Annotated in this window: 54 protein-coding genes (1 of these 54 running past the window's edge); 20 read left to right on the top strand and 34 right to left on the bottom strand. The window is 73.8% G+C overall.

The window, feature by feature from the left end; all coding sequences use genetic code 11:
- Both ACTMS0_RS24450 and ACTMS0_RS24445 read right to left on the bottom strand, forming a co-directional pair.
- On the bottom strand, positions 1 to 1,330 hold the 5' portion of the coding sequence (locus ACTMS0_RS24450) for an amidohydrolase (RefSeq protein WP_441157593.1). 236 nt of this gene lie to the left of the window's left edge; 1,330 of the gene's 1,566 nt are visible here — the first part of the coding sequence; it begins with the start codon at positions 1,328 to 1,330; the stop codon falls past the left edge of the window.
- 5 nt (positions 1,331 to 1,335) lie between these two features.
- Positions 1,336 to 2,385, bottom strand: coding sequence for a zinc-binding alcohol dehydrogenase (locus ACTMS0_RS24445; protein ID WP_441157685.1), 1,050 nt, complete (start codon positions 2,383 to 2,385; stop codon positions 1,336 to 1,338).
- A 157-nt stretch (positions 2,386 to 2,542) separates the two neighbouring features.
- On the opposite strand from ACTMS0_RS24445, the gene ACTMS0_RS24440 reads away from it, so the two are divergent.
- Entirely contained in the window at positions 2,543 to 3,949 is a 1,407-nt protein-coding gene (locus tag ACTMS0_RS24440; RefSeq protein WP_441157684.1) for a KamA family radical SAM protein, read from the top strand.
- A gap of 101 nt (positions 3,950 to 4,050) precedes the next feature.
- Entirely contained in the window at positions 4,051 to 5,211 is a 1,161-nt protein-coding gene (locus tag ACTMS0_RS24435; RefSeq protein ID WP_441157592.1) for a low temperature requirement protein A, read from the top strand.
- Here the strand turns inward: ACTMS0_RS24435 and ACTMS0_RS24430 are convergent.
- Both ACTMS0_RS24430 and ACTMS0_RS24425 read right to left on the bottom strand, forming a co-directional pair.
- Positions 5,189 to 5,521 carry a YnfA family protein gene (locus ACTMS0_RS24430; protein ID WP_155332247.1) on the bottom strand — a complete coding sequence of 111 codons (333 nt, stop codon included), beginning with the start codon at positions 5,519 to 5,521 and terminating at the stop codon, positions 5,189 to 5,191. The genes ACTMS0_RS24435 and ACTMS0_RS24430 overlap by 23 nt on opposite strands.
- 102 nt (positions 5,522 to 5,623) lie before the next feature.
- Positions 5,624 to 5,818, bottom strand: coding sequence for a CsbD family protein (locus ACTMS0_RS24425; protein WP_441157591.1), 195 nt, complete (start codon positions 5,816 to 5,818; stop codon positions 5,624 to 5,626).
- A gap of 171 nt (positions 5,819 to 5,989) precedes the next feature.
- On the opposite strand from ACTMS0_RS24425, the gene ACTMS0_RS24420 reads away from it, so the two are divergent.
- Entirely contained in the window at positions 5,990 to 6,601 is a 612-nt protein-coding gene (locus ACTMS0_RS24420; RefSeq protein ID WP_441157590.1) for a histidine phosphatase family protein, read from the top strand.
- Here the strand turns inward: ACTMS0_RS24420 and ACTMS0_RS24415 are convergent.
- The 3 genes from ACTMS0_RS24415 to ACTMS0_RS24405 form a co-directional block, all read right to left on the bottom strand.
- Positions 6,531 to 7,037 (bottom strand): Lrp/AsnC family transcriptional regulator, encoded by a 507-nt coding sequence (locus ACTMS0_RS24415; RefSeq protein ID WP_441157589.1) that lies wholly within the window; start codon positions 7,035 to 7,037, stop codon positions 6,531 to 6,533. The genes ACTMS0_RS24420 and ACTMS0_RS24415 overlap by 71 nt on opposite strands.
- Before the next feature lie 86 nt (positions 7,038 to 7,123).
- The gene (locus ACTMS0_RS24410) at positions 7,124 to 8,266 is read right to left on the bottom strand and encodes an acyl-CoA dehydrogenase family protein (protein ID WP_441157588.1); all 1,143 of its coding nucleotides are present in this window, start codon (positions 8,264 to 8,266) and stop codon (positions 7,124 to 7,126) included.
- The gene (locus ACTMS0_RS24405; RefSeq protein WP_441157587.1) at positions 8,263 to 9,378 is read right to left on the bottom strand and encodes a M24 family metallopeptidase; all 1,116 of its coding nucleotides are present in this window, start codon (positions 9,376 to 9,378) and stop codon (positions 8,263 to 8,265) included. The genes ACTMS0_RS24410 and ACTMS0_RS24405 overlap by 4 nt, the downstream gene beginning before the upstream one ends.
- 207 nt (positions 9,379 to 9,585) lie before the next feature.
- Here ACTMS0_RS24405 and ACTMS0_RS24400 point away from each other — a divergent pair, with 207 nt between their 5' ends.
- The 3 genes from ACTMS0_RS24400 (at position 9,586) to ACTMS0_RS24390 (ending at position 12,221) form a co-directional block, all read left to right on the top strand.
- Positions 9,586 to 9,801 carry a hypothetical protein gene (locus tag ACTMS0_RS24400; RefSeq protein WP_441157586.1) on the top strand — a complete coding sequence of 72 codons (216 nt, stop codon included), beginning with the start codon at positions 9,586 to 9,588 and terminating at the stop codon, positions 9,799 to 9,801.
- Positions 9,802 to 9,859: 58 nt separating this feature from the next.
- The gene (locus ACTMS0_RS24395; protein ID WP_441157585.1) at positions 9,860 to 10,777 is read left to right on the top strand and encodes a 5'-3' exonuclease; all 918 of its coding nucleotides are present in this window, start codon (positions 9,860 to 9,862) and stop codon (positions 10,775 to 10,777) included.
- Positions 10,778 to 10,931: 154 nt separating this feature from the next.
- Positions 10,932 to 12,221: a YncE family protein gene (locus ACTMS0_RS24390; protein WP_441157584.1), complete on the top strand. Its 1,290-nt coding sequence runs from the start codon at positions 10,932 to 10,934 to the stop codon at positions 12,219 to 12,221.
- Between the two features lie 76 nt (positions 12,222 to 12,297).
- Here the strand turns inward: ACTMS0_RS24390 and ACTMS0_RS24385 are convergent, their stop codons facing one another.
- Positions 12,298 to 15,096, bottom strand: coding sequence for a DEAD/DEAH box helicase (locus ACTMS0_RS24385; RefSeq protein ID WP_441157583.1), 2,799 nt, complete (start codon positions 15,094 to 15,096; stop codon positions 12,298 to 12,300).
- Between the two features lie 88 nt (positions 15,097 to 15,184).
- Here ACTMS0_RS24385 and ACTMS0_RS24380 point away from each other — a divergent pair, with 88 nt between their 5' ends.
- Positions 15,185 to 15,955 carry an HAD family hydrolase gene (locus tag ACTMS0_RS24380; RefSeq protein ID WP_441157582.1) on the top strand — a complete coding sequence of 257 codons (771 nt, stop codon included), beginning with the start codon at positions 15,185 to 15,187 and terminating at the stop codon, positions 15,953 to 15,955.
- Positions 15,956 to 16,039: 84 nt separating this feature from the next.
- On the opposite strand, the gene ACTMS0_RS24375 is transcribed toward ACTMS0_RS24380, so the two are convergent.
- Entirely contained in the window at positions 16,040 to 16,894 is an 855-nt protein-coding gene (locus tag ACTMS0_RS24375; protein WP_441157581.1) for a LysR family transcriptional regulator, read from the bottom strand.
- Positions 16,895 to 16,963: 69 nt separating this feature from the next.
- Here ACTMS0_RS24375 and ACTMS0_RS24370 point away from each other — a divergent pair, with 69 nt between their 5' ends.
- Complete coding sequence (locus tag ACTMS0_RS24370; protein WP_441157580.1) at positions 16,964 to 17,881, top strand: EamA family transporter; 918 nt, start codon at positions 16,964 to 16,966, stop codon at positions 17,879 to 17,881.
- Here the strand turns inward: ACTMS0_RS24370 and ACTMS0_RS24365 are convergent.
- The 4 genes from ACTMS0_RS24365 to ACTMS0_RS24350 form a co-directional block, all read right to left on the bottom strand.
- Complete coding sequence (locus ACTMS0_RS24365) at positions 17,844 to 18,779, bottom strand: diacylglycerol kinase (RefSeq protein WP_441157579.1); 936 nt, start codon at positions 18,777 to 18,779, stop codon at positions 17,844 to 17,846. The two genes, ACTMS0_RS24370 and ACTMS0_RS24365, sit on opposite strands and share 38 nt — an antisense overlap.
- 42 nt (positions 18,780 to 18,821) lie before the next feature.
- Positions 18,822 to 19,472 (bottom strand): response regulator, encoded by a 651-nt coding sequence (locus ACTMS0_RS24360; RefSeq protein WP_441157578.1) that lies wholly within the window; start codon positions 19,470 to 19,472, stop codon positions 18,822 to 18,824.
- A gap of 26 nt (positions 19,473 to 19,498) precedes the next feature.
- Entirely contained in the window at positions 19,499 to 20,053 is a 555-nt protein-coding gene (locus ACTMS0_RS24355; protein ID WP_441157577.1) for a DUF2269 family protein, read from the bottom strand.
- A gap of 100 nt (positions 20,054 to 20,153) precedes the next feature.
- Positions 20,154 to 21,326: a sensor histidine kinase gene (locus tag ACTMS0_RS24350; protein ID WP_441157576.1), complete on the bottom strand. Its 1,173-nt coding sequence runs from the start codon at positions 21,324 to 21,326 to the stop codon at positions 20,154 to 20,156.
- 265 nt (positions 21,327 to 21,591) lie between these two features.
- On the opposite strand from ACTMS0_RS24350, the gene lanKC reads away from it, so the two are divergent.
- From lanKC to ACTMS0_RS24330, 4 genes are all read left to right on the top strand, one after another.
- On the top strand, positions 21,592 to 24,165 hold the full coding sequence (gene lanKC, locus ACTMS0_RS24345) for a class III lanthionine synthetase LanKC (protein WP_441157575.1): 2,574 nt from the start codon (positions 21,592 to 21,594) through the stop codon (positions 24,163 to 24,165).
- Between the two features lie 38 nt (positions 24,166 to 24,203).
- Positions 24,204 to 24,323: a SapB/AmfS family lanthipeptide gene (locus ACTMS0_RS24340; RefSeq protein ID WP_013734295.1), complete on the top strand. Its 120-nt coding sequence runs from the start codon at positions 24,204 to 24,206 to the stop codon at positions 24,321 to 24,323.
- A 73-nt stretch (positions 24,324 to 24,396) separates the two neighbouring features.
- Complete coding sequence (locus ACTMS0_RS24335) at positions 24,397 to 26,133, top strand: ATP-binding cassette domain-containing protein (protein ID WP_441157574.1); 1,737 nt, start codon at positions 24,397 to 24,399, stop codon at positions 26,131 to 26,133.
- Positions 26,130 to 27,953, top strand: a complete 1,824-nt coding sequence (locus ACTMS0_RS24330; protein WP_441157573.1) for an ATP-binding cassette domain-containing protein — start codon at positions 26,130 to 26,132, stop codon at positions 27,951 to 27,953. Before ACTMS0_RS24335 ends, ACTMS0_RS24330 begins: the two co-directional genes overlap by 4 nt.
- Positions 27,954 to 27,966: 13 nt before the next feature.
- Here the strand turns inward: ACTMS0_RS24330 and ACTMS0_RS24325 are convergent, their stop codons facing one another.
- The 7 genes from ACTMS0_RS24325 to ACTMS0_RS24295 all read right to left on the bottom strand — a co-directional run bounded on the left by ACTMS0_RS24325 (position 27,967) and on the right by ACTMS0_RS24295 (position 33,647).
- Positions 27,967 to 28,551, bottom strand: coding sequence for a response regulator transcription factor (locus tag ACTMS0_RS24325; RefSeq protein ID WP_441157572.1), 585 nt, complete (start codon positions 28,549 to 28,551; stop codon positions 27,967 to 27,969).
- A 152-nt stretch (positions 28,552 to 28,703) separates the two neighbouring features.
- The gene (locus ACTMS0_RS24320) at positions 28,704 to 29,309 is read right to left on the bottom strand and encodes a response regulator transcription factor (protein WP_441157571.1); all 606 of its coding nucleotides are present in this window, start codon (positions 29,307 to 29,309) and stop codon (positions 28,704 to 28,706) included.
- Positions 29,310 to 29,883: 574 nt separating this feature from the next.
- Positions 29,884 to 30,837 carry a twin-arginine translocase subunit TatC gene (gene tatC, locus ACTMS0_RS24315; protein ID WP_441157570.1) on the bottom strand — a complete coding sequence of 318 codons (954 nt, stop codon included), beginning with the start codon at positions 30,835 to 30,837 and terminating at the stop codon, positions 29,884 to 29,886.
- 18 nt (positions 30,838 to 30,855) lie between these two features.
- On the bottom strand, positions 30,856 to 31,149 hold the full coding sequence (gene tatA / locus ACTMS0_RS24310; RefSeq protein WP_441157569.1) for a Sec-independent protein translocase subunit TatA: 294 nt from the start codon (positions 31,147 to 31,149) through the stop codon (positions 30,856 to 30,858).
- Between the two features lie 206 nt (positions 31,150 to 31,355).
- Positions 31,356 to 31,604 (bottom strand): hypothetical protein, encoded by a 249-nt coding sequence (locus tag ACTMS0_RS24305; RefSeq protein ID WP_155332271.1) that lies wholly within the window; start codon positions 31,602 to 31,604, stop codon positions 31,356 to 31,358.
- Positions 31,605 to 31,614: 10 nt separating this feature from the next.
- Positions 31,615 to 32,652, bottom strand: a complete 1,038-nt coding sequence (locus tag ACTMS0_RS24300; RefSeq protein WP_441157568.1) for a helix-turn-helix transcriptional regulator — start codon at positions 32,650 to 32,652, stop codon at positions 31,615 to 31,617.
- Positions 32,649 to 33,647: a helix-turn-helix transcriptional regulator gene (locus ACTMS0_RS24295; RefSeq protein ID WP_441157567.1), complete on the bottom strand. Its 999-nt coding sequence runs from the start codon at positions 33,645 to 33,647 to the stop codon at positions 32,649 to 32,651. The genes ACTMS0_RS24300 and ACTMS0_RS24295 overlap by 4 nt, the downstream gene beginning before the upstream one ends.
- A gap of 116 nt (positions 33,648 to 33,763) precedes the next feature.
- On the opposite strand from ACTMS0_RS24295, the gene ACTMS0_RS24290 reads away from it, so the two are divergent.
- Together ACTMS0_RS24290 and ACTMS0_RS24285 are read left to right on the top strand one after the other, a co-directional pair.
- On the top strand, positions 33,764 to 34,723 hold the full coding sequence (locus tag ACTMS0_RS24290) for a cation diffusion facilitator family transporter (RefSeq protein ID WP_441157566.1): 960 nt from the start codon (positions 33,764 to 33,766) through the stop codon (positions 34,721 to 34,723).
- Between the two features lie 92 nt (positions 34,724 to 34,815).
- The gene (locus ACTMS0_RS24285) at positions 34,816 to 35,901 is read left to right on the top strand and encodes a DUF3866 family protein (protein ID WP_441157565.1); all 1,086 of its coding nucleotides are present in this window, start codon (positions 34,816 to 34,818) and stop codon (positions 35,899 to 35,901) included.
- 154 nt (positions 35,902 to 36,055) lie between these two features.
- Here the strand turns inward: ACTMS0_RS24285 and ACTMS0_RS24280 are convergent, their stop codons facing one another.
- The 4 genes from ACTMS0_RS24280 to pafA all read right to left on the bottom strand — a co-directional run bounded on the left by ACTMS0_RS24280 (position 36,056) and on the right by pafA (position 40,015).
- Positions 36,056 to 37,633 (bottom strand): MDR family MFS transporter, encoded by a 1,578-nt coding sequence (locus ACTMS0_RS24280; protein ID WP_441157564.1) that lies wholly within the window; start codon positions 37,631 to 37,633, stop codon positions 36,056 to 36,058.
- Between the two features lie 76 nt (positions 37,634 to 37,709).
- Positions 37,710 to 38,327, bottom strand: coding sequence for a TetR/AcrR family transcriptional regulator (locus ACTMS0_RS24275; protein WP_441157563.1), 618 nt, complete (start codon positions 38,325 to 38,327; stop codon positions 37,710 to 37,712).
- Positions 38,328 to 38,401: 74 nt separating this feature from the next.
- Positions 38,402 to 38,587 carry a hypothetical protein gene (locus ACTMS0_RS24270; protein WP_441157562.1) on the bottom strand — a complete coding sequence of 62 codons (186 nt, stop codon included), beginning with the start codon at positions 38,585 to 38,587 and terminating at the stop codon, positions 38,402 to 38,404.
- A gap of 69 nt (positions 38,588 to 38,656) precedes the next feature.
- Complete coding sequence (gene pafA / locus ACTMS0_RS24265) at positions 38,657 to 40,015, bottom strand: Pup--protein ligase (protein ID WP_088993761.1); 1,359 nt, start codon at positions 40,013 to 40,015, stop codon at positions 38,657 to 38,659.
- 123 nt (positions 40,016 to 40,138) lie between these two features.
- Here pafA and rfbB point away from each other — a divergent pair, with 123 nt between their 5' ends.
- A complete protein-coding gene (gene rfbB, locus ACTMS0_RS24260; RefSeq protein WP_441157561.1) occupies positions 40,139 to 41,113 on the top strand; it encodes a dTDP-glucose 4,6-dehydratase in 975 nt (324 codons plus the stop codon).
- Between the two features lie 43 nt (positions 41,114 to 41,156).
- Here the strand turns inward: rfbB and prcA are convergent, their stop codons facing one another.
- The 6 genes from prcA to arc all read right to left on the bottom strand — a co-directional run bounded on the left by prcA (position 41,157) and on the right by arc (position 46,931).
- Positions 41,157 to 41,981, bottom strand: a complete 825-nt coding sequence (gene prcA / locus ACTMS0_RS24255) for a proteasome subunit alpha (RefSeq protein ID WP_441157560.1) — start codon at positions 41,979 to 41,981, stop codon at positions 41,157 to 41,159.
- A 55-nt stretch (positions 41,982 to 42,036) separates the two neighbouring features.
- Positions 42,037 to 42,876 carry a proteasome subunit beta gene (gene prcB / locus ACTMS0_RS24250; RefSeq protein WP_441157559.1) on the bottom strand — a complete coding sequence of 280 codons (840 nt, stop codon included), beginning with the start codon at positions 42,874 to 42,876 and terminating at the stop codon, positions 42,037 to 42,039.
- Positions 42,795 to 43,031, bottom strand: coding sequence for an endonuclease VII domain-containing protein (locus tag ACTMS0_RS24245; RefSeq protein ID WP_441157558.1), 237 nt, complete (start codon positions 43,029 to 43,031; stop codon positions 42,795 to 42,797). The genes prcB and ACTMS0_RS24245 overlap by 82 nt, the downstream gene beginning before the upstream one ends.
- 117 nt (positions 43,032 to 43,148) lie before the next feature.
- Entirely contained in the window at positions 43,149 to 43,364 is a 216-nt protein-coding gene (locus ACTMS0_RS24240) for a ubiquitin-like protein Pup (RefSeq protein ID WP_441157557.1), read from the bottom strand.
- Positions 43,365 to 43,480: 116 nt separating this feature from the next.
- Positions 43,481 to 44,998, bottom strand: a complete 1,518-nt coding sequence (gene dop / locus ACTMS0_RS24235; protein WP_441157556.1) for a depupylase/deamidase Dop — start codon at positions 44,996 to 44,998, stop codon at positions 43,481 to 43,483.
- Positions 44,999 to 45,149: 151 nt separating this feature from the next.
- Positions 45,150 to 46,931, bottom strand: coding sequence for a proteasome ATPase (gene arc / locus ACTMS0_RS24230; RefSeq protein ID WP_441157555.1), 1,782 nt, complete (start codon positions 46,929 to 46,931; stop codon positions 45,150 to 45,152).
- Between the two features lie 178 nt (positions 46,932 to 47,109).
- Here arc and ACTMS0_RS24225 point away from each other — a divergent pair, with 178 nt between their 5' ends.
- Entirely contained in the window at positions 47,110 to 47,403 is a 294-nt protein-coding gene (locus ACTMS0_RS24225) for a ferredoxin (RefSeq protein WP_168003422.1), read from the top strand.
- A 65-nt stretch (positions 47,404 to 47,468) separates the two neighbouring features.
- On the opposite strand, the gene ACTMS0_RS24220 is transcribed toward ACTMS0_RS24225, so the two are convergent.
- The 3 genes from ACTMS0_RS24220 to ACTMS0_RS24210 form a co-directional block, all read right to left on the bottom strand.
- Positions 47,469 to 48,041, bottom strand: coding sequence for a hypothetical protein (locus tag ACTMS0_RS24220; protein WP_441157554.1), 573 nt, complete (start codon positions 48,039 to 48,041; stop codon positions 47,469 to 47,471).
- A gap of 78 nt (positions 48,042 to 48,119) precedes the next feature.
- On the bottom strand, positions 48,120 to 49,121 hold the full coding sequence (locus ACTMS0_RS24215) for a tRNA (adenine-N1)-methyltransferase (RefSeq protein ID WP_441157553.1): 1,002 nt from the start codon (positions 49,119 to 49,121) through the stop codon (positions 48,120 to 48,122).
- The gene (locus ACTMS0_RS24210) at positions 49,118 to 50,272 is read right to left on the bottom strand and encodes a site-2 protease family protein (RefSeq protein WP_441157552.1); all 1,155 of its coding nucleotides are present in this window, start codon (positions 50,270 to 50,272) and stop codon (positions 49,118 to 49,120) included. The genes ACTMS0_RS24215 and ACTMS0_RS24210 overlap by 4 nt, the downstream gene beginning before the upstream one ends.
- Positions 50,273 to 50,354: 82 nt before the next feature.
- Between ACTMS0_RS24210 and ACTMS0_RS24205 the strand changes: the two genes are divergently transcribed.
- The 4 genes from ACTMS0_RS24205 to ACTMS0_RS24190 all read left to right on the top strand — a co-directional run bounded on the left by ACTMS0_RS24205 (position 50,355) and on the right by ACTMS0_RS24190 (position 55,657).
- Positions 50,355 to 51,269 carry a RecB family exonuclease gene (locus tag ACTMS0_RS24205; RefSeq protein ID WP_441157551.1) on the top strand — a complete coding sequence of 305 codons (915 nt, stop codon included), beginning with the start codon at positions 50,355 to 50,357 and terminating at the stop codon, positions 51,267 to 51,269.
- A gap of 44 nt (positions 51,270 to 51,313) precedes the next feature.
- On the top strand, positions 51,314 to 51,991 hold the full coding sequence (locus ACTMS0_RS24200; RefSeq protein ID WP_441157683.1) for a response regulator: 678 nt from the start codon (positions 51,314 to 51,316) through the stop codon (positions 51,989 to 51,991).
- 349 nt (positions 51,992 to 52,340) lie between these two features.
- Positions 52,341 to 53,108, top strand: a complete 768-nt coding sequence (locus ACTMS0_RS24195) for an ABC transporter ATP-binding protein (protein ID WP_441157550.1) — start codon at positions 52,341 to 52,343, stop codon at positions 53,106 to 53,108.
- Positions 53,108 to 55,657 (top strand): ABC transporter permease, encoded by a 2,550-nt coding sequence (locus tag ACTMS0_RS24190; protein WP_441157549.1) that lies wholly within the window; start codon positions 53,108 to 53,110, stop codon positions 55,655 to 55,657. The genes ACTMS0_RS24195 and ACTMS0_RS24190 overlap by 1 nt, the downstream gene beginning before the upstream one ends.
- 91 nt (positions 55,658 to 55,748) lie before the next feature.
- Here ACTMS0_RS24190 and ACTMS0_RS24185 read toward each other — a convergent pair whose 3' ends face one another.
- Entirely contained in the window at positions 55,749 to 56,396 is a 648-nt protein-coding gene (locus ACTMS0_RS24185; RefSeq protein WP_441157682.1) for an HAD family hydrolase, read from the bottom strand.
- Between the last annotated feature and the right edge of the window lie 324 nt (positions 56,397 to 56,720).

Genomic DNA, 56,720 nt, shown 5'->3' with positions numbered 1-56,720 from the left:
CGAACGCCGCCCGCACGCTCATCCGCTGCGCCGGGTTGTGGTGCGCGGCCGCCGCCCGCACCGACCCCCACGGGTCCAACGGCGTCACCGGCGAGTCCGACCCGAACGCCAACGCCACCCCGACGGAGTGCATCGCCCCCATCGGGTTCGACTCCAACGACCGCTGAAGGCCCAGCCGCGACTCGTACATGCGGCCCGCCCCGCCCCACAACCGGTCGAACGCCGGCTGCATCGACGCGACGATCCCGTACTCCACGAACCCGGCGATCAGCCGCTTGCTCATGATCTCCGCGTGCTCGACCCGGTGCCGCGCCGCCCGCACCCGGTCCGTGCCGAGCTTCTCCGCCGCCGCCGCGAACCCGTCGAGCACCGTCGAGATCGCCGCGTCCCCGATCGCGTGGAACCCGCCCTGCAAGCCGTGCGCCGCGCAGTCCAGCAGGTGGTCGCGCACCTGCTCCGCCGACAGGTACCCGTGCCCGCAGCCGTCCCCGTCCAGGTACGCCGCCGACACGTGCGCCGTCCGCGCCCCCAACGCCCCGTCCGCGAACAGGTCCCCACCGGCGCCCGCCGCGCCCAGCTCCCGGGCCCGCGCCGCGCCGCCCAGCTCACCCCAGTACCCGTACACCTCCGGCACGCCCGCACCGGAGACCGCCAGCAGGCCGGTGAAGTCCTCCTCGTCGGAGATCTCCGGACCGCCGCACTCGTGCACCGCCGCGATGCCCAGCGACGCCGCGTGCTCGAGGGCCACCCGCTGCGCCGCGACCCGCTGCGCCCGGCTCACCGACCCGAACGCCGCCGCCCGCACCACGTGGTGCGCGTCCCGCCGCAGCCACCCCGACGCGTCGTACCCCGCCGCGGCCACCACCTCCGAGCGCGCCGCCAGCAACGCCCGCGACACCAGCGCCGAGTGGATCGACGCCTGCGACAGGTACACCCGCCGACCCCCGGCCGCCCGGTCCACCTCGTCGGCGTCCGGCGGCCGCGGCACCGGCCAGCTCGACTCGTCCCAGCCGTGCCCCAGCACCACCGCGTCCGCCGGCAGACCACCGGCGAACACCGCCACCGCATCCAGCAGCTCCGCCGCCGACCGCACCCCGGACACGTCCAGCCCCGACAACGCCAGCCCGGTGTCCGTGGCGTGCACGTGCGCGTCCACGAACGCCGGCGTCACCAACGCCCCGGCCAGGTCCACCACCCGGTCGGCGGACGGCGCGTCCGCGTCCGACCCCAGCCAGGCGATCCGGCCACCGGACACCAGCAGGGCCGTCGCGCCCGGGTCGGCGGGACAGTGCAGCACACCACCGCGGTACAGAGTCGAGGGGTTCGTCATGGCACTCAGTCTGCCGCCAACCGCGCCTCGAACAGCCGGCGCACCCCCGGCTCGGCACGCAGCACATCCAGCGCGAACTCCGCGTGACCCGGCACGTACCCGTTGCCCACCAGCATCGTCACGTCCGCCGCCAGACCCTCCGCGCCCAGCGCCGCCGCCGCGAAACTCGTCGCCATCGAGAAGAAGATCACCGTGCCGCCGTCGGCCGTGGCCAGCACCGCCCCGTGCTCACAACCCGGCACGTCCACGCACACCACGGTCACGTCCGCCGGCGCCCCCAGCGCCGACGTCACCGCCGTCGACAGCCCCACCGGATCCCGGGCGTCGGCCAACGCCACCACGTCAGCCACCCCCGCCGCCGCCAGCGCGTCGCGCTCCGCGTCCACCGGAACCACCCCGACCGTACGCCCGGCGCCCGCCCGCCGCGCCGCCGCGAGCGACAGCGACCCGCTCTTGCCGGCGCCACCGATCACCGCCACGCTGACCGGCCGGGCGTCCCCCTCGCGCGCCCGGCCGGCCACGTATCGCCGCACCACCCGCGCGGTCAGCGCCGGCGCCCCGCACACGTCCAGCACGGCCAGGGACAGCTCCGGGTGCAGGTCCGACGGCAGCACCGCCGCGATCGACCGGGCGAACAGGATCGCGTACCCGTCGCACGGCACCTGCTCGCTGCGCCCGTCCCACCGGGCCAGCCCGTCGAGGATCCGCAGCGGCGTCAGCGTGAGCGACACCAGCGTCGCCACCCGGTCCCCCGCGGTGAGCCCGAGCGGCGACCGCCGGCCCACCTCCTCCACCGTGCCGATGAGCATGCCGCCCGAACCGGTCACCGGGTTCTGCATCTTCCCCCGGGTCGACACGATCTCCAGCACCTCGGCGCGGACCTTCTCCCCGTCGCCGCCGTGCTTCTCCGACAACTGCCGGAAGCTCGCGGCGTCCAGGTTCAGCCGCTCCACCCGGATCCGCACCTCGTTCGGCGCGATCTCCGGACTCGCGTCCAGCCGCCACGCCGCCTGCGGCAGCACGCCCGCCGGCTCCAGAACGCGGTGCAGACCCACCGGTGACGTCACGCCGACCTCCCTCTCCGACCGCTCGAAGCCCCGGCCAGGACTCGCGTAGCGGGAAAACTTCCGGCAGACTAATTCCTTCACCGGATATTTTCCAGTAGCGTACGTGACCGTTGATCGCCCGCACCACACCCACGAGGAGGGGGACGTGACCCAGACCCACCCGGTGGAGGCCATCCCCGCGCCCCAGCACGCGCCGGCCCCCACCCCCACCGCCGGACAGCCGTACGAATACCGCCGCGCCCCCCTCGTCGAGCCCGACTGGACCCGCTTCCCCGGCTGGCGCCACGTCACCCGCGACCAGTGGGAGAGCGCCCAGTGGCAGCGCGTCAACTGCGTCAAGAACATCAAGCAGCTCCGCGCCGTCCTCGGCGACCTCGTCGACGAGACCTTCTACGCCGACCTCGAGGCCGACCAGAAGGCCCTGGCCACCATGTCCATGCTGGTGCCGCCGCAGATGCTCAACACCATGGTCCCGTTCGCGCCGATGACCACCGAGGCGCTCTACGCCGACCCCATCCGGCGCTACATGATCCCCGTCGCCTCCGACCGGCGCACCGACTGGCCCTCACACCCCTACGCCAGCCGCGACAGCCTCCACGAGCACGACATGTGGGTCGCCGAAGGCCTCACCCACCGCTACCCCACCAAGGTCCTCGCCGAACTGCTCTCCACCTGCCCGCAGTACTGCGGCCACTGCACCCGCATGGACCTGGTCGGCAACTCCACCCCCGCCGTCGACAAGCTCAAGCTCACCCTCAAGCCCGTCGACCGCTACGACGCCCACATCACCTACCTCAAGGCCCACCCCGGCGTCCGCGACGTGGTCGTCTCCGGCGGCGACGTCGCCAACGTGCCGTGGCGCAACCTCGAGTCCTACCTGATGCGGCTCCTCGACATCGAGACCGTCCGCGACATCCGGCTCGCCACCAAGGCCCTCATGGGCCTGCCGCAGCACTGGCTCCAGCCCGACGTCGTCGAAGGCCTCGAACGGGTCGCGCGCACCGCCGCCCGACGTGGCGTCAACCTCGCCATCCACACCCACGTCAACCACGCCCAGTCGCTCACCCCGCTGGTCGCCAAGGCCGCCCAGACCGCCCTCGACGTCGGCGTCCGCGACGTCCGCAACCAGGGCGTCCTCATGCGCGGCGTCAACGCCACCGCCCCCGACCTGCTCGACCTCTGCTTCGCCCTGCAGGGCGAAGCCGGGATCCTGCCGTACTACTTCTACATGTGCGACATGATCCCCAACGCCGAACACTGGCGGGTCCCGGTCTGGCACGCCCAGCAACTCCAGCACGACATCATGGGCTACCTGCCCGGCTACGCCACCCCGCGCATCGTCTGCGACGTCCCCTTCGTCGGCAAGCGCTGGGTCCACATGCTCACCGAGTACGACCGCGACCGCGGCATCTCGTACTGGACCAAGAACTACCGCACCTCCATCGAGTCCGCCGACCTGGAGGCCCTCAACAAGCGGTACGCCTACTACGACCCGATCGACACCCTGCCCGAGGCCGGCCAGGCCTGGTGGGACGCCCACCGCGACGACTGACCCGCCCGCTCCCCGATCACCCCCGGCGTCGCCCCGCGCGACCCGGGGGTGATCGTCCTGTCCGCCCTCGCCCGGCCGCCGCCAACGGCTAACGTCACGCCATGCCCAGAGAGCGCCGCGACCAGAACACCGACACCGACGTCGCCGACCGGGCCACCCCCGTCGAAATCTTCTTCGACGTCGTCTTCGTCCTCACCGTCACCCAACTCGCCGACCTGCTGGAGCACGACCTCAACTGGACCGGCGTCGGCCAGACCGTCCTGATCCTCGGCCTGCTCTGGTACCTCTACAGCGGCTACGCCTGGCTCACCAACCACGTCCCACCCCGCCGCCCCGCCCGCAAACTCCTCCTCTTCGGCGGCATGGCCGGCTTCCTCCTCACCGCCGTCGCCATCCCCGACGCCTTCACCGGCAGCGGCCTGCTCTTCGGCATCGGTTACCTGATCGTGGTCACCGTCCACCTCGGCCTGTTCAGCCAGAGCACCGCCCGGGCCGGCGTCCGCCGTCTCGCCCCGTACAACCTCGGCGCCGCCGCCCTCATCCTCGCCGCCGGCCTGCTCACCGGACCCGCCGTGCCGGTCCTCTGGGTCGCCGCCATCTTCACCCAGACCGTCCTGCCCTACCTGCTGCCCGGTCGCTCCTGGCTCGGCGCCGCCGCCAGCTTCCACATCCGCCCCGCCCACTTCGTCGAACGGCACGGCCTGCTCGTCATCGTCGCCCTCGGTGAGACCGTCGTCGCCATCGGCATGGGCGCCCCGCTGGACCACATCAGCCCCGCCGTCGCCGGCGCCGTCGTGATGGCCCTCGCCCTTCCGGCCACCCTCTGGTGGACCTACTTCACCGACACCGCAGCCGGCGAGGCAGCCCTCGAACACGCCGACCCTGCAGGGCGAGCACGCCTGTCCGCCCGCGTCTACATCCTCACCCACTTCGTCCTGCTGCTCGGCATCATCGCCACCGCCACCGGCCTGCACGCTGTGGTCGCCCACCCCGACACCCCGGCCGGCTGGCCGTCCGCGCTCGCCCTCACCGCCGGCGTGGCCCTGTTCCTCGCCGCCATCGCCGACCTCCGCCACACGGTCGGCGTCGGGCGCACCGGCAGCCGCCTCGCCACCGCCGCGCTCGTGCTGGCCACCACACCCGTCGGCGCGAGCGTCAACTCAGCCCTGCACCTCGGCGTCGTGATCGCCCTGATGGTCGTGATGCTGCGGATCGACGGGCACCGCCCCGGCGCGCCGGTCAGCCGCGTGGCGCGTACATGATCACTGCGACACCGACCAGGCAGATCGCCGCGCCCACCAGGTCCCACCGGTCCGGGCGGAACCCGTCCACCAGCACGCCCCACACCAGCGAGCCCGCCACGAACACGCCCCCGTACGCGGCCAGGATCCGCCCGAAGTGCGGATCCGGCTGGAACGTCGCCACGAACCCGTAGGCGCCCAGGGCCAGCACCCCCGCCGCCACCCACCACAGGCCGCGGTGCTCCCGCCAGCCCTGCCACACCAGCCACGCGCCACCGATCTCGGCCAGCGCGGCCAGCACGAACAACACCAGGGAACGCGCCACGGTCACGGACAGCCACCCTACCGCCCGACGGTGAGCCGGTACCCCGACGTACCCGGACGCGGCGACGGGCCCCGGGGGTAGTCGCCCCGGGGCCCGTCGTGCCGGCCGTCAGCGCTTGACCGCGCTCTTCACGTCACGACCCGCCTGCTTGGCGTGCTCGCCCGCCTGCCGGGCCCGCGCGTCGCTCTGCTGCGTCGCGCCCTCGGCGCGCATCCGCTCGTTGTGCGTCGCGTCGCCGATGCGTTCCTTGGCGACGCCGGTCAACTCGTCGACCTTGCTCCTGGCCTTGTCGGCGAAGCTCATCTCCGCTCCCCTCGGTCGAGTTCGGCCTTCCGCAACGGGTTCCCGCCTCGTCGGTGGCCATGCCGGGCCGCGGTGACCGTCCGCACGTCGTGTAAGGCGTCCTAGGAAGATAGCCTGAGGCGGGTCGGCGTCGCGGTGCGGACCGGCCAGAACGGGTGGTTGACTGGGCGAATGGGCGAGATCCTCCTCATCCGGCACGGCGAGACCACCTGGAGCGCCAGCCACCGGCACACCTCGTACACCGATCTCGCGCTGACCCCCGACGGTGAGCGGCAGGCCCGCGCGCTCGGCGAACTCCTCGCCGGCCGGCGGTTCGTCGCGGTGCTCACCAGTCCCCGCGCCCGGGCCCTGCGCACCGCCCAGCTCGCCGGGCTCACCGACGCCCGGGTCGACGAGGACCTCGCCGAATGGCACTACGGCGAGTACGAAGGCCGCACCACGGCCGAGATCCGCGAGGACCGGCCCGACTGGTCGATCTGGACCGACGGCGCCCCCGGCGGCGAGTCACCCGACCAGGTGGCCGCCCGGCTGGACCGGGTCCTCGCGCGGGTCACCCCGCTGCTCGAGCACGGCCCGGTCGCACTGGTCGGCCACGCGCACAGCCTGCGCATCGCCGGCGCGCGGTGGATCGGCCTGCCGCCCGTCGCCGGCGGCCGGCTGCGGCTCGACACCGCCACCGTCAGCGTCCTCGGCCACGAACACGGCCGGCAGGTCATCCTGCGGTGGAACCAGCCGCCTCCCCCGCCGCCCATCCCCGCGACCGAGACGGCGGCTCGCCACTGATCTTCGGCGGCCGGTTCTCGTACGGCGTGGACAGCACCACCGTCGTACGGGTGGTCACGTTCGCCGACGTGCGAATCTCCTGGAGCACCCGCTCCAGGTCCGCCGGGCCGGCCACCCGCACCAGCAACAGGTAGAAGTCCTCCCCCGCCACCGAGTAGCAGGAGTCGATCTCCGGCAGGTGGGCCAGCCGCTCCGGCGCGTCGTCCGGCTGCGACGGGTCGAACGGCCGGATCGCCACGAACGCCGTCAACGGCAGGTCCAGGGCCTCGAAGGAGACGCGCGCCGCGTACCCCTTGATCACACGGCGCTGCTCCAGCCGGCGGACCCGCTGGTGCACGGCGGACACCGACAGGCCCACCTTCTCCGCCAGGTCCGTGTACGACAGCCGGCCGTCGGCGGTCAGCGCGGCGACGATGGCGCGGTCGATCTCCTCCACGGCGAGCAACCTACCGGGAAAACCCCGCCGGTGCGACGAGGGGCCCGCCGGCCGTCACGCCCGGCGGGCCGACCCGTCGCGTACCGTCAGCCCTTCGCCAGCGCGCGGGAGATCACCAGGCGCTGGATCTGGTTGGTGCCCTCGACGATCTGCAGCACCTTCGCCTCGCGCATGTACCGCTCGACCGGGTGGTCGCTGACGTAGCCGGCACCGCCGAGCACCTGCACCGCGTCGGTGGTGACCCGCATCGCCACGTCCGTGGCGAACAGCTTCGCCTTGGCCGCCTCGATCGAGTACGGCCGGCCGGCGTCGCGCAGCCGCGCCGCGGTCAGCATCAGCGCCCGCGCGGCCGAGATCTGGGTGGCGTGGTCGGCGAGCATGAAGCCCAGCCCCTGGAAGTCGATGATCGCCCGACCGAACTGCTGCCGCTCCTTCGCGTACGCGACCGCGTAGTCCAGCGCCGCCTGGGCGAGGCCGACCGCGCACGCCGCGATGCCGAGCCGGCCCGAGTCCAGCGCGGACATCGCGATGGTGAAGCCCGCCCCCTCCCCGCCGATCAGCCGGTCGGCCGGCACCCGCGCGTCGTCGAAGGCGATCTGCGCCACCGGCGAGGCGTGCAGGCCCATCGTCCGCTCCGCCGCCTGCGGGTGGATGCCCGGCGTGGCCCGGTCGGCCAGCAGGCAGGAGATGCCCTTCGGCCCAGGCCCGCCGGTACGGCAGAAGATGTTGTAGAAGTCGGCCACCCGGGCGTGCGTGATCCACGCCTTGGTGCCGGTGACGACGTAGGTGTCGCCGTCGCGCACGGCCTTCGTGGTCAGGGCGGCGGCGTCCGAGCCACCCTGCGGCTCCGACAGGCAGTACGCGCCCAGCAGCTCCCCGCCGATCATGTCGGGCAGCAGCTTGCGCTGCTCGTCGGTGCCGTACTGCGCGAGGGGGTAGCAGGACAGGGTGTGCACGCTGACCGCCTCGGCGACCGCGAGCCACCGGCTGGCCAGGATCTCGAGCACCTGGACGTACACCTCGTACGGCTGGGCGGCCCCGCCGTACTCCTCCGGGTAGGGCAGGCCGAGCAGGCCCGCCCGGCCCAGGGTGCGCAGCACCTCCCGGGGGAACTCGGCGCGCTCCTCGGAGCCGGCGGCCCTGGGGGCGAGTTCCCGGTCGGCGAGTTCGGTGGCGAGGTCCAGCAGGTCGTGGGCCTCGTCGGTGGGGAGGATCCGGTCGACAGTCATAGCGCGATGAGCTCCGTGGGGGTGGTGTTGAGCCGTCGTACGCCGTCCGTCGTGCAGACGACGATGTCCTCGATGCGGGCGCCGTGCCGCCCGGCGAGGTAGATCCCGGGTTCGATCGAGAAGGCCATGCCCGGCTCCAGCGCCCGGCCGTTGCCGGTCACCACGTACGGCTCCTCGTGGCCGTCCAGCCCGATGCCGTGACCGGTGCGGTGCAGGAACGCGTCGCCGTAGCCGGCGTCGGCGATCAGGTCGCGCGCGGCGGCGTCGACCGCCTCGGCGCTCACGCCGGGGCGTACCGCGGCCACGGCGGCACGCTGGGCGGCGTGCAGCACCGCGTAGTAGTCGGTGAACTCCGCCGGGGCGGGCCCGCCGGCGACGTAGGTGCGGGTGCAGTCCGAGCGGTACCCCGACGGCATCGTGCCGCCGATGTCCACCACCACCGGCTCGCCGGCGCCGATCGGTCGGTCCGAGGTGCCGTGGTGCGGGCTCGCGCCGTTCGGGCCGGCGGCGACGATGACGAAGTCGACGGTGACGTGCCCGGCGGCCCGGATCGCCGCGGCGATGTCGGCGGCGACCTCGCTCTCGGTACGCCCCGGCCGCAGCCACTGCCCCATCCGCTCGTGCACCGCGTCGATCGCGGCGCCCGCCTCGGCGAGGGCCGCGACCTCCACCGGGGACTTGCGGATGCGCAGCTCGCGCAACACCTCGGAGGCGAGGCGCTGGCTCGCGCCCGGCAGCGCGGCGCGCAGCGCCAGGACCTGCTCCGCCCACATCCGGTCGGCCAGGCCGACCGCCGCGACCGGCCCGCCGAGGGCGGCCGTGACCAGGGGGTACGGGTCGGTGCCGTCGGCGTGGTCGACGATGCGGACGCCGGTGGCCGGTGCCGGGGACGCCTCGGCGGCGGGGCGTTCCAGGGTGGGCACGATCAGCGTCGGGTCCCCCTCGGCGAGCAGCACCAGCAGGGTGAGCCGCTCCCCGGCGTGCGCGTCGTAGCCGGTCAGGTAGCGCAGATCCGACCCGGGGCTGAGCAGCAGCGCGTCCAGGCCGGCGGCGGCGGTGGCGCGCTGCGCGGCGGCCAGCCGGGCCGGCGGGTACAGCTCGTCGGTTCCCACCCGCTCAGCTTAACGCTCGTTCGGCTCAGCACCCGGCCGTGCCCCGAGCGCCGGCTCACGCGGCCCGCCGTGCCCGCAGCGGGTCACCCGCGCCGCAGCCCCGCCGGCGGCGGCCGGCGCGGCGGCCTTGGCGCGTTCCGCGCACGCCGGCACCGGGGCGCCGATAGCCTCGGAACAGACCCTGACCGGACGAAGGGACCGACGACCGTGGCAGGTAGCGACCGCGCCGAGACGCGCCGGCGGCGGCTGCTCTGGTCCGGCGTCCTCGCCCTCGCCGGACTGGTGCTGCTCGTCATCGGGCTCACCGTCGCCGACGGCGTCGCCGCCTGGGTCGAGGTGGTGGCGGCCATCCTGCTGCTGCTGGCCAGCTACGGGGTTCAGTACGTGGCCCGACGGGGGACCCTCTACCGGGACCGGGGCTGACCCGCCACCGGCGCGGGCGTCCACCCGGACGTCGGTGCCGTGTGCCAGGCTGTCGGGCGTGACAGCCCCGATCATGCTCGTCGACGCGCCCAGCCTCTACTTCCGGGCGTACTTCGGCATCCCCGAGTCCGCCGCCACCGCGCCCGACGGCCAGCCGGTCAACGCCGTACGCGGCTTCATGGACATGCTGGCGACCCTGGTCCGCACGCGACGGCCGGGGCGGATGGTCTGCGCGATGGACCACGACTGGCGGCCCGACTGGCGGGTGGCGCTGCTGCCGTCGTACAAGGCGCACCGGGTCGCGCCGGAGGGCGGTGAGGTGGTGCCGGACACGCTCACCCCGCAGGTGCCGGTGATCCTCGAGGTGCTCGACGCCCTGGGCATCACCACCGTCGGCGCCGCCGGGTACGAGGCCGACGACGTGCTCGGCACGCTGTCGGTCACGCAGCCCGGGCCGGTCGAGGTGGTCTCCGGCGACCGGGACCTGTTCCAACTGGTCGACGACACCCGGGACGTGCGGCTGCTCTACATCGGGCGGGGCGTGGCCAAACTGGAGGACTGCGACGACATCGCCGTGCGCTCCCGCTACGGGGTGCCCGCCGCCCGGTACGCGGACTTCGCCGCCCTGCGCGGCGATCCCAGCGACGGGCTGCCCGGCGTGCCGGGCGTCGGGGAGAAGACGGCTGCCCGCCTCGTCGACCGGTACGGCGACATCGACAGCATCCTCGCCGCCCTGGACGATCCCGGCTCGGGCTTCGCACCCGGGCTGCGGACGAAGCTCGCCGCCGCCCGGGACTACCTGGCCGTCGCTCCGAAGGTGGTCCGGGTCGCCCTCGACGTGCCACTGCCCGACCTGCCCACCGACCTGCCGACCGCGCCGGCCGATCCGGAGCGGCTGCTCGACCTCGCCGAACGGTGGAACCTGGCCGGCTCCGCCCGCCGTCTGGTCGACGCCCTCGCCACCCGCGCCGGCTGACCGCTCCCGTTCCGCGAGCGGCATGCCTGCCATCCCGGCCGCCGCCCGGCATCGGGTTGGTCGGGGCGACGTCTCTCTTCCCGGGCGCTCCATCGATGTGTTTTGATTGTTACCGCCAGGTAACAGAGGAACACTCGCGTTTCTGGAGGCCGCCGTGACCCCGTTACGACACCGCGCGCCACAGTCCCGTCCACCGCTCGGCCGTCGTGCACGCCGAGCCGTCGCCGCCGTCCTCGCCGCCGCTCTCACGGGCACGCTCGTCGGCGCGGTACCGGCGCCGTCGGCGGCGACGACCGCCCTGCGGCAGGTGATGTTCGTCGGCAACAACTGGGACGGCACCGTCGACGTCATCGACGCCGGCGGCGACTACGCCCGGATCGGCCGGCTCGACGCCATCCCCGACCGGGCGACCCGCCTCGGGGAGATCTACCGCGACCCGGTACGGCTGGCGTTCTTCCTCGGCATCCGGCTCGGCCCGGGCGAGGGACACGACCAGTTCGTCGACGACATGTACACCACACCGGACGGCAGCTCGCTGGTGATCTCCCGGCCCAGCTTCGCCGATGTCGTCTCCCTCGACCTGACCACCGGCGCCGTGCGGTGGCGCTTCCCCGTCTCCGGGTACCGGTCGGACCACATGGCCGTCTCGCCGGACGGCCGCCGAGTCGCCGTCTCCGCCTCCACCTCGAACAGGGTCCACGTCCTCGACATCGTCACCGGTCGCGAGATCGGCTCGTTCCGGGCCGGCGACAAGCCGCACGAGAACATCTTCACCGCCGACGGCCGGTACCTGTGGAACATGTCGATCGGCGAGGTCAACACCGCGCTCGACGCGCCGTGGCTCGACTGGACCAAGGGCGACCGGCGCATCACCGTCGCCGACGCCACCACCTTCGAGGTGGTCCGGGTCGTCGACATGCGGGAGCGGCTGGACCGGTTCGGACGCGAGGACCTGTCCGATGCCGTGCGCCCGGCCGTCTTCACCCCCGACGAGACCACCCTCTACTTCCAGGTGTCGTTCTTCAACGGCCTGATCGAGTACGACGTGGCAACCGACCGGATCACCCGCGTCCGTACCCTGCCGGCCAACCCTCGCACCGATCCGGACCGCACCACCTGGGTCAACGACTCGCGCCACCACGGGCTGTCGATGAGCCCCGACGGCACGAAGGTCTGTGTCGCCGGGACCATGGACGACTACGCCACGGTGGTGGACCGGGCCACCCTCCAGGAGGGTCCGCTGGTGCCGGCGAGCAAGCCGTACTGGGCGACCGTCAGCGCCGACGGCCGGCACTGCGTGATCTCCGAGGCGGGCGCCGACCGGATCAGCGCGATCGACTTCGCCACGGGGCAGCGGGTGGCGTCCGTGCCCGTCGGTGACCACCCGCAGCGCGTCCGCATCGGCCGGGTACCCGTCGGCTGGACCGCCCCCACCCCCCGCTGACCGCCCGCGCGGGTCAGCGGGAGTGTCATCGCGGTGGGACGGGAACGAGGTGCCGACGGACGACCGCTTCGGGCCGTCAGGCGGTGGCGTGGTAGGCCAGCACGCCCCGGTTGACTGCGGCGATGGCCTGCCGGGCGGTGGACCGCAGCTCGGCCGAGGCGCCCCCGGAGTCGGCGAGCTGGCCGAGCAGGTCCACCACCTGCCGGGCCCAGCGGACGAAGTCGCCGGCCGGCATCTCCCCGTCAAGTTCGTGCCCGCTGGCCAGCACCTTCGCCAGGGCCTCGCCCCGGGCCCACCGGTAGATCGGCCAGGCGAAGCCGAGGTCGGGCTCGCGCGTGACGGCCAGGCCCCGGGCCGCCTCGTCGGCCTCGATCTCGCTCCACAGCTTCAGGGTCACGTCCACCGCCTCGGCCACGGCACCCCGGGGCAGCGACGCCCGCTCGTCGACGTCGCGGCGGGCCTCGAAGACCACCACCGACACCGCCGCCGCGAGTTCGGCCGGGCTGAGCCCGTCCCAGACACCCCGGCGCAGGCACTCCGCGACCAGCAGGTCGGCCTCCGTCCAGATCCGGCCCAGCATCCGGCCCGCGTCGGTGACCGTCCCATCGGGCGCCAGGTAGCCGCGCGCGGTCAGCAGCGCGACGATCCGGTCGAACGTCCGGGCGAGCGAGCCGGTCCGACCGGCCACCCGCTGCCGCAGCTCCTCGGTGTCCTTCTCGAGCCGCCGGCGGCGCTCCGCCCAGCGGGCGTGCTCCTCCCGGTCCGGGCAGGCGTGGCAGGGGTGCCCGCGCAGCTCGGTGCGAAGCTGGCTGAGCCGGTGGTCCTCCCCCGTGGTCTGGGACCGGCCGCCCCGACGGCCGGCGTGCCGGTCCAGGCCGGTGCCACTGACCTCGGCGGCCAAGTCCCGCCGGGCGGCCGGCGAGCGGTGGTTGAAGTGCTTCGGGACGCGGATCCGCGCGAGCACCTCGGCGGGGGTGGTGAAGTCGCCGGGGCTGACCCGACCGGCCCACCGGTCCTGGGTGAGCACCAGCGGGCGCGGCTCGCCGAAGCCGCCGGTCGCCGGGTCCAGCACCACCGCGAGGCCGGCCCGCCGGCCGGACGGCACCCGGATCACGTCACCGACCCGCAGCCGCTCCAGCGACGCGACCGCGGCCGCCTTGCGCTGGCTCTGCCCCTGCCGTGCGAGGGCCCGCTCCCGGTCGGCGATCGCCACGCGCAGCGCGAAGTACTCGTCGAAGTCGCCGTGGTGGCAGGCCGCCTCCGCGCCGTATGCCTCGATGGTCTCGGTGTTGCGCTGCACCTGCCGCGCCAGGCCGACCACCGACCGGTCCGCCTGGAACTGCGCGAAGCTCGACTCCAGCAGCGCCCGCGCCGGCTCCGCGCCCACCGTCCCGACCAGGTTGACGGCCATGTTGTACGACGGTCGGAAGCTGGACCGCAGCGGGTACGTGCGCGTCGACGCCAGACCGGCCACGTGCCGGGGGTCGGTCTCCGGGGACCACACCACGACGGCGTGCCCCTCCACGTCGATGCCGCGCCGGCCGGCACGGCCGGTGAGCTGCGTGTACTCCCCCGGTGTCAGGTCGACGTGCGCCTCGCCGTTGTACTTGACCAGCCGCTCCAGCACCACGCACCGGGCCGGCATGTTGATGCCCAGTGCGAGCGTCTCGGTGGCGAACACCGCCTTGACCAGGCCCCGGACGAAGAGCTCCTCGACGACCTCCTTGAACACCGGCAGCATGCCCGCGTGGTGGGCGGCCAGCCCGCGCTCGAGCCCGTCGAGCCACTCCCAGTAGCCGAGGACCGACAGGTCCTCGCCGGGGATGGCGGTGACCCGGGACTCCACCACCTGGCGGATCTCGGCCCGCTCCTCAGGGGAGGTGAGCCGCAGCCCGGCGGCGAGGCACTGCTGCACGGCGGCGGCGCAGCCGGCGCGGCTGAAGATGAACAGGATGGCCGGCAGCAGCCCCTCCCGGTCGAGCCGGTCGACGATGTCCGGGCGCATCGGTCCCCGCCAGCGCGGCCCGCGGCGGCCACCGCCCGGCCCGGCGCTGCGCCCCTCACCCAGCTCGAGGCGGCGCATCGTGTCCCGGGTGTAGCGCAGCAGCTCCGGGTGCACGTCGTGCTTGCGGGCGGCGTCGGCGTCGTGGAACAGGTCGAACATCCGCTTGCCGACCAGCATGTGCTGCCACAGCGGCACCGGCCGGTGCTCGCTGACCACGACCGCGGTCTCGCCGCGTACGGTGACCAGCCAGTCGGCGAACTCCTCGGCGTTGGACACCGTCGCCGACAGGGAGACCAGGGTGACCGAGGCGGGCAGGTGGATGATCACCTCTTCCCACACGCCGCCACGGAACCGGTCGGCGAGGTAGTGCACCTCGTCCATCACCACGTACGCCAGGCCCTCGAGGGTGGCCGAGCCGGCGTAGAGCATGTTGCGCAGGACCTCGGTGGTCATCACCACCACGGGCGCATCGCCGTTGATGGCGTTGTCGCCGGTGAGCAGCCCGACCTGCTCGGCGCCGTAGCGGTCGACCAGGTCGTGGTACTTCTGGTTCGACAGGGCCTTGATCGGCGTGGTGTAGAAGCACTTGCGCTGGGCGGGACCCTCGGGCGCACCGCCGGGCGCCGCCGGCCCGGCGGGGTTGCCGCGCAGCGCCAGGTGGACGGCGAACTCGCCCACCACGGTCTTGCCGGCACCGGTGGGAGCGCACACCAGCACGCCGCTGCCCCGCTCCAGCGCCTGGCACGCCTCCCGCTGGAAGTCGTCGAGGTCGAACCCCAGGTCGAGGGCGAACTCGTTCAGCGCGGGGAACTGGGAGGCCTGCGCGGCCCGGCGGCGCGCCGTGGCGTACCGCTCGGCGGGGCTCGACATGTGACCAAGATTAGTGCGTACCGGCCCCGGACACTCGACAAGGCCGTCCGGTCGGGGCCGGTCGGGGGCGGTGGGTAGGGTGCACGGCGTGCCGGACCGTACCGAACCCGCCCAGACACCCGCCCCGGGCAGCACCGACGAGGCCGCCGGCCGCGGAGCGTCCCGCCGGCCCGTGGACGGCGTGCTCTTCGACTTCCACGGCACCCTCGCCCAGGTGGAGGACGCGCGCGCCTGGGTGATCGCCGCGGCGTCGGCCTGCGGGGTGACGCTGGACCGGGTCCGGGCGACCGGGCTGGCCGACCGGCTGCTCACCGCCGGGCGGGCCGGCGGCCCGCGGCCGGCCCGGGTGCCGCCCGCGCTGGCCGAGCTGTGGGCCGACCGGGATCTGTACCCGCACGCCCACCGCGGCGCGTACACCGGTCTCGCGGCGACGGTCGACGCGGGCATCGACGGCCTCGCCGAGGCGCTCTACGAGCGGTTGCTGGTGCCCGAGGGCTGGGTGCCGTACCCGGACACGGCACCCACCCTGGCCGCGCTGCGCGCCGCCGGTGTCCGGGTGGGCGTGGTCAGCAACATCGGGTTCGACATCCGCCCGCTGTTCGACGCCTGGGGGCTCACCGACCTCGTGGACGCGTTCGTCCTGTCGTACGAGGTGGGCCGGTGCAAACCCGACCCGGGGATCTTCCTGCGCGCGTGCGGCATGCTGGGCGTCGACCCGGAACGCGCCCTGATGGTCGGTGACACCCCGGCCGACGCGGGCGCCGTGGCCGCCGGCTGCGCGGTGCTGGTGCTCCCGGCCGCCGACGCCGGCCGCCACAACGGCCTCGGCGCGGTGCTGGACCTCGCCGGGCCCGGCTGAGGCCGGTGTCGACGTCCCGGCGCGAGTCGCGGTGAGCTCCGGGCGGCGCCGGGTTGTGACGTCGAGGCAGGCCCTCACCGGCGGTCACCCGCCCACGGCCTCCCTGGCGAGCGCCACCAGGTCGGCGACGGCCGGGTGACCGGGCGGCTGGCGCCAGGCCAGCAGGACGGTCACCTCCGGAGCGTCCGTCAACGGCAGGTAGACGACCGCCGGGCTGGGATACATCGCGGCGGTCGCCGACGTCGTCACTCCCATGGCGCGGCCGGCGCTGATCGCCGCCAGCCAGTCGTCGGTGTTGGCGACCTGGACCACCGCGGCGGGAGCGTGACCGGCGGGCCACAGGTCCAGCGTGGTGGTGCCGGTCTCGACGTTCACGGCGATCGGCTGGTCCACCAGGTCGGCCAGGGTCAGGCTGGCCCGCCCGGCCAGCGGGCTGTCCGCGGGCACGGTGGCGAGTCGCGGTTCGGTGAGCAGCCGGTGCGCCCGTACCCCGGGCAGGTCGACAGGCTGCCGCAGGACGGCGACGTCGACCCGGCCCTGGGCCAGCCCGGCGCTGCGCTCGTCGATGCGCAGCAGTTCGAGGGGTGTCTCCGGGTGCGCGTGCCGCCACCGGCGCAGCAGGGTGACGGTGTGCTCGCCCAGCGCCGACCAGGCGTGCCCGAGCCGGATCGGCCGGCCGCCGACGTGGAGCGGGTCGAGCACGTCGTCGACCGCGGCCACCGCGGCGGCGGCGCGGTCCCGGTACGCCCGGCCCACGGCGGTGAGCTCCAGGTGGTGGGTGGTGCGGTCGACCAGGCGTACGCCGAGATGGGTTTCGAGCTGGCGCAGCGTACGGGACAGCGCCGGCTGGGTCAGCCGGAGCCGGACCGCGGCGCGGGTGATGCTGCCCTCCTCGGCGATGGCGAGGAAGGCCCGCAGGTGGCGCAGGTCCACGGTCATAACCTGGAAGCATAAGCACGGCCGGACCGGCATTTCCGCCCGCCGCGGCCGGCCCCTAGCGTCGAGGGTGTGACCGACACGCTGCTCCCCGGCCGGGCGACGCCCGGCCCCGTGCCGACCCGGCGACCGCGCGGCGGTCCCGGCCCGGTGGGACTCGTGCTCGGCGGGGCGCTGTCGGTGCAGTTCGGGTCGGCGGTCGCCGCCCTGCTGTTCCCCCGCTCCGGGGTCGCCGGGGCGGTGACGCTGCGGCTGACCGTGGGCGCCGTGCTGCTGCTGGCGGTGTGCCGGCCCCGACTCCGCGGACACGGCCGGGCCGACTGGGCGGCGGCCGCCGCGTTCGGTGTCGCGCTGGCCGGCATGAACTCGCTGTTCTACCAGGCCATCGAACGCATCCCGCTGGGCCCGGCGGTCACCCTGGAGGTGCTCGGCCCGCTGGCGCTGTCGGTGCTCACCGCCCGGCGTGCGGCGAGCTGGGCCTGCGCGCTGCTCGCCCTCGCCGGGGTGGCGCTGCTCGGCCAGGGCGGCTTCGACCGGCTCGATCCGGTCGGCGCCGCTCTCGCGCTCGGCGCGGGCGCCATGTGGGCGGCGTACATCGTGCTCAGCGCCCGGGTCGGTCGCCGCTTCCCGGGGGCCGACGGGCTCGCCCTGGCACTGACCGTCGCCGCCCTGCTGACCCTGCCGATCGGGGTGGCCGACGCGGGTTCCGCGCTGCTGGGCCCGGTCGTGCTGGCGCTGGGCGGTGCGGTCGCGGTGCTCTCGTCGGTCGTGCCGTACACCATGGAGCTGTTCGCCCTGCGCCGGCTGCCCACCGCCACGTTCGCCGTGCTGATGAGCCTCGGTCCGGCCATCGCCGCCCTGGCCGGCTGGCTGGTGCTGCGGCAGGCGTTGACCGTCGGTGAGGTGCTGGCGATCGGCCTGGTGATCGCCGCCAGCATCGGCGCGGTCCGGGTCAGCGCAGCAGCCGCACCGCACCCGGAACCGCGGTGATCGTCACCGGAAGGTCGACCGCCCGCTCGCCGTCGGCGTACGTGGTGATGCCCTCCGCGGCCACCTCCACGGTCCGCGCCCGGTAACTGCGCACCAACGGGTGCTCGACGTGTGTGCCCTCGTAGATGCGCGGCTTCACCCGCATGAGGGTGCGCCGGTCGAACCGCCCGCCCACCACGACGTCGAGCAGCCCGTCGGTCGGGTCGGCGGCGGGGCAGATCCGCATGCCGCCGCCGTACGTGGGGCAGTTGCCGACCGCCACCAGGACCGCGTCCGTCTCGTGGGTCTCCCCGTCCAGGCGCAGCGTGTACCGGCGGGGCCGCAGGCGGGCCAGCTCCACCAGGATCGCCAGGTCGTACCGGCGGGGGCCGCGCGGCCAGCGCATCCGGTTGGCCCGCTCGTTGACGATCGCGTCGAAGCCGGCCGCCAGCACCGCCCCGTACCACCGACGGGTGCCGTCGGCGGCGGTGATCCGGGCGAGGTCGACCGGGCGGGACCGGCCGTCGCGCAGCGCCGACGCGATCACGTCCGCCGCTGCGAGCGGGTCGGCCGGGAAACCCGTGTCGACGGCGAAGTCGTTGCCGGTGCCCGCCGGCACCGCTCCGAACGGCACGGACGTGCCCGCCACCGCCTGCAGGGCCAGGTGCACGGTGCCGTCGCCGCCGACCGCGACCAGGGCCGACGCCCCGTCCGCCACCGCCTCGTGGCACGCGGCTTGGGCCTGCACCGCCGTCCGGGACTCCAGCACCCGCACCGGCCGCCCGCCCGCCGCAAGCCGGTCCACGAGTCGGGGCAGCAGCCCGCGATGGCGTCCCCGGCCCGCCGTGGAGTTGGTGAGGACGGCGACGGGCCCGTCGGGGGCCCCGGAAGGGTGGTCGTCAACGGTCACGGCGAGCACCGTACCCGCCTCCCCGGCCCGGGTGCCCTGCGCTGTGGGAACTCAGGCCAGGCCCGACTGGTAGGCGAAGACGACGAGCTGGGCCCGGTCCCGCGCGCCGAGCTTGACCATCGCCCGGCTGACGTGGGTCCGGGCGGTGGCCGGGCTGACCACCAACTGCTCGGCGATCTCGTGATTGGTCAACCCCTGCGCGACCAGCGCGACGACCTCACGTTCACGATCGGTCAGCTGGTCGAGCTGCGGATGTGGCGTGACGGCGCGCGGGGCCCGGCTGACGAACGCCCCGATCAGGGTACGCGTGACCGACGGCGACAGCAGGGCACCGCCGTCGGCGACGGTGCGGATCGCCTCGATCAGCCGGGCGGGCGGGGTGTCCTTCAGCAGGAAACCGCTGGCGCCGAGCCGCAGGGCGTCGAAGACGTACTGGTCGTGCTCGAAGGTCGTCAGGACGATGACCCGCGTGTCGGACAGGTCGGGCCGCGCGGCTATGCGCCGGGTCGCCTCCAGTCCGTCCACGCCGGGCATCCGGATGTCCATCAGGATCACGTCCGGGCGGGTACGCACCGCCGCCTCGACGGCGGCGAGCCCGTCGGCCGCCTCGCCCGCGACCGTGAGCCCGTCCTCGTTCTCCAGAAGGGTACGCAGCCCGATGCGCACCAGGTCCTGATCGTCGACCAGCAGCACCGAGATCATGTCCGCCTCCGCTCGCGTCGAGGATCTCATCGTGCCCCGCGTCGCACCTGTCCCCCGGGCTTGAACACCGACAGCGTCATCGCGACGAGCACCGCCGTGGTCGAGACGATCGGCGGGAAGGCCATGTCGGTCAGCTCCGGCAGCGGACGCCCGTCGGCGAGGGAGGCCCGCGTGCCCTCGGTCAGCTCCCGGACGCCGGGGCTCAGCAGGGCGATGACCAGGGTGACCAGGACGACGTTGAGGACGAGTTTGACCGCCACCCACCAGTAGCGCACCAGCCCGTACTTCGTGCCGAGGCCGAGCAGGACGCCGGTGGCCAGGCACACCAGACCAATGGTCGCGAGCGGCCACGTCGCGAAGTATCCGGTGCTGGTGAGCGCGGCCGCGGCGCCGAGGTCGTCGCCGGGCCCGAACGCCGCGAGGACGAGCAGACCGAGCACGATGTCGAAGCCCAGCCACGCGCCGGCGGAGGCGATGTGCAGCAGGAGCAGGACCCGACGGAGTCGCGGGCCGATGCGCCACCGGACCACGGCGGGTCCGTGTCGTCCCGGGCGGGCGGGTCCGGTCATGGTGTCGCTCATGCCGCCATCGTCGGCCGCTGCGCGCCGTCGGGCATCGGCCCGGGAACGCATCCGCCCGTACGTCGAGGGACGTAGTCCGGTTCCGCGCCGGCGCGGCGGCTCACGCCTCGACGGGGAAGGTGGCGTGCACGCGGAACCGGCCGGTATGCCCGTCGTGGCCCACCGTCAGGTCGCCGCCGACGTGCGCCACCCGCCGCCGCATGCCGCTGATGCCGAACCCCTCCACCACGGGCTCGCCCAGGACGTCCTGGTTGGCCACCGTCACGGCGACCGCTGCGGGCAGGTAGGAGACCTCGACGCTCGCGTGCGGGTGGGCGGAGTGCTTCACGACGTTGGTCAGCGACTCCTGCAGGACCCGGTACGCGGCGACGTCGACGGCGGGCGGCAGGCGCCGACGCTGACCCTGCACCACCAGGTCCACCGACACTCCTGCGGCCCGCACCCGCTCGCAGAGGTCCTCCAGGCGGTCCAGGCCCGGAGTCGGCGCCCGGTCACCGCTTCCCGGTCCGGCGCCGGCCGGGGAGATGGCGGCGAGGGTCGCGCGCAGCTCCGCCAGGGCGTCGGCGCTCGCCCGGCTGATCGCCTCCAGCGCCACCAACGCCTGCGCCGGCTTGCTCTGCCGCAGGTGCAGCGCGATGTCCGCCTGCATCCGGATCGCCGCCAGGCCGTGGCCGACGATGTCGTGCACCTCCTGCGCCAGTCGCAGCCGCTCGGCGTCCAGCAGCCGGCGCTCGGTCTCCGCCCGTTCCCGCACGCCGGCCTCCACCACCAGCCGACGGGCCAGGCCGAGGCTGAACGGGACCGCCACCCAGGCGGACGCGGGGAACACGCCGAGGAGGCCCGGTAGCGCCGCGTTGTTGGTGAACAGGTGCAGCAGCAGGACCGCGAGAACGGCGAGGCACCAGGCCGCCGCCGGCACGGGTGGGCACCGGCGCGCCACCGAGTACACGGCGACGGCGACGCTGAACATGATCGGCCCGTACGGGTAACCGATCGTCAGATAGCTGGCGGCGGCGACGGCGACCACGGCGAGCACGGACACCGGCCGGCGGCGACGCGCGGCGGTCGCGAGCCCCGCGACGACGATCAGGCCGATTCCGAGCGGATCGAGGCTCTCGTCGGCCGCGGAGACGACGTCCACGTAGGGCACCGTCAGCACGCCCACCAGGGTGAGCGCCACCGCCAGCCCCGTCTCGGCCAGCAGCGACCGCCGGGCCGACCAGCGCCGGCCCGGCGACCTGACCGTCCTGGGCCGGCCCGGACCGGGACTCACCGTGGGATTCCTTCCGTCACCTCGATGGATACACCATGGCCGGGCAACGGCGCGGACGCGACCGCCGGCGGACGTATCCCCCGGTACGTCCAGCGGCGTACGCGGGCCCGGGAGGATCGGGTGAGCGCGCACCTGACATTTGTCATGACCGACCGTGCGGCACGCATCCATCGTCATGACCGATCGCACTGGATCCGCCATTCGACGAACGGACAGACTCATATCCGCCGGCCGGACGGAGTGGATCGGCCGGACGGCGGAGGGAATGGCCACGGTGGACGACCGCTACGACAGCTACTGCGCCGCCGACCGGCTGTTCTACGACTCGCTCGGCAGCGCCGTCGAGCAGCCCACCTTCGCCGCGGCCCGACGGCCCGTACCGGACGGCTGGCGTGCCGAGTCGCTCGACGACTGGCTGATCTACGCCCCCGACGGCGGCACGCTGCCCCAGCAGGGCTGGAAGATCCACGTGTCGGCGACCCTGGCCAACGCCGAGCGCGTGCTCGCCACCGTGTGGGACTACTGCGTCCCGCGCGGTTTGTCCTTCAAGTTCCTCCGCGGCCCGCGCACCCTGCTGCTGCGTAACTCCAAGTACGCCTCCCGCGCGGCCAGCGGCAAGTTCGTCACCGTCTATCCCCGGGACGACGCGGAGCTGGAACTCGTCTGCAAGGAGCTCGACGAACTGCTCGCCGGCGAAGCCGGCCCGTACATCCTCAGCGACCTGCGCCACGGCGCCGGCCCGGTGTACGTGCGCTACGGCGGCTTCGCCGCCCGCTTCTGCCACTCCCCCGACGGTCAGGTGGTCCCCGCGATCGAGGACGACACCGGCACGCTGGTCCCCGACCGGCGGGACCCCGTCTTCCACGTGCCGTCCTGGGTGACGCTGCCCGAGTTCCTCGGCCCGCACCTGGCCGCGCGCAACGCCACCAGCACCGACGAGGTGCCGTACCGCATCGAGAAGGTCATCCACTTCTCCAACGGCGGCGGCCTCTACGTCGGCCGTGACCTGCGTACCGACACGCAGGTGGTGCTCAAGGAGGCCCGCCCGCACGCCGGCCTGGACGCCGACGGCACCGACGCGGTCGCCCGCCTGGTCCGGGAGGCCGACGCGCTGCGCCGGCTCGCCGACCTGCCGCCGGTGCCCCGGGTGCACGACGAGTTCGCCCTCGGGGAGCACCGGTTCCTCGCGCTGGAGTTCATCGAGGGCCGCTCGCTGAACAAGGTCCTGGTCGACCGGTACCCGCTGATCGACGCCGACGCTAGGGACGCCGACCGCGCCGAATACACCCGTTGGGCGCTGGACGTCCACCTGCAGGTCGAGGAGGTGCTCCGGGCCATCCACGAGCGCGGCCTCGTCTACGGCGACCTGCACCTGTTCAACGTCATGGTCCGCCCGGACGACCGGATCGCGCTGGTCGACTTCGAGGTCGCCGCCCCGATCGACGGGCACCGCCGACCCGGCCTGCGCAACCAGGGCTTCGCCGCGCCGCGGGACCGGACCGGGCCGGCCGTCGACCGGTACGCCCTGGCCTGCCTCCACCTGGCGCTGTTCCTGCCGCTGACCCAGCTGGTCCGGCTGGCACCCGGCAAGGCGGCGCACCTCGCCGACGTCATCGCCGCGCACTTCCCGGTGCCGAGGGACCTCCTCGACGCCGCGGTCGCGGAGATCGTGGGCGCGCCCGCCACCGACGACGCACCGGACCTCACCGTCGGCCTCGAGGCGTCCCACCGGCACCGGCTCGCCCGGGCGGTCCTCGCCAGCGCGACACCCGACCGCGACGACCGTCTCTTCCCCGGCGACATCGAGCAGTTCCGCAGCGGTGGGCTCAACCTGGCCCACGGCGCGGCCGGGGTCCTCCACGCGCTGCACGTCAGCGGCTCCGGACGCTGGCCGGAACACGAGCAGTGGCTGGTACGCCGGGCCACGGCCCCCGCCTCCGGCACCCGGTGCGGCTTCTACGACGGGTTGCACGGCGTCGCGTACGCCCTGGAACTGCTCGGCCGCCGGCAGGACGCGCTCGACGTGCTCGACATCTGCCTCCGGCAGCCGCTGACCGGCCTCGACCACAGCCTCGCCAGCGGCCTGTCCGGAATCGCGCTCAACCTCGCCGAACTGGCCGGCCGCACCGGCGAGACGGCGCTGCGCGACGCGGCCCGGCGGGCCGCCGAGCGGGTCGTCGACCTGCTCGCCGACGATCCCGGGCCGGACGTCAGCGGCGGGCGGCACCCGTACGCCGGGCTGCTGCGCGGCCGGACCGGACCGGCGCTGCTGCTGGTGCGGCTGCACGAGCTGACCGGCGATCCGGCCCTGCTGGACCACGCCGCGACCGCCCTGCGCCAGGACCTGCGCCGCTGCGTGGTCCGGCCGGACGGCGCTCTGGAGGTCAACGAGGGCTGGCGAACCATGCCCTACCTCGGGCAGGGCAGCATCGGCATCGGGCTCGTGCTCGACCAGTTCCTGCTGCACCGCACCGACGAGCGGTTCGCCGAGGCCAGCGCCGGCGTACGCCGCGCCGCCCGGTCCCCGTTCTACGCGCAGTCGGGCCTCTTCGCCGGCCGGGCCGGCATCGTCGCCTACCTCGCGGCGTACCCGGACGACCCGCAGCGGCGGCGCGAGCTGGACGCCCAGGTGGACCGGCTGGCGTGGCACGCCCTGCCGTTCCGGGACGGCACCGCGTTCCCCGGCGAGCAGTTGCTGCGGCTGTCCATGGACCTCGGCACCGGCACGGCCGGCGTGCTGCTGGCGCTGGCCGCCGCGCGGCGCGACGCACCGGCGGCCCTGCCGTTCCTGACGCCCCTGACGGGCGTGCCCCGGACCCCCTCGTCACCACGAGGGTGACCGACCCGACCGACCAGCACGGAAGGAGGTGACACGACATGGCGCTCCTCGACCTCCAGGGCCTGGAGATGGCCCCCGCCGACCGCACCGGCGGCGGTAGCCGGGCGAGCCTGCTGCTCTGCGGCGACAGCTCGCTGTCCGTCACGACCTGCAACTGACCAGGTCACCACGCGAGGCCCTGGACGGGTAGACGTACCCGTCCAGGGCCGCACGTACGAAAAGGGGGGTCTGATGGGGACGCCAACCGGCGCCGACCGGCTGCTCCGCCGCGTCGTCCGCGACGGCGGCGGGTGGACGCTCGCGCTCGGGGCGGTCGCGCTCACCGGCGCCGCCGCCGAACTGGCGCTCCCCGCGACGCTGGGGCTCGCCGTCGACGCCGCCGTCGGCGGTGACGGCTCCGCCTGGTGGCCGGCCGCCGCCTGCGGCCTGGTCGTCGTCCTGATGGTCACCGACACCCTCGGGGACCTCGGCACCGGGTACGGCACGGCTCGGGCGACCGCGCTGCTGCGCCGGCGCCTGCTGCGGCACCTGTTCGCCTCCGACGTACGCACCGTCCGCCGGTACCCGGTGGGCGACCTGGTCGGCCGGCTCGTCTCCCAGGCCGCCGACGCCGGGCAGGCCGGCGCCGCGGTGGTGCTGGGCGTGGTCGCGCTGCTCCCCCCGGTCGGCAGCGTGGTGGCGCTCACCCTGATCGAACCGCTGCTCGGCATCACCCTCCTCGCCGGGCTGGCCGTGCTCACGGTCCTCATGCGCGCCTTCGTCACCGACGCCTCCGCCGCCGTCGCCGGGTACCAGCGGGTGCTGGGGGCGATCGCCGGTCGGCTGCTGGAGGCGCTCGGTGGCGCCCGTACCATCGCCGCCGCCGCCACCGTCGACCGGGAACGCGACCGCGTGCTGGCGGCCCTTCCCGAACTGAACGGGTACGGCCTGCTCGGCTGGCGGCTGCTGGCCCGGGCGAGCGCCCGCACCGCCGCCGTCGGGCCGCTGCTTCAGGTGGCCGTCGTGGCCGCCGGCGGGTACGCGCTCACCGCCGGCTGGCTCACCCCCGGCCAACTGGTCGCCGCGGTGCAGTACGCGGCCCTCGGCGCCGGGCTGGGTGCGGTGCTGGCCACCCTGCACCGGCTGGTCCGCAGCCGCGCGGCGGCCGGCCGGCTCGCCGAGCCGCTGGCCCACCCGGTACGCCGGCACGGCGCCGACCCGCTGCCACCCGGCCGTGGCGAGCTGCGGCTGCGGGGCGTCCGCGTCCGCGTCCGTGCCGAGGACGGACGGCCCGTCCTGGACGGCGTGGACCTGACCGTCCCGGCCGGCGCCATGGTGGCCGTCGTCGGACCGTCCGGCGCCGGCAAGTCGACTCTCGCGGCGGTGGCCGGCCGGCTGTACGACCCGGACGCCGGTGACGTGCTGCTCGACGGCGTGCCGCTGCGCCGGCTGCGCCGGGCCGCGCTGCGCCGGGCCGTCGGGCACGCCTTCGACCGTCCGGCACTGGTCGGCGAGACCGTGCACGACGCGATCGGCCTCGCCCTGCCCGACGGGTCGGCGCGCCCACCCGACGGCGACGCCCCGGCCACGACGGCGGTCCTCGCCGCGGCACGGGCGGCGCAGGTCGCCGACGTCGTGGCCCGGCTGCCCGACGGGTTCCGCACCCGGCTGGTGGACGCGCCGCTGTCCGGAGGCGAGGCGCAGCGGCTCGGGCTGGCCCGCGCGTGCCCCGCCGAACGGCTGCTCATCCTCGACGACGCGACGTCCAGCCTGGACACCGCCACCGAACACCGCATCGCCCGGGCGGTGGCGGACGGCGCCGCCGGCCGTACCCGCCTCGTGGTGACCCACCGGGCGCGGACGGCGGCGGCGGCCGACCTGGTCGCCTGGCTCGACGGGGGCCGGCTCCGTGCCCTGGCCCCGCACCGGCAGCTGTGGGCCGACCCGGACTACCGGGCGGTGTTCGCACCCGGCGGGGACGCCCGGTGAGCGGCCCCGGCGTGCGGGGCACGACCTGGGCGGCGCTGCGCGCCCGACGCCGGCCGCTGGGCCGGCTCGCCGCCTGGTCGGTGGCCGAGTCCCTGCCGGCGCTGCTCAGTGGGCTGCTCGTGGCCCGCGCCGTCGACCGGGGCTTCCTGGCCGGCCAGTTCGGGACCGGCCTGGCCTGGCTGGGCGGGCTCGCCGTGGCGGTCCTGGTCGGCGCGGCCGCCACCGGACGGGTGTACCGCAGTCTCGGCGCCGTCGTGGAACCGTTCCGCGACGAGTTGGCCGCCCGGGTGGTGGACGCCGCCCTGCGCGACGCCACGCGAGCCGGTGGCCGGCCGGACAGCGCCGCGGTGGCCCGGCTGACCCACCAGGTGGAGATCGTCCGGGACACCTTCGGCGGGCTGGTGCTGGTGGTCCGCGGGTTCCTGTTCACCGCCGGCGCCGCCCTGCTCGGCCTGCTCGCCCTGGCGCCGCCGCTGGCCGCGGCGGTGGCCGTGCCGCTGGTGGCCGGGCTGGCCGTGTTCGGGGCGGCGCTGCCGGCGATGGTGGCGCACCAGCGGGTCCAGGTGGCCGCCGGTGAGGAGCTCGGCCGGTCGGCGGCGTCCGCGCTCGCCGGTCACCGCGACGTGGTCGCCTGTGGCGCGCAGGAACGGGTCGTCGCGGGGGTGGACCGGCGGGTGACGGCGCTGGCCGAGGCCGAGCGGACGCTGGCCCGGATGGCGGCGTTGCGCAGCCTCAGCCTCGGGCTGGGCGGCTGGCTGCCGGTGGGGGTGCTGGTGCTGGCCGCTCCCTGGCTGGTGCGGCAGGGGCTGAGCACCGGCGCCGTACTGGGTGCGCTGGTCTACGTCACCACCGGCCTGCAATCCGCGCTGCACGCGATGGTGCAGGGCGTCGGCGGCGGAGGCCTGCGCTACGCGGTCACCCTGGACCGCATCCTGCGCACCTGCCCGCCGCCGCGGTCGGCACCCCAGCCGCCGGCCGAGGTCGCGACGCCGGCCAGGGTCGGGACGCCCGCCCTGGTCGGGAAGCCGGCCGGGCACGGCCGGGCGCCGTGTTCCGCCGCCGACGCCGCCGCCCCACCTGCGGTCCGGCTGCGCGGGCTGACCTTCCGGTACGGCCCGCACGCCCGGCCCGTCCTCGCGGATTTCAGCCTGACGGTGGCCGCGGGCGAGCACCTGGCGGTGGTGGGGCCGAGCGGTGCCGGCAAGTCCACCCTGGCCGCCCTGGTCGCCGGCCTGGTGCCGCCGGAGTCCGGCACGGTGTACCTGGCCGGCGTGCCGGTCGCCACCACCCCGCCCGGCGTGCTGGCCCGGCTGCGGGTGCTGGTGCCGCAGGAGGCGTACGTCCGCAGCGGCTCCCTGGCCGGGAACCTCCGCTACCTTCACCCGGAGGCGGACGACGCGACAGTGGAGGCCGCGGTGGACGCCCTCGGGGCCCGTCCCCTCGTCACCCGCCTCGGCGGCCTCGCCGCCCACATCGACCCGGGTGCCCTGTCCGCCGGGGAACGACAGCTCGTCGCCGCGGTCCGGGCCTACCTCGCCCCGGCGCCGCTGGTGATCCTCGACGAGGCGACGTGCCACCTGGACCCGACGCTGGAGGCAACCGTCGAGCACGCCTTCGCCCGTCGGCCCGGCACCCTGGTGGTCGTCGCGCACCGGATCAGCTCGGCGACCCGGGCCCGCCGGGTGCTGGTGTTCGACGGCGACCGGCCGCTCGTGGGCTCCCACGACGACCTGCTGCGCCGCTCACCCACCTACCGGGAACTGGTCGGCCACTGGGAGGACGCGACGCCCGCGGCCGACGTGGCGCTGGGCCGGGTCTGACCGCCCCGCGCCGTCAGATCCAGCCGGCCTCGCGGGCGACCCGCACCGCCTCCACCCTGGTCCGCGCGCCCGCCTTGCGGGTGATCCGCCGGAGGTGGTTGCGTACGGTCCCCGGGGCGAGGCCGAGTGCGCGGGCGACCTCCACGACCGGTGCCCCGGCCGCGGTGAGGTCCAGGATCTCGGTCTCCCGGGTGCTCAGCGGGCTGTCCACGGTGAGCGCGGCCAGCACCAGATCGGCGTCGACGACCGACTCCCGCCGGGCCAGCCGCCGGATCCCGTCCACCACCCGCTGCGGGGCGACGTCGCTGCCGAGGATGCCGACGGTCCGCCCCGGCACGAGGACCCGGTGCAGGCTCCCCGCGCGGCGGCGGTCGGCGAGGACCAGCAGGGGGCACTGACCCACCGCCCCGGCCCCGGCCCCGGCGACGAGGTCGAGACCGACGACCGCCACGTCGGGGCGCTGCGCGTGGACCACCGGCGGGAGATCGTCGCCGCGGTCCAGCTCCGCCACCACGCTGATGTCCTCCTCGGCGGCGATCACGAGGGACAGCGCGCCGCGGACCAGGGCACCGTCGAGCGCGAGCAGGGTTCGGATCACCGAGGGCCTCCCCGAACGTGGTCAGATCGATCACGGGCCGTCAGAATTCAAACACGTACCGCCGGATGCCGCTCGGTGACGCGACCCCGCCCCGTCCCGTCCGGACGGTGCGGTCGCGGGCCGGGCGGGTGCCCGCCCGGCCCGCCGGACCACTACATCCAGCCGTCGCGTCGGGCCCGCCACACCGCCTCCATGCGGTTCCGGGCGCCGGTCTTCCGCATGATCGCCGACAGGTGGTTGCGCACCGTGCCGTGCGCCAGATAGAGCCGGCGGGCCATCTCCTTCACCGGCAGCCCTTCCGCGGCCGCCCGCAGCACCTCCACCTCACGACGGGTCAGCGGGCTGGACGGGGGATGCAGCGCCGTCACCGCGGCCGCCGCGTCGATGACCTTCCCCCCGGCCGCCAGTTCGCGGACGGCACCGACCAGCGCCGGCAACGGCGTGTCCTTGCCCACCAGGCCCCGCGCCCCGGCGGCCAGCAGATCCCCGACCGAGGCCGGGCTCCACCGGCTGTCCATGGCCAGCACGGCCGTGTCGGGTGCCACCCCGGTGATCTCCGCGACCACCTCGACCGACGGCGGTACGGACGGCGCCAGATCCACGAGCACCACGTCGGGCCGGTGCCGGCGTACGACGCCGGCCAGGTCCGCCACGTCGGTCACCTCCGCGGTGACCTCGATGTCCTCCTCACTCGACAAGGCGGCGCACAGCGCGGTGCGCAGCAGGCCCATCGCCTCCGAAACGACGACACGAATCAACGCAAGCTCCGATCTCGGGGGTGCGCGGCGACGAGCCGGTCCCGTTGACACGGGGCGATCCGGGGGGTGGGCCGGACGGGTCGAGGGCGTCCACGGCTGGCCCGAGCAGAGCGGCAGCCGCCACGGTGGGGATCGTTTTCGAGGTGGCGCCGGTCCGATCTCCGGCAGCGGCCGGATCGCCGCCCAGCACCGCGCTCAGGAAGAAGGCTCCCGCGGCGGCGCCCAGCAGCACGGCCAACCGGGCGACGGGCAGCCCGCGCCGCCGCGGAACGGGGGCGACCGGCGCGGCGACGGGTGGAGGGCGGAACGTCAGACGACGCACGGGGGTGACCTCCCTCGTCGGGCACGTCGACACATCGTAGTGACCTGATAACCCGAGAGCCGCTCGTGAATGCGTGCTGACAGATTGTCGACTGATGACTGGCGCCGGAGCGTTCCTGCGCTAAGGACACCACGGTCGCCGGCCCCCGCACGTCGACGGCATCGGACACCACGCTCGCCCCCTCCCCGACGGGAAACGACACGAGCCCCCGGGTAGCGGGGGCTCGTGTCGTCAGCGGTGCTGCCGGCGCGGTCAGGTCATGTCGTCGTAGCGGCGGTCGATCGGGGCGGGCTTCGCGACCGGCTCCGGTGCGGCGACCGGTGAAGTCGCCTCGACGCGCTGCCCCGCCTCGACCGGCTCGGCGTCGAACTCCAGCGGCGACACCTCGTCGTCGGCGATGCCGGCGTAGACCTCCTTGCCGCGACCCCTGCGCCGGTCGTTGAGGAACGCGACGCCGACCGCGGCGAAGTACAGCGCGCAGAGGCAGATGGCCAGCGCCGTCATGCCGAACGGGTCCGGCGTGGGGGTCACCACCGCCGAGAAGGCGAAGAACACGAAGACCATCACACGCCACCAGCTCAGCAGCCGCTTCGCGCTGGCGATCCCCACGAAGTTGAGCATCAGCACGATGAGCGGGAACTCGAACGCCACCCCGAACAGCAGGATCAGGTTGGTGACGAAGGAGATGTAGCGCGTGACCTCGAGGTTGGTCGCGATGTCGTCGCCAGAGATGTTGAGCAGGAACTCCAGGCCCTTGGCGGTCACGAAGTACGCCAGCACCGCGCCGGCGGCGAACAGCGGTGCCGCGAGCGCGGTGAACACGTACGCGTACCGCCGCTCGTGCCGGTGCAGACCCGGGGCGATGAACGCCCAGAGCTGGTAGAGCCAGATCGGCGCGGCGATGATCAGACCCACCCAGAGCCCGATCTTCAGGTTCAGCAGGAAGACATCCGCCACGCCCAACTGCACGAACTTGCACTGGCCACTGTCCGGGTCGATCGACGCCGGCAGGTCGCAGTACGGCTGCGACAGCAGGACACGGACCGGCTGGGCGAGCCAGATGCCAAAGCCGAAGCCGACCATGATCGCCAGCGACGCCCGGAAGAGCCGGTTACGCAGCTCGCGGATGTGCTCCACGAGCGTCATCGAGCCGTCGGAGGCCCGCTGGAAGCTACTCGGACCGCGCTTACGCAGAGCGAAGGCCACGGTGGTCGGGCCCTTCGGTCAGTTGTCGCGGACGCGCTGCACCGGGTCGACGACCGGCTGCTGCGGCGGGGCCTGGTAGGGCGCCTGCTGACCGTGCGGGGCCTGCTGCGGCGGCAGCGGCTGGTAGCCGGCCTGCGCGTCGGCCTTCTCGGCCAGGTCGCGGTCGTCGTCCTGCAGGCTCTTGGTCTCGGCCTTGATGATCCGCAGCGAACGGCCCAGCGAACGGGCCGCGTCGGGGAGCCGCTTCGCGCCGAAGAGCAGGATCAGCACGACCACGAGTACGGCGATGTGCCACGGCTTGAGGGCACCCATGGGAAGCTCCAGTCGCTCTGTGTCGGGCAGGGGTGGTACCGCAGCCCATCGTACGTGCGTCGTGGGTCGTTGCCACCCGCCGGGTGGTGAGGGATCGTCCCGGCCGGTGAAGTCTTGACCAACCCCCGATGTCCCGTCAACCGCCGGAGCGTGCCGATCCGTGCGCGGAACGGGCCGCGACCGCGCACGGATGCGACGAAGATCGATCAGCCGCCGCGCTTCGCCTTGATGACGGCGAGCCGGCGCTGGGTGGTGTCCAGCCGCTCCTGCAGCGCCTCGGCCCGGGCCTGGAGTGCCTCGGCGGCCTCCTGGAGCGCCTCCGCCTCACCGGCGCGTCGTTGCAGCGCCAGGGCGGCGCGGCGCAGCCGGGGCAGCCGTGCCACGACCGGCCGGACGGCCAGCCCGAACAGCACGAGCGGGACCAGTACCAGCGCGACCACGATCCACGTCACCACGGCGGCCAGCCTACTGGGTGGGGGCCGCCACCGCCGGGTCGGCCGCCGGCGGGTCGGCCGGGTCGCGCGGGGGCGGCGGCGTCGCGTACGCGTCGAGGGCCGCGACCGCCGCCGCGTGCACCTGGGTCGCCAGCTCGGCCGGGGCGACCACGGTGACGTCCGGACCGAGGCCCAGCACGAACCGGCGCGCCCAGGCCAGGTCGGTGACGCGCAGCGACACCAGCCACTGGTCGCCGTCGCCCTCCTCGACCCGCTCGCACGGGTAGTACTCGGTGATCCACCGCTCGCCGCGGCCGATCCGCAGGGTGACCAGCGGCAGGTCCGGCGAGGGCCGGAACACGCCCTCGGTGAGGTCGTGCGGGCGGGCCTGCGGCGGCACCCGGGCCGGCTCGTCCAGCAGCGTCACCGCGTCGATGCGGTCGGCCCGGAACAGGCGCATCCCCTCGGCCCGGCGGCACCACGCCTCCACGTACCCCCGGCCGCCGACCATGAGCATCCGCAGCGGGTCGACCACCCGGTCGGTCGTCTCGTCCCGAGCGGCCGTGTAGTAGGTGATCCGCAGCGCCCGGCCGCTCTCCACCGCCGCCCGCAGCTCCGCCACCTTGCGGGTGTCGGCCGGCAGCCGTACGGCGACCGGAGCGCCCACCAGGTCACCCGCCGCATTCTCGATCTTGGCCAGGGCGCGCTCCACGGCTTCCCGGTTGGCCACGCCCGGCGTCTCGGCGAGCATCCGCAGCGCCACGACCAGGGCGAGGGCCTCGTCCGGGGTGAGCCGCAGCGGCCGGTCGATCCCCGCGTCGTAGGTGATCGTCACCCGGTCGCCGTCGAACGCCATGTCGATCAGGTCGCCCGGGCCGTATCCGGGGAGCCCGCACACCCACAGCAGCTCCAGATCCTCCCGCAGCTGCCGCTCGGTGACGCCCAGGTCGGCGGCCGCCTCGGCGATCTCGATGCCGGGGCGGGCCAGCAGGTACGGCACGAGGTTGAGCAGCCGGGCCAGCCGGTCGGCGGACGTGCGGGAGGCGCCGCGGGCGGCGGGTCGGGTCACCGGGCACCTCCGGCGACGGCGAGGTCGTCGTGGCGGGCGGCGATCTCCTTGAGCCGCTGGATGACCGCCTCCCGCACCTCCGGCGGGTCGAGCACCCGCACGTCCGGCCCGTACCCGACGAGCTGGCCGGCGAGGAAGTCCGCGTCGGCGTACGGCAGGACCAGCCGGTCGCCGTCCGGCCCGGAACTCGTCTCCACCGCCCAGCGGCGCAGCCCGGCGGCCCGGCCGGGTGCGGCGAGGACGGTGGCGCGGCCGTTGCGCTCGATCGGGCCGGACCAGCGGGCGACGTGACTGATCAGGTCGACCCCGGCGGGTGGCTCGTACGCCCCCGGGCGGCCGGTCACCCGGACCGTGCCCACCACTCGCGAGAGGCGGAAGCAGCGGGTCGCCGCCCGGTCCAGGTCGTGCCCGACCACGTACCACCGGCCCCGCCAGCAGACCACGCCCCACGGCTGCAACCGGCGGCGGGACGGCTCGTCCCGGTCCGGGACCCGGTAGTCGAAGCTCACCTCGCGGCGGTCCCGCGCGGCGGCGGTCAGCGGCGCGAACGCCGGGTCGACCGTCACCATCGGCTCCAGGCCGAGGGTGGCCTGCGGGTCCACGTCCACGCCGGCGGCGCGCAGCTTCGCCAGCCCCGAGGAGGCGGCGGCGGCCAGGCCGGCGTGCTGCCAGAGCCGGGCGGCGATGCCCACCGCCGCGGCCTCGTCCGGTTCGAGGGGGATGTCGGGCAGCGCGTACTCCCGCCGGGCGATCCGGTAGCCGGGCTCGACGTCGAACGCGCTGGCCGTCCCCGTCTCCAGCGGGACACCCAGCTCGCGCAGCTCGGCCTTGTCCCGTTCGAACTTGCGCTGGAACGCCTCGTGGTCGCGCGCGTCATGCGGATCGTGCTCGTAGCCGGGCACGGTCGCGGCGATCTGCGCGGCGGTCAGGAACCGTCGCGTGGACAGCAGACAGATCACCAGGTTGACCAGGCGTTCGGTGCGGGTCCGCGACACGCGGTAGACGCTAGCAGCCTGGACGCGAAAGCCGCGCACCCACGCAGGCGCGGCGTGCGCCGGCCGGTCCCGGCGTCACCGGGCGGCGGGGCGCCGGCCGGCCATAGGGTGACGACGTGGCGCGGTCGCAGGACAGGAGCGAGAGCGTCGGCACCGTCATCGTCGCCGGGGCCGCGAACCTCGCCATCGCGGCCGCGAAGCTGATCGCCGGGCTCATCGCCGGATCCGCCGCGATGCTGTCCGAGGCCGCCCACTCGGTCGCCGACACCACCAACGAGGTGCTGCTCTTCGTGGCCCTGCGCCGGGGTGCCCGCCCGGCGGACGCCGCGCACCCGTTCGGCTACGGCAAGGAGAGCTTCGTCTGGGCGTTCTTCGCGGCGCTGGCCACATTCGTCGCCGGGTCCGGCTTCGCGATCACCCACGGGGTGCACACGATCCTGGCGCCCGGGCGCGGCGGTGACTACCTGGTGTCGTACGTCGTGCTGGCGGTCTCGTTCGTCGCCGAGTCGGTCTCGTTGGCCCGGGGGGTCCGGCAGATCCGCGGCGAGTCCCGCCGGTGGCGCACCACCTCGCTCCGGTTCCTCCGGCTGTCGCCGGACACCACCGTCAAGGCCGTGGTCCTAGAGGACAGTGCGGCACTGGTCGGGCTGCTGCTGGCCGCCGGCGGGGTGGGCCTGTCCGAGCTCACCGGTGACGAGGTGTGGGACGGCGTCGCCTCCGTCCTGATCGGGCTGCTCCTGCTCCTGGTGGCCACCGTCCTGGCGTACAACAACATCACGCTGCTGGTCGGCCGGGCGGTGCCCGAGCGACTGCGCCGCGAGATCGAGCGCGAACTGTCCGCGCTGCCCGCCGTGCGACGGATCCGCACCCTGCTCACCATGCACCTCGGCCCGACGGACATCCTGATCGCCGCGAAAATCGACTTCGACGACGAGGTGAGCGGCGCGACCATCGAGGCGACGGCCGACGAGGCCGAACGCCGACTCACCCGGCGCTACCCGGGCATCCGGTACGTGTTCCTCCACCCCACCGCCGCCGGCGAGCCGGCGGAGACCGGTCCCGACCCGCGGCCCTGACCACCCCGTCCGCCACCCGCGCCAGCCCCGCCGGCCGACGGCGGCGGACCCGGTCGGGTTCTCCGGCACGGCGGACCGATAGCGTGCCGGGCATGGTGCGATGGCGGTCGGGGACGGTGACGGCACTGCGGCGGGAGTGGGACGGCGCGACGGAACTGGACGTCGACCTGCCCGACGGCACCTCGATGCGGGCTCTCGCGTACCCGGCTCTCGTCGGCCGGCCCGAGGTCGGCGACCGGGTGCTGCTCAACGCCGGCGCGCTGCTGATGGGCCTCGGCACCGGCGGGTACGCCCTCGTCGTGGCCCTGCCGGACCGGCTGCCGCCGGACCCGCCCGCACCGGCCGACAACCGCGAGGCCGGCCACCTGGTCAAGGCCCGCTACACGCCGTTGCAGCCGATCCTGCTCGGCGTCGACGAGGAGGCCTCCCCCCACCGGGCGGTCCTGGCGGACGCCGACGACCTGGCCGGCCTGCCGGTGGTCACCGCCGACCTGCACTCCGCCCTCCCGGCGGTCCTCGCCGGCATCCACGCCGACGCCGCCGACGCCCGGGTGGCGTACCTGCTCACCGACGGGGGCGCGCTGCCGGCCTGGTTCTCCCGCACCCTCGCCGGGCTGCGCGGCCACCTGGCCGGCACGGTCAGCGTCGGGCAGGCCTTCGGCGGCGACCTGGAGGCCAGCACCCTGCACAGCGGGCTGCTCGCCGCCCGGCACGTGCTGCACGCCGACGTCGCGGTCGTCGCCCAGGGCCCCGGCAACCTCGGCACCGGCACCCGCTGGGGCTTCTCAGGGGTCGCCGTCGGCGAGGCGGTCAACGCCGTCGCCGCGCTGGGCGGGCGGCCGGTCGGGTCGCTGCGCATCTCCGACGCCGACCCCCGACCCCGGCACCTCGGCGTGTCCCACCACAGCCTCACCGCGTACGGCCGGGTGGCCCTGGCCCGCGCGGAGCTGGTGGTGCCCGACGGCCTCGACCCGGCGCTGGCCGGCGCGGTCGACGCGGCGCTGGCGCCCCTCACGGTCCGGCACGACGTCGTCCGGGTGCCGGTCGACGGGCTCGACGCCGCCCTGCGGGCCAGCCCGGTGCCGCTGTCCACCATGGGTCGGGGTTTGGACGCCGACCACGCCTACTTCCTCGCCGCCGCGGCGGCCGGCCGGCACGCCGCCCGCCTACTGGCCTGAGCCGCGGGTCGGTCCCGCGCGCCGAGCGGCCGGGGCGTCGCCGGACCGTCAGACCAGCCGATTGCCGTGCTCGACGATCCGGCGGGCGCAACGTCGATGGTGCGGTGTCGGCGGGCCGGCCGGGACGGGCGGCGGGCCCGTCCCGGCCGGCCGGTCAGTGCGCCGACGCGGTGGCCGCGGCATCCTCGCGGGCGCGGCGCTCGTCGCCGCTCAACGTGTGCAGCGGCTTCTCCCTGATGAACAGCACCACCACCAGGGCGAGCAGGGCGAACGGTGCGCCGACCAGGAACAGGTCGGCGGTGGCGGTGCCGTACACGTCCTGCACGATCCGCAGCACCGGCTCCGGCAGGGCGGACAGGTCGGGCACCTCCGCGGAGCCGCCGCCCGTCGCCGCCGGACCGAGCTTCTCCGTCGTCAGGGACGTGACCCGGTTGGCCAGGACGGCGCCGAGGGCGCTCACCCCGATCGCGCCGCCCATGCTGCGGAAGAAGGTCAGCACCGAGGTGGCCGCGCCGAGCTCGTGGGCCGGCACGTCGTTCTGGGCGGCGAGCACCAGGTTCTGCATCAGCATGCCCACGCCCACGCCCAGCACCGCCATGTACAGCGACAGCACGAGGACGCTGGTGCCCGCGTCGATGGTGCCCAGCATCAGCATCCCGGCGGTCATCACCGCGGCGCCGGCCACCAGAAACACCTTCCACCGGCCGTACTTCGTGATGAGCTGGCCCGCGATCGTCGACGAGACCAGCAGACCGAAGATCATCGGCAGGCTCATCAGGCCGGCGACGGTGGGCGACTTGCCGAGCGAGATCTGGAAGTACTGGGACAGGAAGACGGTGCCGCCGAACATCGCCACACCGACGAGCACGCTCGCGACCGTGGCCAGGGTGACCGTGCGGTTGCGGAAGATGTCCAGCGGGACGATCGGCTCCGCGGCCCGCGCCTCGACCGCCACGGCGAGAGCGAGCACCGCCACGCCGCCGATGACCAGCAGGGCCGTCCAGCCGGAGGCCCACGGGAACCTGTGGCCGGCCAGCGACGACCAGATCAGCAGGGTGGACACGCCGGCCGTGATGAGCACCGCGCCCAGCCAGTCGATGCGGACCTTCCGGCGGACGACCGGCAGGTGCAGCGTCCGCTGGAGCAGGACGATCGACAGGATCGTGAACGGCACCCCGATCAGGAAGCACCACCGCCACCCCAGCCAGGACGTGTCGACCAGCAGCCCGCCGATCAGCGGCCCGGCGATCGTGCCGACGCCGAAGACCGCGCCGAAGATGCCGGCGTAGCGGCCCAGCTCGCGCGGCGGGATCATCGCCGCCATCACGATGGTGGCCAGCGCCGTCATGCCACCGGCGCCGATGCCCTGCACGACGCGGCTGACCAGCAGCACCTCGACGTTCGGGGTGAGCCCGGCGATCAGCGACCCCACCACGAACAGGCCCAGCGACAGCTGGATCAGCAGCTTCTTGCTGTACAGGTCGGCCATCTTGCCCCACAGCGGCACCGTCGCGGTCATCGCGAGCAGTTCGCTGGTGACGATCCAGGTGTAGACGGTCTGGCTGCCGTCCAGGTCGGCGATGATCCGCGGCAGGGCGTTCGCCACCACCGTGGACGCCAGGATCGACACGAACATGCCGACCATCAGGCCGGATAGCGCCTGGAGAACCTCCCGGCGCGACATCCGCGTACCGACCTCGGCGGTGTCGGCGGGCGGAACCGTGGTGGTCATCGAACTCCTCGTCGTGGTGCCGGCGGACGGCCGCGGCGGCGGCCGTCATCGGTCAGGGTGGCCGCGGCGGCGGCCGTCAGGTGGTGGGTGGGTCCGGGAGGCCGGCGGCGACGGCGTCGAAGGCCTCGGTCACGAGGGCCCGCAGCGGCCGGGAAGCGGGGTCGCCGGCCCAGCGCAGCAGCGCCGTCCGGAGCGCGGCACCGGCGACGGCGGTGACGAGTGCGGGATGACCGTGGTCCGGGTCCACCCCCAGGCGGCCGGCCACGGCGGCGACGATCGCCCGCTCCGACTCGGCGTTGCCGGCGATCAGACGGGGCAGCAGCGACGGGTTCGCGGCGATGACCGCCAGCCGCAGCCGCCACACCTCGCGGTCGGCCTCGATCGTCGCGACGACCTCGTCGAGAGCCAGCCGGACCGCCTCGAACGCGGACACCTCCGGCGGCGCGGCGGTCACCCGGGCGACCAGCAGATCCCGGTCCGGTGCCTGGTCGCCGAGGAGCGCGTCGTCCTTGCTGGCGAAGTAGTTGAAGAAGGTCCGCGACGACACGTCGGCCGCCTCGCTGATCTCCTCCACCGTCACCTGGTCGAGGCCACGCTCGGCGACCAGCCGCAGCGCGGCCTCGGTCAGCGCGGCCCGCGTCTGCCGCTTCTTGCGGTCCCGGCGGCCGGACTGGCCCTGGTCGGCGGTGGTCACACCCCGACGCTACGAGCGATCTTGCACGGTCCGCAAACTTTCATCGGGTGAAGTGACGTTGCCCGCGGGACGAATCAGGCGAAGACGACCACGGCGACCCAGGCGGTCACGATCAGCGCGAGGGCGAGCGCCAGCACCCAGGTGGGCACCGTGTACTCGCCGCGACGGTTGCGCTCGATCTCCTCGCGGATCTTCTGGCGGCGGCGCTCGGCCCAGCTCTGCTTCTCGGAGCTCGGGCCGGCCGGTTCGGTAGGCATCATGGCGCCGACAGCCTACCGGGCGGGCCGTCCCGGGCGGACGCACACCGTCCCGGGCCGACCCGCCACCGGTCACATGCTGGCGATCAGCCGCTCCACCCGCTCGTCGTACGCCCGGAACGGGTCCTTGCACAGCACCGTGCGCTGCGCCTGGTCGTTCAGCTTCAGGTGCACCCAGTCGACGGTGAAGTCCCGCCGCTTCTCCTGGGCGTGCCGGATGAACTCCCCCCGCAGTCGCGCCCGCGTCGTCTGCGGCGGCGTCTCCTTCGCCTCGAAGATCTCCGGGTCGGTGGCCACCCGGTCCACCTCGCCCCGCCGCTCCAGCAGCCCGTACAGGCCCCGACCGCGGCGCAGGTCGTGGTACGCCAGGTCCATCTGCGCCACCCGCGGGTGCGACAGCGGCAGGTCGTGCTTGCGCTGGTAACGCTCGATCAGCCGCAGCTTCGTCACCCAGTCGATCTCCCGGGCCACCGGCTCCAGGTCACCGGTCTCCACCGCCCGCAGCACCCGGCCCCACAGCTCCACCACCCGCTTCGCCGTCTGGTCACCGCCGCGGCGCTCGACGAACTCGGTCGCCTTCGCCAGGTACTCCTGCTGGATCTCCAGCGCGCTGACCTCCTTGCCGGAGGCCAGCCGCACCTTCCGCCGCCCGGTGATGTCGTGCGACACCTCGCGGATCGCCCGGATCGGGTTCTCCAGCGTCAGGTCCCGCATCACCACGCCGGCCTCGATCATGCGCAGCACGATGTCCGCCGTGCCGACCTTCAGCAGCGTGGTGACCTCGTTCATGTTCGAGTCGCCCACGATCACGTGCAGCCGGCGGTAGCGCTCCGCGTCCGCGTGCGGCTCGTCCCGCGTGTTGATGATCGGACGGCTGCGGGTGGTCGCCGACGAGACGCCCTCCCAGATGTGCTCCGCCCGCTGCGACAGGCAGTACACCGCACCGCGCGGCGTCTGCAGCACCTTCCCCGCCCCGCAGATCAACTGCCGGGTGACCAGGAACGGGATCAGCACGTCGGCCAGCCGGCCGAACTCGCCGTGCCGCGACACCAGGTAGTTCTCGTGACAGCCGTACGAGTTGCCGGCCGAGTCGGTGTTGTTCTTGAACAGGTAGATCTCACCCGCGATGCCCTCGTCGTGCAGCCGCTTCTCCGCGTCGACGAGCAGCCCCTCCAGGATCCGCTCACCGGCCCGGTCGTGCGCGACCAGGTCCACCACCGAGTCGCACTCCGGTGTCGCGTACTCCGGGTGCGACCCGACGTCCAGGTACAGCCGGGCCCCGTTGCGCAGGAACACGTTGCTCGACCGGCCCCACGACACCACCCGCCGGAACAGGTACCGCGCGACCTCGTCGGGGGACAGCCGGCGCTGCCCGCGATAGGTGCAGGTGACGCCGTACTCGGTCTCGAGGCCGAAGATTCGCCGCTCCATGATGAGACATTAGCCGCCCGACCCCTCAGATGGGCAGCGCTCGTCACGCCCATCCCACGCGGCGCCCGCCCGCGTCCGCCGGCTCCGTCCCGGCCACCCCCGCCCGGAGGTACGGTGCGAGCCGTGAGGATCCTCGTCACCGGCGGCGCCGGGTTCATCGGCTCGGCGTACGTGCGGCGCCTGCTCGACGGCGCCGAGCCCACCCTGCGGCCGGACCGCGTCACCGTGCTCGACTCGTTCACCTACGCCGGCACCGACGGCAGCCTGGACCCGGTCCGCGACGACCCCCGGCTGCACGTCGTCCGCGGCGACGTCCGCGACGCCGGCCTGGTCGACGCCACCGTCGCCGGGCACGACGTGATCGTCCACCTCGCCGCCGAGTCGCACGTGGACCGCTCGATCACCGGCGCGGCACCCTTCGTCACCACCAACGTCGTCGGCACCCAGACCCTGCTCGACGCCGCGCTGCGGCACGGCACCCGCCGGTTCGTGCACGTCTCCACCGACGAGGTGTACGGCTCCATCGACCACGGCTCCTGGCCGCCGTCCGCGCCGCTGGACCCCAGCTCCCCGTACTCGGCCTCCAAGGCCGCCGCCGACCTGCTGGCCCTCGCCTACCACCGCACCCACGGCCTCGACGTGGTGATCACCCGCAGCGCCAACACCTACGGTCCCTACCAGCACCCGGAGAAGGTGATCCCCCTCTTCGTCACCAACCTCCTCGACGGCCGCCCACTACCGCTGTACGGCGACGGCGGCAACGTCCGCGACTGGCTGCACGTCGACGACCACTGCCACGGCATCGTCCTCGCCCAGCAGGCCGGCCGGGCCGGCGGCGTCTACCACCTCGGCGGTGGCACCGAACTCACCAACCGCGACCTCACCGCGCGGCTGCTCGCCGCGTTCGGCGCCGGCTGGGACCGGGTGACGCCGGTCGCCGACCGCAAGGGCCACGACCGGCGCTACTCCCTCGACACCACCACCAGCCGGCGCGACCTCGGCTGGGCGCCCACCGTCGACTTCGACGCGGGGCTCGCCGCCACCATCGACTGGTACCGGGACAACCGGGCCTGGTGGGAGCCGCTCGTCAAGGCGTGACCGTTGACCGGGCCGGCGCAGCGACACCCACCCGTGCCGTGGCTCAGGACTCGGGGCGCTCCGGCTCCTGGCCCTCCAGGTCGGCCGAACCCGCCGACGTGGTCGGCTTGTGCGCCGCCTCGGTCGGCACCGTCGGGGTCTCCGGCCGCGCCGACGGCTCCTCGGCCTTCCCACCGTCCAGCAGTGCGGTCAGCGCGGCACCGGTGATCCGCCGGAACGTCCGCCCCACCCGGCCGCGGTCCAGGATCGCCACCTCCAGCTGGTTCGCCGCGATCGTGCGCGAGGCCCCGCCCTCGCCGCCGACGCTGCCCAGCGCCTGCACCGCCACCTTCACCGCGTCGCCCAGCGACATGTCCGGCCGGTGATTCGACTTCAGCACCCCGGTGATCGCCTCGGCCTGGCCGCCCATCGCCATCCGGCCCGGCTCGTCGTTGACCGAGCCGTCGTACGTCAGCCGGTACAGCTCGTCGTCCTCCGGCGTCGCGCCGACCTCGGCGACGCAGATCTCCACCTCGAACGGCTTCGACTGCTCGGTGAAGATCGCACCCAGGGTCTGGGCGAAGGCGTTCGCCAGCCCGCGGCCGGTCACGTCCCGCCGGTCGTAGCTCAGGCCGTTCAGGTCGGCCATCCGCACGCCGGCCCGCCGCAGGTTCTCGAACTCGTTGTACCGCCCCACGGCGGCGAAGCCGATCCGGTCGTAGATCTCGCTGACCTTGTGCAGGGCGCTGGACAGGTTCTCCGCGACGAAGAGCACCCCGCCGGCGTAACTCAGGACCACCGCGCTGCGACCCCGGGCGATGCCCTTGCGGGCCAGCTCGGAGCGGTCGCGCATGATCTGCTCGGGCGAGGCGTAGAACTGCATGGCCACGGCGGCGGTTCTCCTTACGACGCTGTGCTGGGACTGCTGTCGGGTGGGGGTGGCGTCAGCCGCCCGGGTTCTCCATGCGGCCGGACACCACGCTCTCGGCGATCGCCGCCGTCTCGGCGTCGGTGAGCCGGTGCGTGCCCTCCGCCGTCGCGGTCATCACCACCGGGTAGATCCGCCGCGTCAGGTCCGGCCCACCGGTCGCGGTGTCGTCGTCGGCCGCGTCGTACAACGCCTCCACCGCCAGGCGGACCGCGTCGTCGATCGACAGCCCGGCCCGGAACCGCTTCTTCAGGGCCGACTTCGCGAACAGCGAGCCCGAGCCGATCGCGTCGTAGCCGGTCTCCGCGTACGGGCCGCCGGTCACGTCGAAGCTGAAGATCCGGCCCGCCTCCGCCGGGTCGGTCGCGGCCAGGTCGAAGCCCGCGAACAGCGGGATCACGGCCAGACCCTGCATCGCCGCGCCCAGGTTGCCGCGGATCATCGACGCCAGCCGGTTGGCCTTGCCGTCGAGCGAGAGCATCGCGCCCTCGATCTTCTCGTAGTGCTCCAGCTCCACCTGGAACAGTCGCATCAGCTCGATGCCGATGCCGGCGGTGCCCGCGATGCCCACCAGCGAGTACGCGTCCGCCGGGTGCACCTTCTCGATGTCCCGCTGGGCGATCAGGTTGCCCATCGTGGCCCGCCGGTCGCCGGCCATCACCACGCCCCCGGCCGCCGAGATCGCCACGATGGTGGTGGCGTGCGGCGCCAGGTCGGCGGCCATGCCCGGCGGCAGCGGCCGACGGCCGGGCAGCATCTCGGGGGCCACCTTGCTCAGAAACGCTGTGAAGGAGGACGTCCCCGCGTTGGTGAACACATCTGGAAGACGCCCGGATGGATCAAAACCCGCTGCCACGTGGTTCCTCTCAGGTACGTGATCGCCCTGGCCAGCCTCTCCGGACTGTCCCGGAACTGGCCAAGACCACCGTTGCAGTTGAAGCAGAGTATCCCGCGCACCCATCCGGTGCGATGATCGTGGTCCAGGTGTTGCGGATCTTCCAAACCGCACATGCCGCGGACCCACCCTGCTCCGCGACCGAGGTGGCGCCGGTCCGCCCCACCCCGTACCGCCGCGCGGCAGGTGATGCTCCCGGCCGTCCGAACCGGGGAGCAAAACGGGCATATGCCCTATTGTCCCCCTTTTTGGACGTAGCCCCGGACGAATTCCTCTGCGTTCTCTTCGAGGACCGAGTCGATCTCGTCGAGCAGGTCGTCGACGTCCTCGGTGATCTCGGCGTGCCGCTCGGCAACCTCCGGGTTCGCCTCGGTCGTGACGTCCTCGATCTCCTCGCCCTGCCGGGACTTCCCGGTCTGCGACTGCCCGCCGCTGTCACGAGTGGCCATGGCTGCCTCCTCCACGATCGTCTGCGAGAAACTTACCTCGCGCAGGCGACGAAAAGCCCGTCGCGCGCCGGCTCGCGGCACACGACGGGCTTTCAGGCATCCACGGCGGTGGCGGCTCAGCCGCCGGTCAGGGTCTCCAGCAGGTCCTTCGCGCTCTCGCAGCGGTCGAACAGCGCGCCGACGTGCTTGCGGGTGCCGCGTTCCGGCTCCATCATCGGCACCCGCACCAGCGACTCGCGGCCGACGTCGAAGATGACGGAGTCCCAACTCGCGGCGACCACCTCCGAGGCGTACTGGGCGAGGCAGCGCCCCCGGAAGTAGGCGCGGGTGTCCTCCGGCGGCTCCGTCATCGCCGTACGCGTCTCCTCCTCCGGCAGGAGGGTCTTCATCGCGCCCCGGGAGACCAGCCGGTGGTAGAGGCCCTTCTCCGGGCGTACATCGGAGTACTGCAGGTCGACCAGTTGCAGCTTGTGCGAACCCCAGCCGAGCTTCTCCCGCTCCCGGTAGCCCTCCAGCAGCCGCAGCTTGGCCACCCAGTCGAGTTCGTCGGCGCAGAGCATGACGTCGCGGCCGAGCCGGTCCAGGACGCTCTCCCAGCGGGCCAGCACGTCAACGGTCTGCTCGTCCAGGTCGGTGCCGTACCGGTCGTCCACGAAGGAGCGCACCCGCTCGAAGTAGGCCCACTGCACGTCGAGAGCGGTGAGCCGCCGGCCGTCGCGCAGTCGCATGAGGTGGGTGAGCGACGGGTCGTGGCTGACCGCGCGCAGCTCGCTGACCGGGTCGGCGATGCCGAGGTCGGGCCCGAGCGCCTTCTCCTCGATCATGGTGAGGATCAGCGCCGTCGTGCCGACCTTGAGGTACGTCGAGATCTCCGACAGGTTGGCGTCGCCGATGATGACGTGCAGCCGTCGGTACTTGTCGGCGTCGGCGTGCGGCTCGTCACGGGTGTTGATGATGGGCCGCTTGAGGGTGGTCTCCAGGCCCACCTCGACCTCGAAGAAGTCGGCGCGCTGCGAGATCTGGAAGCCGCTCTGCCCGCCGTCCTGGCCGATGCCGACCCGGCCGGCGCCGATGACGATCTGCCGGGTGACGAAGAACGGCGTCAGGTACGCGACGATGTCGGCGAACGGGGTCTGCCGCCGCATCAGGTAGTTCTCGTGGGCGCCGTAGCTGGCGCCCTTGTTGTCGGTGTTGTTCTTGTACAGGTGGATGGGGTGGGTGCCGGGGATGGTGGCGGCGCGGCGCGCGGCCTCGGCCATCACCCGCTCGCCGGCCTTGTCCCAGCGCACCAGGTCCCGGGGGTTGGTGACCTCGGGGGTGGAGTACTCGGGGTGGGCGTGGTCGACGTAGAGCCGTGCTCCGTTGGTGAGTATCACGTTGGCCAGCCCCAGGTCCTCGTCGGCGAGGGCCTCCGCGGGGTCGTACGCGGCGCCGGAGTAGGTGAAGCCGCGCGCGTCGCGCAGCGGGGACTCCTCCTCGTAGTCCCAGCGGGCCCGGCCGCCCCGGTTGAGTTCCGGGCGTGCCCCGTAGGCGTTGACCACCTGGGAGGAGGTGACCATGGGGTTGGCCCCGGCCTGGCCGGGCACGGAGATGCCGTACTCGACCTCGGTGCCCATGATCCGTCTAACGCTCATCGACCTACCTGCTTCGCTCGCCCGACCGGTCCCGCAGTCGAGCGTAGTCGGCGCCACGACCGATGGTGACGTTGGCCGTCCGGCGTGGGCGCGCCCGGTGACGGTGAGGGCCCGGGTCGCTCGCCTGCGCCCCGGGCCCTCGTGCCGTCGGTCAGAGGTACTGGCCGGTGTTGCTGGCGGTCTCGATGGACCGGCCGGCCTCGGCGCCCTTGCCGCCGGAGACGAGCGTGCGGATGTAGACGATCCGCTCGCCCTTCTTGCCGGAGATGCGCGCCCAGTCGTCGGGGTTGGTGGTGTTGGGCAGGTCCTCGTTCTCGCGGAACTCGTCGACGCAGGCGTCGAGGAGGTGCTGCAGGCGCAGGCCCTTGCGACCGGAGGTGAGGAACTCCTTGATGGCCATCTTCTTGCCCCGGTCGACGATGTTCTGGATCATCGCGCCGGAGTTGAAGTCCTTGAAGTAGAGGACTTCCTTGTCGCCGTTGGCGTAGGTGACCTCGAGGAAGCGGTTCTCCTCGGTCTCCGAGTACATCCGCAGGACGACCGCGTCGATCATCGCCGCCACGGTGGCCTGAGGGTCGCCGCCGTGCTCGGCCAGGTCGTCCGGGTGCAGGGGCAGCCCGGGGAGGATGTACTTGGTGAAGATGTCCTTGGCCGCCTCGGCGTCCGGCCGCTCGATCTTGATCTTCACGTCGAGCCGGCCGGGGCGCAGGATCGCCGGGTCGATCATGTCTTCCCGGTTGGAGGCGCCGATGACGATGACGTTCTCCAGGCCCTCGACACCGTCGATCTCGCTGAGCAACTGCGGGACGATCGTGTTCTCCACGTCGGAGGAGACGCCGGAGCCGCGGGTGCGGAACACCGAGTCCATCTCGTCGAAGAACACGATGACCGGGGTGCCCTCGCCGGCCTTCTCCCGGGCGCGCTGGAAGATCAGCCGGATGTGCCGCTCCGTCTCGCCGACGTACTTGTTGAGCAGCTCCGGGCCCTTGATGTTGAGGAAGAAGCTGGTGTGCTTTTCCTCGCCGCGCCGCTCGGCGATCTTCTTGGCCAGCGAGTTGGCCACCGCCTTGGCGATGAGCGTCTTGCCGCAGCCGGGCGGGCCGTAGAGCAGGATGCCCTTCGGCGGCCGGAGCTGATGCTCGCGGAACAGGTCGGCGTGCAGGAACGGCAGTTCCACCGCGTCACGGATCTGCTCGATCTGCGCGTGGAGGCCGCCGATGTCGGTGTAGTCGACGTCGGGCACCTCCTCCAGGACCAGTTCCTCGACCTCGCTCTTCGGGATCCGCTCGTACGCGTACGCCGAGCGGGGCTCGATCATGAGCGAGTCGCCGGCCCTTATGGGGCTGCCGATCAGGGTCTCCGCGAGGTGCACGATGCGCTCCTCGTCGGAGTGGGAGACCACGAGGGCACGGTCGCCCGGGGCGCCGCCGGGACCGGCGAGCACCTCCTTGAGCATCACGACCTCGCCGACCCGCTCGTAGCCGAACGCGTCGACGATGTTGAGCGCGTCGTTGAGCAGGACCTCCTGCCCGCGGCGCAGCTCGTTCACGTCCAGTGAGGGTGAAACGGCCACCCGGAGCTTGCGGCCTCCGGTGAACACGTCCACCGTGCCGTCGTCGTGCCGCGCCAGGAAGACCCCGTAGCCACTCGGCGGCTGGGCGAGGCGGTCGATCTCCTCCTTGAGCGTCACGATCTGCGCGCGAGCCTCTTTCAGGGTGCTCACGAGCCGGTCGTTGTTCTCGGTCAGCCGCGCCAACTGAGCCTGGGTGGCCGCCAGCCGCTCTTCGAGCTGCCGGACGTGTCGGGGGCTTTCGGTCAACTTGCGCCGCACCAGAGCGAGTTCCTCTTGAAGGAACGCGACCTGCGTGGAGAGATCGTGGGCCTCCTTCTCCCACCGTGCGGCGCGCGAGTCCGCGTCGTCGCTGCGTGCCACGTCCCACCTCCCCGGGGGGCTTGAACGTTCTGCCCTAACACTAGCCGCTATGAGGCCGATTCGGTCCCACGCAACGCCCTCGTCACCGAACCTTGATCGCAAAGGGTGGGCGCGGGGGCCGGTCCGGGCGTTCGGGTACCGTCGAGGCGTGCGACGGGAGAACATGGGGGGTGCGCCGGTGGCCGAGGTCGCGACCGACCAGCTGCAGGTCTGGGTGGATCAGGACCTGTGCACGGGCGACGGGCTGTGCGTCCAGTACGCGCCGGAGGTCTTCGAGTTCGACATCGACGGCCTTGCGTACGTCAAGGGCCCCGACGGTGAGCTGGTGCAGACCCCGGGCGGCCGGGTGGACGTGCCGGAGCACCTGCGTCTCGAGGTGATCGACTCCGCCAAGGAATGCCCGGGCGAGTGCATCCACGTCGTGCGCGGCAGCGACGGCGTCGCGGTGGCCGGCCCGGACGCCGAGGACTGACGGCCCGCGCGACCCGGCGGACGTCCGCGCCGGGGCCGCGCATCCCACCCTTGCCGGGGTACGCCTCAGAGCATCGGCCGGCCGACGACGGAGGCGACCAGCCGGGCGAACTCCTCCAGGCGGGCGATCTGGCCCGCGCCGCCGTCGTCGAGGGTCTTGCCGAAGCGCAGCGCGTCGTGCCGGGGTGCGCCGACGGCCTCCTCGCTGGGCGGGGACTCGTCCAGTGACGTCAGCAGCAGGTAGACGTCGATGCTGTCGACGCGGACCGTGCCGTCCTCGTCGCGGGTGAGCCGCCGGCGGCAGCCAACCTCGGTGACCGAGGAGACCGGCACCACCCGCAGCGACGAGGTCATCGAGCCCGGCGGGCCCTCGCCGGGCGGGACGTCCTCGCCGTGCCAGAGGATCAGCCGGCTACCGTCGCAGACGACGACCTCCTGCCAGACGCCGTTGACCTCGTTGACGAAGCGTTCCAGGGTGAACCCGAGCACGGACGCGCCGCGCAGCACGCCGCCGAGCGCTTCGAGGGCCACGTCCGGGTCTCGCAGGTAGGCCCGGGCCGCGGACTCGAGGTCCTGGTACGGCGACCAGTCCGGGAACACCGCCGGCAGGTCGCCGCCGCCGAAGCCCGGCCGGTTCATGCCGCCTCCCCACAGTCGCGCCGCCGACCGGCACCGGCCGGCGTCGGTCCGCTCATTCCCAGCCGCCCCGTTTCGCCGTCACGGCTGCTCCGTCTCCCCCGCCGGCTGGGGCTCCGTCCCGGCGGCCTGCGCGGCGGCCGCGGCCCGGGCGGCCTCCGCCTCGCGCAGCGCCGTGCGGCGCTGGACGTACGCCTCGGTGCCCTTGCTGGGCTTGCGGCGCCGCGGCGGGGCGGTGACCCCGGGGGCGAGCTTACGCGCGGACACCAGGAACGCGGTGTGGGCGATCATGCGGTGGTCGGGGCGGACCGCCAGGCCCTCGGCGTGCCAGTCGCGCACCAGGGACTCCCAGGCCCGCGGCTCGGTCCAGCCGCCGCGCTCGCGCAGGGCCTCCACCAGCTCGGACAGCTGCGGGGTGGTGGCGACGTACCCGATGAACACGCCGCCGGGCAGCAGGGCCCGCTCGACCATGTCGAGGGTCTCCCACGGGGTCAGCATGTCGAGGATGATCCGGTCGAAGCCGGTCTCGGTGTTGGCCGCGACGTCGCCGACGTGCAGCCGCCAGGCCGGGTGGGGGCCGTTGAAGAACGCCTCGACGTTGCGCCGGGCGATCTGGGCGAAGTCCTCGCGGAGCTCCCACGAGTGCAACTCGCCGGTGGGTCCGACGGCGCGCAGCAGGGAGCAGCTCAGCGCACCGGAGCCGGCGCCGGCCTCCAGCACCTTGGCGCCGGGGAAGATGTCGCCCATGGCGACGATCTGGGCGGAGTCCTTCGGGTAGATCACCTGGGCGCCGCGGGGCATGGACAGCACGTAGTCGGCGAGCAGCGGCCGCAGGGCGAGGAACGCCGTGCCGCCGCCGGCGGTGGTGACGACGCTGCCGTCCGGCTGGCCGATCAGGGCGTCGTGCTTGAGGATGCCGCGGTGGGTGTGGAACTCCTTGCCCGGTTCCAGGGTGACCGTGTGCATCCGCCCCTTCGGGTCGGTCAGCTGCACCCGGTCGCCGGGCCGGAACGGCCCGCGGTGCACCGGGGGCGGCGCCGTGGTGTGCTGGTCGGCGGGTGCGGCGGAGGGAGTTGCGGTCACGTGTTCATCTTCCGGTGAGGTTCGAGCAGCTGAGCCAGATCCGCGATGTGCAGGATGCCGACGACATCTTCGCCTGAGGTCACCACGTACTGCGCGCCCGGGTGGTGCTGGACGGTCTCCATCACCTGGTCCCCGTCGAGGCCGACCGGCATGGCCGGCAGGCCGGCCAGCGAGCGGGACACCGCGTCGACCGCCAGCCAGGGGCGGCGCTCCGTCGGGACGGCCGCCGCGGCGGCCGGGTCGACCAGCGCGAGCGGGCGGCCGGCGGTGTCGGTGACGAGCAGCGCGGCGCCCGGGTCGGCGCCGGTGTCGCGGCGACGCTGCGCCTCGGCGAGCGGCGTGCCGGTGGGGACGGTGAGGACGGGCCGGGCCAGCCGGGACAGGTCGATGAGCGGGAACCGCCGGCTGACCCGGGCCGCCCGGATGGACTGCCCGGCGCCCCGCCACAGGGTGAACGCGACCAACAGCATCAAGGGCAGGGCCAGCGGCGCCAGGTGGCGGGTGAGGGTGAGCAGGGTGACCAGCGCGGCGGTGCCGACGGCGAGCGCGCGCCCCACCCAGCCGGCCACCTCGGTGCCCCGGTGCCGATCCCCGGTTACCGCCCAGACGGCGGCCCGCAGCGCCCGGCCGCCGTCGAGCGGCAACCCCGGCAGGATGTTGAACACCGCGACGATGACGTTGCTGACCGCGAGCTGGAAGGCGAGCTGGTTGACCAGGGTGCGGTCGGGCAGGGCCAGGGTGGCCGCGACGGCCCCCGCGCCGAGCACGGCGGAGACCGCCGGCCCGGCCAGGGAGACCAGCAGGTCGACCCGGGGCGACGGGGCGTCGCGTTCCATCTCGGTGTAGCCGCCGAGCAGTTCCAGGGTGATCCCGCGTACGCCGATGCCGTGCCGGCGGGCGGTCAGGGCGTGCCCGAGCTCGTGCAGCAGCACCGAGCCGAGCAGGGAGACGACGAAGCCGAGCCCGATGAGGTAGCCGCCGACCTGCGACAGGCCCAGTTGACGACGGGCGAACTCGCCGTACATCACGGTGACGATCGACGCGAGCAGCACCATCGACCCGTTGAGGTGCAGCGGCACCCCGAACACCCGGCCGACGGTCAGGCCGGGACGCCCGCCCGGCCGCCGGGGCGGTCGCCTCTTCTGCTCCACCGGCCCGATGCTACGCGGCGCCGATCATGTGCCGGAGCGGCGACGGCGGTGGTGTCGGACCGGTGCCCTACCCTTTCCGGACATGACGGCGGATCCGGTGACGACGCAGCAGCCCCCGCTCCCGGCGGAGGTCCCGGCCACGGTGCGGGCCTCGCTGTCCCCGTCACGGGCGGCGGATTTCAAGACCTGCCCGCTGCTCTACCGGTTCCGCAGCATCGACCGGCTGCCCGAGCGACCCAGTGTGGAGCAGGCGCGCGGCACGCTGGTCCACGCGGTGCTGGAGCGGCTGTTCGACCTGCCGGCGGCCGGGCGCACCCCGGCCGCCGCCGGCGACCTCGTGGCCCCGCAGTGGGAGCGGCTGGTCACCGAGCAGCCGGAGCTGGCCGGCCTGTTCGCCGACGGCGACGAGGCGGCCCGGTCGGGGTTCCTCCGCTCGGCGGCGGCGCTGCTCGAGGGCTACTTCGCGGTGGAGGATCCGCGCCGGCTGGAGCCGGCCGAGCGGGAGAGCCTGATCTCCGCGGTGGTCGACGAGGAGCTGCTCATCCGGGGCTACCTGGACCGCCTCGACGTGGCGCCGGACGGCGCGCTGCGGGTGGTCGACTACAAGACCGGGGGCGCGCCGCGGGAGGCGTTCGAGGCGCGGGCGCTGTTCCAGTTGAAGTTCTACGCCCTGGTGCTGTGGCGCACCCGAGGGGTGGTGCCGCGGGTGCTGCGCCTTCTCTACCTGCGCGACGGCGAGGTCTGCGACTACGCGCCGGACGCCGACGAGCTGGTGCGCTTCGAGCGCACGGTGGTGGCGCTGTGGCGGGCGATCGAGGCGGCCACCGCCGCGCAGGACTTCCGCCCCCGGCCGAGCCGGCTGTGCGACTGGTGCAGTCACCAGGCGCTGTGCCCCAGCTTCGGGGGCACGCCGCCGCCGTTCCCCGTCGCCCCGACCGCCTCCGACCCGCTGCGCGACGCCCGGTCCCGTCCGGCGCCGCCGGGCGCGGACGAGTGACGGTCTCCGGGTCCGGCGGCGCCGACCCGCAGCGGCAGGCCGGGTTGGCGTCGGTCCGACGGCCGGTGCGCATCCTGATCGTCGACGACCAGCCGCTGCTGCGCACCGGCTTCCGGATGGTGCTCGGCGCCGAGGAGGACTTCGACGTGGTCGCCGAGGCCGGCGACGGCGTGGAGGCGGTGGAGCTGTCCCGCCGGCTGCTGCCCGACGTGGTGCTGATGGACGTGCGGATGCCGCGGCTGGACGGGGTGTCCGCGACGCGCGCCATCGTCGAGTCCCGGTTGCCGGTGCGGGTGCTGATGCTCACCACGTTCGACCTCGACGAGTACGTGGTGGGCGCGCTGCGGGCCGGGGCGCGCGGCTTCCTGGCCAAGGACGTGCCGGCGGAGGACCTGGTGGCGGCGATCCGCACGGTCGCCGCTGGCGACGCGGTGGTGGCCCCGCGGATCCTCAACCGGCTGCTGGACCGCTTCGCCCACCTCCTGCCGGACCCGGCTGCGGCCCCGCCGCGGGTGCTCGACACGTTGACCGACCGGGAACGGGAGGTGCTGATGCACGTCGCCCGCGGTCTGTCGAACGCGGAGATCGCGCGGGCGCTGTCGGTCAGCGAGACCACCGTCAAGACGCACGTCGGTCACGTGCTGACCAAGCTCGGTCTGCGGGACCGGGTGCAGGCGGTGGTGCTCGCGTACGAGTCGGGCCTGGTCCGTCCCCGCGCGTAGCAGGCGTCCGCCGCGGCGGGTGACCGGCGTCCGCACGGCGTACCCGGAACCGATCTGCCGGCGTAACGGCGTCGTTGCGGTCGCCACCTACCGTGACCATCGACGGCGCGGTGGGGTTGACCCTGACGCGGCGTCACTGTTCAGGATCGGTCTCGACGGCCGGGAAACCGGCTCGACCGGTCACCGGATCAGGGGTAACCCTGAGTGGCGGTCGGGGGCACCCGCAGCCCGAAATCCGCCACGGCTCCACCGGAAGTTGGACGGCCCTGTGGCGGACAGCGCCGAAGATGGGTTCTACGCGCCGGACCAGCGGGGGGCGGTGCGTTTCGGACGACGAGAGGAAGATGACGTGACCGCGACGGTAGGCCGTCAGGCGCAGGCCGCGGCCCGCGCGAGCGACGTGTGGAAGGTGTACGGCAGCGGTGAGGCGCAGGTGATCGCGCTCCGCGGGGTCACCTGCGAGTTCGAGCGGGGCCGGTTCACCGCGATCATGGGCCCGTCCGGCTCGGGCAAGTCGACGCTGATGCACTGCCTGGCGGGGCTGGACTCGGTGACCCGGGGCACGGTGGCGGTCGGCGACACCACGGTCACCGGCCTGGGCGACGCCGGGCTGACGAAGCTGCGCCGCGACAAGGTCGGTTTCATCTTCCAGCAGTTCAACCTGCTGCCGACGCTGACCGCGAAGGAGAACATCCTGCTGCCGCTGTCGATCGCCGGCCGCAAGCCGGACCCGGCCTGGTACGACACCGTGATCGACACGGTGGGCCTGCGGGACCGGCTGGGGCACCGGCCGGCACAGCTGTCCGGCGGACAGCAGCAGCGGGTGGCGTGCGCGCGGGCGCTGATCGCCCGCCCCGAGGTGATCTTCGCGGACGAGCCGACCGGCAACCTCGACTCCCGCGCCGGCGCGGAGGTGCTGGGCTTCCTGCGGCGCTCGGTCCGCGAGTACGGGCAGACCATCGTCATGGTCACCCACGATCCGACCGCCGCCGCGTACGCCGACCGGGTGGTGTTCCTCGCCGACGGGCAGATCGTGTCCGAGCTGGTCGAGCCCACCGCGGAGACGGTGCTGGACACGATGAAGAAGCTCGACACCCCGGCCGAGGTGGGCAACTGATGTTCCGGGCGACCCTCAAGAGCCTGCTGGCGCGCAAGCTCCGGCTGATCCTGTCCGGATTGGCGGTGGTGCTCGGCGTCATGTTCGTCTCGGGCGCGTTCGTGCTCACCGACACCCTCGGCCGGTCCTTCGACGCGGTCTTCGCCGACGCGTACGAGGGGGTGGACGTCAACGTCGCCGCGAAGCCGAAGGTGGCGCTGAGCGAGTTCGAGGGCGAGCAGGTGGCGGCGCCGGTGCCGGCCTCGACGGTGGAGCGGGTCCGGGCGGTGCCCGGCGTGGACGAGGCCACCGGGATCGTGGCCGCCGACGGCGCGCGGCTGATCGGCAGCAACGGCAAGGTCGTCGCCTCGTTCGGGCCGCCCCAGCTCGGCGAGAACTGGGTGGGCGAGAACGACCTGGTGAAGCTGCGCGAAGGCCGGGAGCCACGCGCGGACAACGAGATCGTCGTCAACGCCGCCCTGGCGAAGGCCGCCCGGGTGTCCGTCGGCGACCGGGTCGGCGTGCTGACGCTCCAGCCGAAGCAGGAGTTCACGCTGGTCGGGATCTTCGGCTACAGCGGAGGCCGCGACTCCATCGGCGGCGTCAACGAGGTCATGTTCACGACGCCGGTGTCGCAGCGGCTGATGCTCGGCGCACCGGACGTCTTCACCAACATCACGATCACCGCCGCCGACGGCGTGTCGGCCGAGAAGCTGCGCGACGACCTCGCGGCCGCCCTCGGCGCCGACTACGAGGTGAAGACCGGTGAGCAGCTCTCCGCCGACGCGTCGGCGGGCCTGAAGGAGGGCCTGTCCTTCTTCAACCGGATCCTGCTCGGCTTCGCCGCGGTGGCGCTGCTCGTCGGCACGTTCCTGATCCTCAACACCTTCTCGATCATCGTGGCCCAGCGCACCCGCGAGCTGGCGCTGATGCGGGCCATCGGCGCCGGCCGCCGGCAGATCATCGGCTCGGTGGTCCTGGAGGCGGTGGCGGTCGGCCTGATCGCCTCGGTGCTCGGCCTGGCCGCCGGCATCGGCATCGGCGCGCTGCTGGCGTACCTGTTCGGCAACCTCGCCGGTGGACTCACCCTCGCGGGGATCGGCGTACCGGCCGCCGCGGTGATCGGCGCGTTCGGGGTCGGCCTGATCATCACGGTGGTGGCGGCGCTGCTGCCCGCGCTGCGGGCGTCGCGGATCCCGCCGATCGCCGCGATGCAGGACGTGGCGACGCCGGATCGGCCGCTGACCAAGGTCACCGTGGCCGGCGCGGCGGTCACGGCGATCGGCACGACGCTGCTCTTCCTCGGCCTCGGCGGGCACGTCCGCGGCAACACCCTGCCCACCATCCTGGTCGGCGTGCTGTTCGCCTTCATCGGGGTGGCGCTGCTGACCCCGCTGATCAGCCGGCCGGTGGTGAGCCTACTCGGCGCGATCTTCTCCTGGTCGGTACCGGGCAAGCTGGGCCGGCTGAACTCCGGGCGCAACCCGCGCCGCACCGCGATCACCGCCGCCGCCCTGATGGTCGGCATCGCCCTGGTCACCGGGGTCACCGTGATCCTCGACTCCGCGAAGGGCAGCATCGGCAAGCTGGCTCAGGACACCATCAACGCCGAGCTGGTGATCGCCGGGGCACAGAGCGGCCCCCGGCCGCCGAGCTTCGATCCCTCCGTTCTGGAGAAGATCAAGGCGATCCCGGGGGTGACGCTCGTCGACGGCACGTACGGCGACATGGCCCAGGTCGGCAGCGAGCGCACCTGGGTGGGCGCCAGCAGCGACGTGGCGGCGCTGGGCCCGATCTTCGAGGCCAAGGCCACCGCCGGCGACATCAGCCGGCTCGGGCCGGACCAGATGCTGGTCAGCTCGGACGTCGCGAAGTCCCGCAACCTCACCGTCGGGTCCACCGTGCCGGTCCAGTTGGCCCGCGGTGAGCCGAAGACCTACACGGTCAGCGGCATCTACGAGAGCGCCGAGTTCCTCGACCCGGTGACACTGCCGATCGAGGCGACGCGGGACTTCACCGTCCCGCAGCCGATCATGGGCTTCATCCAGCTCTCCCCCGACACCCCGAGCGCCGACGTGCTCCCGCGGGTGGAGGCGCTGCTGGCGGACAGCCCCGAGGTGTCGGTGGCCGACCGGGACGCGTTCATCCAGCAGCAGACCGGTCAGCTCGACGGGCTGCTCACGATGATCCAGATCCTGCTAGCGCTGGCCATCGTGATCGCGGTACTGGGCATCGTCAACACGCTCGCGCTGTCGGTCCTGGAGCGCACCCGCGAGCTGGGCCTGCTGCGGGCGATCGGCCTGCGCCGGGCCCAGACCATGCGGATGATCACCGTGGAGGCGGTGGTGATCTCGGTGTTCGGGGCGCTGCTCGGCATCGCCGTCGGCACCGGCCTGGGCGCCGCCGTGGTGGAGGCGCTGCGGGACGAGGGGATCACCGACCTGGTGCTGCCCTGGGCCGACATGGGCGTGATGCTCGGCCTCGGCGCCGTCGTCGGGGTGGTCGCCGCCGTCCTGCCGGCGATCCGCGCCGCCCGCATCGACGTCCTGGGCGCCATCGCCCACGACTGAGGTACGAGAAAGGGGCCCCTTCTCCCACCGGATCGGTGAAGAAGGGGCCCCTTCTCGACGTTCCTCCCCGGCCCGGCGCGGGGCGGCAGCGTCAGGCCGGCGGTTCGCCGAGCAGCGCCGCGAGCAGTTCCAGGTCCGCGGCCGTCAGGCTCTCCAGTTGGTGTACGCCGTCGCGCGGCTCCAGCGGCACCTCCGCCGGCACCGCGAGCACCGCCGCGCCGGCGGCGAGGGCACTGGCGACCCCGGTCGACGAGTCCTCGATCGCCACACACCGCTCAATCGGCACGTCGAGCAGCCGGGCGGCGGTCAGGTACGGCTCCGGGTGCGGCTTGGCGGCGTCCACCTCGTCACCGCACACGACGGCGTCGAAGCTGTCCCGCCCGAGGGTGTCGAGCGCGACCTCCACGAGCGCCCGGCCGCTGGAGGTGACCAGGGCGGTGGGGATGCCGGCCGCACGGACGGCGCCCAACAGCGCCAGGGCGCCGGGCCGCCAGCGCAACCCGGTGCGGAACAGCTCCAGGATCCGCGCGTTGATCCAGGCGGCACTCGCCTCCGGGTCGCGCTTCGGCTGGCCCAGATCGTCGTGCAGGATCTTCATGGACGCGGCCATGCTGGTACCGACCATCGCCCGGCGGGCCGGTTCGGACAGGACACCGCCGTACTCGGCCGCCAGCTCCTGCAGCGCGACGTCCCACAGCTTCTCGCTGTCGACCAGCGTGCCGTCCATGTCGAAGAGCACGGCGGCGGGGTGGTGGCTGCTCAGCGGGGGCCTCCTCACAGGTCGGCGTACCGGCAGATCCTTCCAGCCCTCCCCAGGGCGGTGGCGGCGATCTCCGGCTCCAGTGACCTACGCCGCTGAGTCCGTCGTTGCGTCGGGCTTGTGGGTGGTCGGCTTGGGCCCGTCCTTGCGTCGGGGTTTGTGGGTGGTTGCGGTGGTGGGGTGGGGCCCGCCGTGCCCGGCTCCGGGCGGTCAGGCTTGATCCCTGCGCCGGTCACGGCGGGCCCCACCCCTGACCTGCTCGCGCTCCGCCCGCCCGTCCCGGTCACGGCACCGGGGCTGGCG

The sequence above is a fragment of the Micromonospora sp. H33 genome (assembly GCF_052068455.1).
Taxonomy (GTDB): domain Bacteria; phylum Actinomycetota; class Actinomycetes; order Mycobacteriales; family Micromonosporaceae; genus Micromonospora.
Note: the sequence above shows the minus strand (reverse complement) of the source record. Positions and strands in the feature narration are given on the sequence as shown.

What these genes read in the sequence shown, in the direction of transcription:
- ACTMS0_RS24435 (WP_441157592.1), top strand. Translation starts at nt 4,051, where the DNA reads ATGCCCAGAGAGCGCCGCGACCAGAACACCGACACCGACGTCGCCGAC.
- ACTMS0_RS24425 (WP_441157591.1), bottom strand. Translation starts at nt 5,818, where the DNA reads ATGAGCTTCGCCGACAAGGCCAGGAGCAAGGTCGACGAGTTGACCGGC.
- ACTMS0_RS24420 (WP_441157590.1), top strand. Translation starts at nt 5,990, where the DNA reads ATGGGCGAGATCCTCCTCATCCGGCACGGCGAGACCACCTGGAGCGCC.
- ACTMS0_RS24410 (WP_441157588.1), bottom strand. Translation starts at nt 8,266, where the DNA reads ATGACTGTCGACCGGATCCTCCCCACCGACGAGGCCCACGACCTGCTG.
- ACTMS0_RS24385 (WP_441157583.1), bottom strand. Translation starts at nt 15,096, where the DNA reads ATGTCGAGCCCCGCCGAGCGGTACGCCACGGCGCGCCGCCGGGCCGCG.
- ACTMS0_RS24375 (WP_441157581.1), bottom strand. Translation starts at nt 16,894, where the DNA reads ATGACCGTGGACCTGCGCCACCTGCGGGCCTTCCTCGCCATCGCCGAG.
- ACTMS0_RS24360 (WP_441157578.1), bottom strand. Translation starts at nt 19,472, where the DNA reads ATGATCTCGGTGCTGCTGGTCGACGATCAGGACCTGGTGCGCATCGGG.
- ACTMS0_RS24355 (WP_441157577.1), bottom strand. Translation starts at nt 20,053, where the DNA reads ATGAGCGACACCATGACCGGACCCGCCCGCCCGGGACGACACGGACCC.
- lanKC (WP_441157575.1), top strand. Translation starts at nt 21,592, where the DNA reads ATGGCCACGGTGGACGACCGCTACGACAGCTACTGCGCCGCCGACCGG.
- ACTMS0_RS24340 (WP_013734295.1), top strand. Translation starts at nt 24,204, where the DNA reads ATGGCGCTCCTCGACCTCCAGGGCCTGGAGATGGCCCCCGCCGACCGC.
- ACTMS0_RS24335 (WP_441157574.1), top strand. Translation starts at nt 24,397, where the DNA reads ATGGGGACGCCAACCGGCGCCGACCGGCTGCTCCGCCGCGTCGTCCGC.
- tatA (WP_441157569.1), bottom strand. Translation starts at nt 31,149, where the DNA reads ATGGGTGCCCTCAAGCCGTGGCACATCGCCGTACTCGTGGTCGTGCTG.
- ACTMS0_RS24285 (WP_441157565.1), top strand. Translation starts at nt 34,816, where the DNA reads ATGGTGCGATGGCGGTCGGGGACGGTGACGGCACTGCGGCGGGAGTGG.
- ACTMS0_RS24280 (WP_441157564.1), bottom strand. Translation starts at nt 37,633, where the DNA reads ATGACCACCACGGTTCCGCCCGCCGACACCGCCGAGGTCGGTACGCGG.
- ACTMS0_RS24270 (WP_441157562.1), bottom strand. Translation starts at nt 38,587, where the DNA reads ATGATGCCTACCGAACCGGCCGGCCCGAGCTCCGAGAAGCAGAGCTGG.
- pafA (WP_088993761.1), bottom strand. Translation starts at nt 40,015, where the DNA reads ATGGAGCGGCGAATCTTCGGCCTCGAGACCGAGTACGGCGTCACCTGC.
- ACTMS0_RS24245 (WP_441157558.1), bottom strand. Translation starts at nt 43,031, where the DNA reads ATGTGCGGTTTGGAAGATCCGCAACACCTGGACCACGATCATCGCACC.
- ACTMS0_RS24240 (WP_441157557.1), bottom strand. Translation starts at nt 43,364, where the DNA reads ATGGCCACTCGTGACAGCGGCGGGCAGTCGCAGACCGGGAAGTCCCGG.
- dop (WP_441157556.1), bottom strand. Translation starts at nt 44,998, where the DNA reads ATGAGCGTTAGACGGATCATGGGCACCGAGGTCGAGTACGGCATCTCC.
- ACTMS0_RS24220 (WP_441157554.1), bottom strand. Translation starts at nt 48,041, where the DNA reads ATGAACCGGCCGGGCTTCGGCGGCGGCGACCTGCCGGCGGTGTTCCCG.
- ACTMS0_RS24205 (WP_441157551.1), top strand. Translation starts at nt 50,355, where the DNA reads ATGACGGCGGATCCGGTGACGACGCAGCAGCCCCCGCTCCCGGCGGAG.
- ACTMS0_RS24190 (WP_441157549.1), top strand. Translation starts at nt 53,108, where the DNA reads ATGTTCCGGGCGACCCTCAAGAGCCTGCTGGCGCGCAAGCTCCGGCTG.